Genomic DNA, 57,671 nt, shown 5'->3' on the forward strand with positions numbered 1-57,671 from the left:
TACTTTGTTAGATAGAATCTATTTTACATTAAAATACATATTTATAAGCAAAACTAAATAATTTGGCATTATTATAGACAGCTTCGAACGCTACTTTAACGAAGTTAACGCAAATAATAAACACTATTGTTTAAAATAAAGCCAAAAATATGTGATTAATTGTTACATTACTGTATCTTGTTTACATTAATAATACTTTCTATGCTAGAAAACACCTGCTTAGTAGAAAAAATAATATATATTTATGATGCGTTTTATCTTTTTAAATTTTGTTGTAGGCATACTGATGTGCATGGGTATAAGAAGTATAAAAATCTCGTGTTGTAAACTTTCATAATTTATAAACAATTAGCTAATATGACAGTAATGTTGAAAATAACAGCAATGAAATAACAATTTTGTAGTAGTAGATTGACTATAATACTCTGATATATGGGAGTATGATTAGAATAGGTAGCAATAAGTTAATATATCCATTTTAGTTATCATTGTTCAATGTTCTGTTCTGGTTATTATGGATAGACTATGGATATTATGAATCATCAAAGATTTGAGTATCTGAATGTCTCAAAGCAGACTGTATTGTTATATATTATCTCAAAGTATGTGACAGCATTATTAATCTGCTGACATGATACTGGCTATCTTAGTTAGAATTGATTATAATTTTTTTTATCAAACACAAATGACATTTAAAGAGAGAACTATGAGTAAAAAAATCACCCCAGCTCGACTACTTGTACTAGGTTTGTCTACAGCTGTTTTTGCGACTGCTTGTGCCAATGGTGCAAGTGATAATAGTGCAAAAAACGATACAACGGAAAAAACGACTGTTGCAACAAACAATGCAAATGGTGCAGCCATTACTGAGCAAAGTACGGAGCTACAAAAAGTCGGCTATAGTTTGGGTTATATGATGGCGCAGAGTAATAAAGGTGCTATTGATGACTTAGATTTGGATACATTTGATGCTGGTTTTCGTGATGGTTATACTGATAAAAAGGCTGCATTGACCCAAGAGCAGATGGAAGAGGTATTAACCAGCTATCAAAAGAGAAAAGAAGCAGAGTTTACTAAAGAGCTGCAAGAAAAAGCTGAAAAAAATAAAACAGCAGGTGCTGAATACTTAGCAGCAAATGCCAAAAAAGAAGGGGTTGTTACCACTGACTCAGGCTTACAGTATAAAGTATTAAAGCAAGGCACAGGCCCTTCTCCAACGGCGAATGATTTGGTCCAAGTACAATATGAAGGCAAGTTGATTGATGGTACGGTGTTTGATAGTTCTTATGAACGTGGTGAACCCGCCATTTTTGCGGTGAAAGATATGATTCCAGGCTTTAGTGAAGGCCTTGAGCAGATGAAAGAAGGCGGCAAATATGAGTTGTATATTCCAGCTGATATTGCTTATGGTGAGACAGGCAATCCAGCGATTGAGCCTAATAGCACTTTAATCTTCACGGTTGAGATGCTAAAAGTTAATCCAGAGTTGCCAAAAGCACCTGGTCAGTAAAATTTAAAATTAAGTAAGATATAAGTTAACTGATATTGAGTTGAGTATAGGTTTTTAGTTTTAGTGTTCTTAGTATCAGTTAAGATAACATCTGCCAAATCAAAGCCCTGTTAATATATTAACAGGGCTTTTGTGTGCAAGGCTAATGTAAGTAAAGAGTAGATGCTATTAGTTATAGCAGCTTTTGGAAGATTTTTGAGTTGCGGCCATTATGATAACTGGCACGACGGGCTTCTGGTAGCTGATCATCACTGACTTCGGTAAAGCCTTGCTCAACAAACCAATGTGCGGTGCGGGTGGTGAGCGCAAATAACTGGTGACGTCCATGACTGCGTGCTTGTTGCTCCAAAAATGCGAGTAAGTCAGCACCACGGCTGCCATTGCGATAATCTGGATGTACGGCAACTGAAGCCACTTCTGCACTGTCATCATCAAGGGGATATAGAGCAGCACAGCCTAAAATCATGCCATCCCGCTCAATGACACTATAAAACTCAATTTCTTGTTCTAGTCTCTCTTGTGAGCGTTGTACAAGGATACCTTGTTTTTCTAGTGGGGTTAGTAGTTCAAGCAGTCCGACCACATCGTCAATATTTGCGCGGCGAATTTCTTCATAAGGGTCGTGGCTGATCAGTGTGCCTGAGCCATCACGAGTAAACAGTTCTTCTAGTAGTGCACCATCTTTGGCATAAGAGATGATATGGGTACGGTGAATGCCTTGACGACAGGCTTGGCTAGCACAGTACAAGAAATAGTAAATTTCACGATTGATGTCTCGCCCACGTAAAAATCTATCGACTTCATTGGGTATCATCGCATGCAACAGCCGCCCTTCTTCATTAATACCAACATCACTGCCTAAGAAGATAAGTTTATCTGCCTCCAGCGCAACAGCCGCATTTAATGCCACATCTTCGGCAAGTAAATTAAAGATTTCACCTGTGGCAGAGTAGCCCATTGAACCCAATATTACCATGTGGTTATGTGTCAGATTGTTTTTGATGGCATCGACATCAATAGAGCGTACTTCCCCTGTCATCTGATAGTCGACACCATCTCGCACCCCATAAGGGCGGGCAGTGACAAAGTTACCAGAGACGGCATCAATGCGTGAGCCATACATGGGTGAGTTTGCCAGTCCCATAGAGAGTTGTGCTTCGATTTGTAGACGAATAGCACCAACAGCTTCTAGTATGGCTGGCATGGCAGAGCGGGGGGTGACTCGAATGTCATTATGTAGTGGTGTTTCTATATTAAGTTCGGCTAAGTTTTTTTCGATTTGCGGGCGTGCGCCATGTACTAATACCAGCTTAATTCCTAAGCTATGTAATAGGGCAAAGTCATGAATGAGGTTGCTAAAGTTTGGATGATTCACTGCCTCTCCACCAAACATGATGACAAAGGTCTTGCCTCGATGAGTGTTAATATAGGGGGCAGAGTTGCGAAACCAATGAACATAGTCAGGATTAATTTGGGGCATAGCATTATCAGTCATAGGTGAAATCGTCAATAATCAATAGGTGGATAAGAAAAATAATATTAGAAACAATATTAGAAACAATGCGAGAAACAATGTGCATACGATTATATAAACTTTTACGATAACAAAATTTGCTACATTGGGCTATCTTTTTATGATAATTGATGTTGTTCTTTTTATTGGTATGAGTGTCTTCATCATATACTGGCAATATATAGAAGCAATTTGGCAAAACAAGTCTGTTATAATGCATGGACAAATTATTCCAACCTTTTAAATAATGTATAGACAACTTTAAAGTTTAGATCATAAATTTAGCCAATTTTACTTCTTCTGTTTTTACTTCTTTGTTTGCATCCACCACTGTTGTGGCTGTGAATTGATAGAATCTGGATAATAATCATGACTGATAATATATTTACGAAATCTCAATTTGCTATGATGAGCCGCTTGGCATTAGCCACAGTAAGCGCTACCTTTTTATCGTTGGTAACACTAGGTTCAGCTTCTGCGATGTTACCAACACCAGAGCCAGAGCTTGATGCCCCTACTAATAGCCAAAATGCTGCGGTTGTGCAACAAGCAACGACGATGCAAACAGCAGACCCACAAGCAGTTCAAAGTAATGCGGCAGTGGCTACTAAACTCATGGCGTTTTTGGTGGCGATGGATGATAACGGACAGCAAGCGTTGGTACCAGTCACTGCCAGCACCCAGCTACAAAAAGGTAATGTGATTGAGTATCAAGGACATTTTACCAATACCAGTACTGATCGTCAGCGTAAGATGACAGTGACGATGAGTATACCTAAAGAAGTTTCACTTATAGGGAGTATTTCTCCTGAGTTTCCATTGGCAAGCGTTGATGGTCAAATTTTTGCTCCAGTACCATTACGTGGCAGAATTGGTGGTCAATTACAAGAAGTACCTATGGAGTACTATCGAGCGTTACGTTGGGATATTGAAGGCTTAGGTTTGGGTGAAACTGCTGTGGTGAAATATCAGGCGGTGGTACGATAGTATTTAGTTTGTTGTTTTAATTATACATTTAGGCATGGTTGGTTTTTCATTAAGTGGTCATAAAGTTGCATTATGGTAAGTGACTCCATCAAACTTATTGACTCTAGGAAAGATAACCATGTCTATTTTTTTGCAAAAAAAACCTGTCTCTTATTTTGCATCAACCTTATTATTGACAACATTAGCCCTGTCTACAATGGGTATGACGGGCTGCAAAAATAATAATAACGATAATAGCGGTCTTGGTAATCCTACTAAGACAGCAGAGCCAACATCTACTTATCAAAGTGTTAAATTTACCCCTGCAGGTAGCTATGTGCATGGTGACTTTGATGAATCTGCCGCAGAAATCATTGCTTATCATCCTGCCAGCAAACGTAGTTTTGTGGTCAATGCCCAAAACAAAAAAGTTGATGTCATTAGTTTGGCAGATATTCATGCCCCTATTTTACAGCAGTCTTTAGATGTGTCGGATATTGGCAGTACGGTCAATAGTGTGGCTGTGTTTAATGATATGGTCGCAGTGGCTGTGCAGGCGAATGTAAAGACAGATAATGGATATGTCGTAATCTATGATGCCAATAGCCTGGAGCGATTACAAACAGTCGAGGTGGGTGCATTGCCAGATATGGTGACCTTCACCCCTGATGGTAATTATGTATTGGTTGCCAATGAAGGTGAGCCTGATGATATGTATCAGGTAGATCCTGAAGGTTCAATTAGCATCATCAATATCATGGATATTAAGCGTCCGATTGTCCAGACAGCAACATTTACTGCATTTAATAATCAAAAACAGCAACTACAAGCAGCGGGCGTACGTATTTTTGGCAAACTGGCAGATGGTACGATGAGTAGTGTGGCGCAAGATTTAGAACCTGAGTATATTGCTGTTTCCAAAGATGGAAAAACTGCTTATGTGAGCCTACAAGAAAATAATGCCATTGCTATAGTTGATATTAAGAGTGCGACGGTGACGGATATTAAGGCATTGGGTGCAAAAGACCACTCACTTGCAGGGAATGAGCTTGATGTCAGCAATAAAGATGACAAGATTAACATCACCACTTGGCCAATTATGGGTATGTATATGCCAGATGCCATTGCGACTTATACTGTTAATGGTAAAAACTACTTGGTAACTGCCAATGAAGGTGATTCTCGTGAATGGGGTAAGTTTGACGAAGAAGTGAGATTTGCTGATATCAAGGTAGATAGTAGCCATTTTAATAAGGCGGCGTGTCATAATATGGATTGTGCGGATGCTGCTGCATTGGGTCGGATTAAATTCTCTTCAGTGATGGGTGATAGTAATCACGATGGCGTTTATGAGAATTTGTATAGCTTTGGTGCACGCTCGTTTAGCATTTGGGATATGGATAATATGAGCCAACCTGTCTATGATAGTGGTAGCTTAATGGCAAAATATACTGCTAAAAAATATCCCAATAATTTTAATGCCAGTAATAGTAGTAATAAGTTTGATGGTCGTAGTAATAATAAGGGCATTGAGCCAGAGGGTGTTACTCTAGCACAGGTAGGTAGTCAGACCATTGCTTTTATTGGGCTTGAGCGTATTTCTAGTGTGATGGCATTTGATATTACTGATCCTAAAAAAGTATCCTTATTGGGTGAGATAAATACACGCACCTTTAATGATGACCTGCTCAAAGATGCTAAAAAAGGTAAATTAAAGGCGAATGCTGATGGAGACTTCGGTCCTGAGGGTCTAACCTTCGTTGATGCAAAAGACTCCCCTACAGGTAAGCCATTGCTATTGGTTGGTTTTGAGGTCAGCGGTAGTTCAAAAGTGTTTGAGCTAGAGTTTATGCAATAAATATCGGTCTTTATTTATGTCCTAAATCATTTCCAAAAAGCCCTTTCTTGTTACAAGGAAGGGCTTTTTTTATCTTGTATAGTATAACTTTGATATATTTGAACATTTTGATCTATTTATTGAGGCTGTGCTGCTGCAATCGCTTGTTTAATTTGGGACATTTGCTGCTTGGTAGCTTTCTCACCTGCATCAATCATTTGTTGTCGCTGAATGGTATCAAACACACTAAAGCTACTGACATTAGGTGTGATAATCACATCAGCGCGTTTGATTTCTGCGGCTTTGTAGTTGTTTTTAGCATTATTACTACTAGCATCAGCATTGGTTGTCTGTTGATGATAGTTTTGGTCAATAAGCTTCCATATATTACGCTGTTTGCTATCAATGCGGGTAGATTTACGGGTGGATTGATTAATCGCTGCTGTGTCCAATAAGTCCACCGCAATAATCACATCTGCTCCCAAAGCTTTGGCAGTATCGACAGGTACCAAACTGCTAACTCCCCCATCGATGTATTTTTTGCCCACTTTTTCGGGAATACGAGGGGCGATAAATAACGCAGGTACACTGCTTGATGCCTGCACTATAAGCCCTGTGTTACCTTGGGTAAATACCGTTTTTTTGAGATTGTTTTTTTCCGTTGCGACAGCAGCAAAGCGTATTGGCAGTTGCTCAATGCGGCGTCCACCCACTTGATTGTTAATAAAGTCTTTGAGCTTATTACCTTCAATGATGCCTTGATGAGATAAGGTAAAGTCAGCCAAATCACTGTCTTGTGTGGTTAAGGCAATCTGCTCTAACTGCGCTGCGGTTTTGCCACTGGCATACAAACTACCCACCACACTGCCTGCGCTGCTGCCAACGATTAAATTTGGATGAATACCATTAGCTTCTAGTGATTTTATAACACCCACATGAGCAAACCCTTTTGCACCGCCACCGCCTAATACCAAAGCAACCATTGGTTTGGTAGGTAGGGTAGGGGCTGTGGTAGTTTTTGTGGGTGTGCTACTACAGCCACTGAGCAGTATTAATGGTGCAAATGTAAATGCACTGATAGCAAAAGTGGTGAGGTTCAATGTAGCCAGATTTTTATTATTAGTACTGTATTGAAAAACCGACTGTAGGTTAGTGGCAAGCTGAGTAAGGTGGCTGAGGATAGGGTGCATAATAGTACCTAAGATTTAAGACAAGACAAGAGTAAGTGACTGAGTATGAAAGAATATCAAATAAAAAATCACATACATACCCTAGCATAAGTGTCATCTTGTCATCGTATTTACTGCGTTATTTATTTGCTGCATTTGTCTCTTTTTATGCCCCTATTAAAATCATAGCCAATACACTACACTATAATCTTTGATTCATACACTTTTTTTGATTGACGATTGCTTATGTCTACTACACCCACAAATGCTTCCTCCTCTATGCCATCGGCGCCATCCGTGCCAAGCTCAGTGGTTGATTTACCTGTTAGTGCACTGGCGGGGGTGGGTGTTAAAGTTGAGGGTCAGCTTGAGCAGCTTGGTATTCAGCGAATTTTTGATTTATTGTTGCATCTGCCACGAAGTTATGAAGATCGCAGCCGTTTGGTCGCTATCAATACTTTGCAAGATGGACAGGCAGCGCTTGTCGAAGCTCGTATCGTACATGTGGATAATAAACGCAGCGGTATGACGGTGATTGTCGAAGATGGCAGTGCAAAGTTAACCCTACGCTTTTTTAAGGTTTATCGTAGCCTGCTACAGACCATGAGTGTGGGGACGCAGCTGCGATTATTTGGTGAGGTGAAAATCAATCGTTATGGGGTGCAGATGCACCACCCAGAATATACCGTGGTGACAGGTAATGAGCCATTAGAAAATACTGGATTACAGCCGATTTATCCCACCATTAAAGGCTTACATCAAAACAAACTACGTACGCTTATCAAACTGGCATTGCAAACGGTGCAGCAGCAAGGTATACCGATGACGGTATTTACAGCGACAGATTGGCAATCAGTGGCACATTTAACCGCGGTTAATACTCAAGTAGGCGCATCACAACGTCGCAGTAGTGATATGTTTATTACATTATCACAAGCCATGGCGCAAGCAGTCGCTGAGCCAAATAATCAATCATCTAGCCACAGTCATAGCCATAACCACAGTAGCCATAATAACGTGCAACCGTTTGCTATGAGCTTATTTGAGGCATTGCTACTTATCCATACCCCACCCATGTATGTGCATCTAGGGCAACAAGCTCAGCATTTGCAGCAGTTAATCGAGCGTACTCACCCTGCTTGTCAGCGGCTGATTATCGAAGAACTAACTGCTCATCAACTCAGCATGTTATATCGTCGTCAGCAGTTGCATCAGCACAAAGCCCCCAAATGTGAAGCTCAAAGCCTGCTTGCAAAAAAGTTACTTGCCAACTTACCCTTTGAGTTAACCGCAGCGCAGCAGCGTGTTATTGATGAGATTACCAGTGATATGGTGACCTCCATTCCCATGTTGCGTTTGGTACAAGGAGATGTAGGGGCAGGCAAAACTTTGGTTGCTGCCATTGCCGCTTGTTATGCTCTTGATAGTGGTTGGCAAGTGGCAGTAATGGCACCGACAGAGATACTCGCTGAGCAGCATTTATTGAACTTTCAACAATGGTTTGAGCCACTTGGTATCGGGGTTGGTTGGCTCGCTGGCAAGCAGACTGCCAAACAACGCCGAGAATCACTGAGTGCGGTGGCAGAAAACGAGGTGCAAATTGTCGTCGGTACCCATGCGCTGTTTCAAGACAGTGTGCAGTTTGCCAAACTTGGCTTAGTTATTATTGATGAGCAGCACCGTTTTGGGGTTGAGCAGCGCATGGCATTGACCAATAAAGGTGTGGCAAACAGTACCCCGCATCAGTTGGTGATGACTGCCACCCCCATTCCTCGTACTCTTGCGATGAGTGCCTATGGTGATATGGATACCTCCATTATTGATGCGCTGCCACCCGGGCGTACGCCGATTACGACTGTTACTATTGACCGCAATCGCCGTGATGAAGTCATTGAGCGTATCGCTGCTAACTGCGCCCAAGGTAAACAAGCCTATTGGGTGTGTCCATTGGTAGAAGAGTCGAGTGTCTTAGATGCCCAAGCTGCTGAGGCGACTTATGCAGATTTAGACGACCGTTTAGATATCCGTATTGGTCTGGTACATGGCAAAATGAAAGCGGCTGAGAAGCAAGCGGTGATGCAGGCATTTAAAAATGCTGAGTTAGACTTGCTGGTCGCTACCACTGTTATTGAAGTGGGTGTTGATGTGCCCAATGCGTCGCTCATGGTCATCGAAAATGCCGAACGGCTTGGGTTATCACAGTTACATCAGCTACGAGGTCGGGTTGGACGTGGTTCAACCAAAAGCTACTGCGTGTTGCTGTACCAAACGCCATTATCTGAGACAGGTATTGAGCGATTAAACGTGCTGCGTGATAGCAGTGATGGCTTTGTCATCGCTCAAAAAGACTTGCAACTGCGTGGACCAGGTGAACTGCTTGGTAAACGCCAAACAGGTAATGTCGGTTACTATATCTCTGAGCTGACTCGTGATGAACATCTACTGCTTATTGCCCGTAGCCTTGCTAAACGTCTGATTAACGACCCCAAGCGCAAAGCTGAGGTCAGCCTACTGATCCACCGCTGGATGCCAGAGGCAAGCCGTTATACTAATGTTTAGTGAATTATGATTGGCTAATTGTCTTATTTTTCCTTGGAGGTTATACCTAGCGGTTAGGTTTAATGGAGTGTATACAATGAAAATAAATAGCCTCCCCTTAATAATGGCATTACTACTGACAAGTTGTAGCCAGCCTATTGAAATAAAACCAAATAAACTGCCTGACGCCTATCTGAATGATCCTTATCAAGCTGAAATAGAAATAATAGGGGGATCAGTCGTTGAAATGAGTTTTTCTGCGAAAGTATCTGATACAAACTTTCGCATTTTGCACCATATTGATACCGATGGATATCCAGATTATAATCATTTAACAGTTCAAGGCACACCCATTGTACTAAAGCCTATTTATATTAAGTTGGTAGGAGGGACGTATGGTACAAATTTTCCCGGCAAGGAGTTTGTAAAAGAATACAAAATTATGGTCAAAGAACAATATAATAAATAGATTCAAAATCATTATATATTTTTAATATTTAATCAAATCATCATTAATTAGCGAATACTAAAGTATTAAGAACCTGTATTCACAACCCATAATGGTGGATTTTTGCCTAAAATAGACGTACTACGGCGTTAAATTTTAGGTTAAATAGAGTAACTATTCGCCCCAAAATTTGCCTTGTATTACGCAGTTTTAGTTTAAAACTCCCCTGATTTTGGATTATGAAAACAGGTCCTAAGTTATAAATAAACGTCCTCCTATTAGAAGATAAAGTTAGGTTACATCAAGCCTAAGCACAAGCGATGCAATTCACGTATAATTTTCTATATTCAATTTAATAATAAACATAGCATTTGCAAATATTTTTATTAACATAGTATCAAGTCTAACTGCCGCATCTGTATGCGAGATATACGAGAGCATTATGAGTTCATCATCTAATATCACACCGCCTGACGCTAAGTCGCCACAAACACAACCATCAAAGCAGTCATCACCAGCAGATGAGCGCCAGACTTTATCTGATCAAAACTTGTCCAAAACACCAATAGCAAATGGTGATGCAGGCATCACCCCACCGCCAAGCTATCAGCAAATAGCAACACAACCTCGCTGGATTTGGCTATTACCATTAATGCTAGTGGTGCTTGCCATTGGTGTTTGGGCAGGACGCATGTGGGGTGAGAAAAAAGCACAAGAGCAGTTAGCAGCGCCACCAACGTCTGCTTCATCGTCTTCACTCTCGACCACATCTCCTTCGTCGTCCTCGTCCTCACAAATGACAACTGCCACTGAAGTAACAGAACCCTCTGTACCGCAAAAACCAGTTTTGAGTGTGGATATCATTACTCCTAAACAAAGTGTGTTTGAAGATTCACTGAGTGCTGATGGTACGATTGTGCCAAAAAATGTGGCGACAGTAAGTGGCAAGGTCTCTGGTGTGACCATTGAACAGGTATTGGCTGAAGAGGGCAGTTGGGTCAAAAAAGGTCAAGTCTTGGCAGTATTTGATACTCAAGCGATGCAGCAGCAACAAATACAGGCTCAAGCTGATTTAGCTGAAGCACAAACCAAATTACAACTTGCTGAAAGTGATGCCAACCGTGTACTACCATTGTTAGAGATTAATGCGGTGAGTGAACAAGAGGCGGACCGCTATGTGGCGACTGCTAGACAAGCTGCGGCAGCAGTTGCGGCAGCTGAGGCACGATTAAACAATCAAAATCTTAACTTAAATAATGCCAAGGTGACCGCACCAGTAAGCGGACTTATCAGTGAAAAAACAGCGAACGTGGGTAGTGTGGCAGGGCAAGCACCCTTATTTACCATCATCGAAAACGGTACTTTAGAATGGCAAGCACAAGTTGATCCCAACAAATTAGGTGAGATTAATGTAGGCACACCCGTACAGGTGAGCTTGCCTAATAAACATAGTGTGATGGGTAAAGTAACACGTATTGCACCGACGGCTGAACAAGGTAGCCGACAGGTGAGTATCTTTGCAACCTTAGCCAATAGTAAGTTTGCCAGAGCGGGCATGTATCAGCGAGGGACGTTTATGCTCGGTAAGCAAGATGGTCAAACCCTGCCAGTGAGTGCCATTGTAACTAATGATGGTTATGATTATGTGATGTTTGTTGAGCTTGATAAAGGGGCAGATGGTGAGGATATTTATCGTGTTCGCCGTAAAAAAATACAGATAGCAGAACGCCTTGGTGATCAGGTGGTATTGGCTAAGCCATTACCTGAGTCTGTGGCGATAGTACGTCAAGGAGGTGGTTTCTTAAATGATGGTGATGTGGTTCGCCTTGCCTCTGAGCAAACGGATAGTAGTGCTGCAAAAGATGCAAGCTAAAAATAGCAAAATAGGATAAACGACCATGAGCTTAAATATTTCTGCTTATTCAATAAGAAACCCACTGGTTGCTATTTTGCTATTTGTACTGCTGACTATGGGTGGTATTTATGGCTTTTTGCAAATGAAAGTGCAGCAGTTTCCTGATATTGATTTACCTGCGGTGGTGGTTACGGTCACCCTGCCAGGAGCTGCACCCAATCAGCTTGAAAATGATGTGGCAAAAAAGATTGAAAATCGTATTGCCAGTATCGAGGGTGTGAAGCACATGCACACCACACTGCAAACAGGGGCAGCGACTGTGGTGACTGAGTTTGTGCTAGAAAAGCAGATTCAAGAAGCGGTGGATGATGTGCGCTCTGCAGTGGGGGAGGTGCGAGGAGACTTGCCTGCCGCTGCCAATGATCCTATTATCTCTAAGGTATCAACGGCTGGCTTGCCTGTGGTTACTTATACTGTCGCTGCTGATGGAATGAGTATTGAGGATTTATCATGGTTTGTGGATGATACCATTAATAAACGTTTATCTGACATTCAAGGTGTGAGTCAAGTAAATCGTGTTGGTGGGCTTGATAGAGAAATAACGGTTGCTGTTCAACCAGAAGATCTCAGCGCATTACAGATTCCTATTACTCAGCTATCACAGCAGATTACCAGTATTCAGCAAGATACTTCAGGGGGTGAAGCTAAAGTTGGTGGTAGTACTCAGACGGTACGTGTACTAGGTGCGGTAGAAAACGCACAGCAATTAAATGATATACAAATCACAGTGCCAGCAGGTGGATCACAAAGCTTGGGTAGTATTGCGACCATCACAGATGGTACGGCTGAACCCATGTCACTTGCCAAGCTTGATGGCGAAACGGTGGTGGCATTTACAGTCACTCGTTCACGTGGGGCAAGTGAAGTTGAGGTGGCTGATCGCGTGGCGGAGGCCCTCGCTACCTTGCAACATGAACAGCCAAATTATCGCATCACCAAGGTATATGACCGTGCCACTCCGATTGCAGAGGATTATGCAGCCTCACTGCGTATGCTAATAGAAGGTGCAATATTGGCAGTAGTGGTGGTTTTCATATTTTTACGTAACTTTCGCGCCACTATTGTTTCTGCGGTGGCACTGCCTTTATCGGTGATTCCAACTTTTTTGGGTATGTATCTGTTTGACTTTAGCCTTAACCTAATTAGCTTATTGGCGTTGTCCTTAGTTATTGGGGTGTTGGTTGATGATGCCATCGTTGAAGTGGAAAACATCATGCGCCATCTGCGTATGGGTAAAACCCCTTATCAAGCAGCGATGGAAGCGGCAGATGAGATTGGGTTGGCAGTGATTGCAACTACCTTTACTCTGATTGCAGTATTTTTGCCAACGGCATTTATGAGTGGTGTGGTTGGGCAGTTTTTTAGTCAGTTTGGCTGGACAGCAGCAATGGCAATTCTGGCTTCGTTATTGGTGGCGCGTCTGATTACACCAATGATGGCAGCATATATCATGCGTCCTGAGTCATATCATCAGCCCAAAGATAGCTGGGTGATGCAAAAATATCTTAAAGCGGTTGGCTGGACGTTGCACCATCGTTGGCTCACATTGGGAGCGACATTGTTGATGTTTGTTGCCTCATTAAGCCTAGTTAAGTTATTACCAACGACTTTTATTCCTGATAATGACATTGATCAAACACGGGTCAGTATTGAGCTGACACCAGATGCCAACCTTGAGCAAACCACAGAAGTTACCCAATTGGCACGTGAGCGTATCATGCAGGTAGAAGGGGTTGAGCGGGTATTTAGTGCCATTGGTGATCCACAAGCAGCGAGTTTAGATCCTAATCATGCTGGTAGTGCAGTGAATAGTGCAAGTATGGATATTATTCTCGCACCGCGTGGACAGCGATTGGATAAAAATCAGATTGAACGTAATATCACCGATGCGCTGACTGCTGTACCTGGTGCGAGAATTAGTGTGGGATTGTCAAGTAGTGGTGAGTCGGGCTATAGCTTTTCACTGACCAGCACCAACCCAGAATTGCTAGAGCAAACGGCACAAAAAGTCATGGCAGAGATACGCCAACTGCCAAATGCAGGGGATGTGACCAGTAACCGTAGCTTGCCACAGCAAGAGCTATCAGTGATACCCAATCAACTGGCTATGGCAGATCAGGGTGTGACAACTCAAGGTATTGCAGATACCCTCAGAGTGGCAACAGTGGGTGACTATGAGCAGCGTTTATCTAAGCTGAATCTGAATACACGTCAAATCCCAGTGGTTGTGCGCTTGCCTGAGTCCGCGACAGATAATATCAGTCAACTTGCTGACTTATATGTACCTAGCACACGTGCAGGACAGGGTACTCGTATTACTGAAGTGGCAGATCTAAACTTTGGTACAGGACCTTCTACCATCAGACGCTTTGACCGTGAGCGAGCGATTACCATTACCACACAGGTAGGTACTGGTGAGCTTGGTGGACTGGTAAAAGCTGTCAAAAGTGTGCCCAGTTTACAACAGCTTCCTGATACCATTAGCTTAGTCGATCAAGGACAGGCAGAGGACATGAAAGAGCTATTTAAGGGCTTTGCGATGGCGATGGTAGTCGGTATTTTCTGTATCTATGGTGTATTGGTATTATTGTTTGGTAAAGTGCTGCAACCACTGACCATCTTAATGGCATTACCTTTATCTATTGGTGGTGCATTTGTCGGTTTGGTAGTGACACAAAGTAGCTTATCTATGCCATCAATGATTGGCTTTATTATGTTGATGGGTATTGCCACCAAAAACTCAATTTTACTGGTGGATTATGCCATTTTAGCGCAGCGTGATCATGGACTTAGCCGTTTTGATGCACTGCTTGATGCCTGTTATAAACGTGCCCGTCCCATTATCATGACCACCGTTGCAATGGGTGCAGGTATGTTGCCATTATTGTTGGGTCTTGGTAGTGTGGACGCAACTTTCCGTCGTCCGATGGCAGCAGCCGTATTAGGTGGTTTGGTAACTTCTACCTTTTTATCATTGATTGTCATTCCAATGATTTTTACGTTTATGGATGATTTATCTAATTGGTTTGCTAAGCGTTTGCAGCCACATGGTAAATCTGAAAATGGGGATCAAACGACTATCAGCACATAATTATAATTTAAATGATATTTAAGAATTACCCATAAAAAAGAACAGCTTAAATGGCTGTTCTTTTTTATGGGTAATTTTATGGCTGTATTTATTATGACGCATTACGCCGCCAATATACTTTTAGGACCATATTTTGTCGTGGCAGATTGAGATGAGACTTAAGCGCTTTACGTAATTCTTTGGTATCATTGACCTCCAATGCCCCCCAAACCTTATCAATTTTAACATCAGTCTGCTGCTCATAAGCGGTGAGCTTGGCAATGATACGTTCAGTTAATGATGGCGAAGAAGAGGAGATATCCTGTGTATCATCATTGATGATGGGTATAATCTGTGCTTGCTCACTGATATGTGTTAAACATAAATCGCTATCTAAGCGAATATTATGTAAATAGGTGATATCGTCAGCATGATTGCAAATGGCGATAATAATCGGTGGTGTCGGGTTTTGCCATGTCTCTAGCAAACGTGCCACTGTCGGTAAGGAAGTTTCATCAGCGATAAGTAAGCATTGACCATGACTTAAATGCTCAATCTTTTCGGGATATTCACGCAGACTTTTGATGCTATCACCAACTTGTAGTGAGCGTGCCCAATTACCACCTGGGGTATCACCATGAATATATACATCGACCCATGCCATGATGGTAGCGTCTTCGGTGTTTTGTATCAGCGGGCTGTGCCAAGCTCGGCGTAAAGTATAGTAGCAATGTTGTCGGGTATCATTGTGATCACTGGCATCTGTCTGTGTTTGGTGCGTCACTGCCATTTTAGGTGTGGTTAAATCAAATAAATATGCATAGCCTGCATGGGTAAGCGGTGTGTTACTTGGTGCTATCAATACCAGCCTTAGCATGTGGCGGCTAACGTAATGGCTATCAACTAAGGTAAATGATTGCTCTTCAAGTTTAATCGTTTTTTTGCCTAATTTTGTTGCCGCTTTTTGCATTAAAGCAATGTATTGATCTTTTAGCTCTGTTATCTGCTCGATGGGGTTTATAAAGGCTAAAAAATAAGTTTGTGGCTTAGTTGTAGCCTGTGAGTAAACATTCAAATCCAACCCTTCTTTATAGACTTCCGTTAAGCGCAGTTGCGTCGTTTCATCTGTAACTACATTAGCAAAAGCTTGGATAAACATAGCAAGCTCATCTTGATGTTCTTCATTGATATGTACTAAAAAATCTGCTTTTTTAGTGTCTGTGAGCGGCGTTTTTAATTGTTTAGTGAGTTGTGAAAATTGTGACATGGTTAGCATGATCCAAATAAAAAAAGAAGGTTTGAAATCAATTTCATTTATTTATCTTTATGATGACAAGTTTGTGATGACTGTCTAATCTATTTTATATAAAAATAAAAATTGATAATAGGAATAAGTCGTATTATCATATGTAAAAAATACAATTACAAGAAATGTTATCTATAAAAAGACAATAAATTCAATACTCTATATGCAGATTAAAAAAATCTTGACCAGATTGATAAGATAGTGATGACATTATATGATTTATTTTTGTCTCATTGTATTATCAATTTTAGTTAAGAAAGTATATAATATCGTGCTAAAATTGATAATTGTTATCATTTATCATATTATTGTTTTTTGTATTTTAGCTAGTAAGCGGTCATTAAACTGTTCAAGAAGACATTGATTTTTATATATTTTAAAGTCTTTATTTACCTCATCACCATCGCATACTTTATCTTAATATGGATAAACTATGTCATGGCACATTACTTAACTTTTGGTACTTATGTATACAGATACTTCTAATCGTCCTCTGTTTTCCAAAACTTCACTGGTGGTTGTTGCAGGGGTGTTGGTACTGCATGGTGTGGCTATGTGGTCTTTATCGGATATTAACTTTCCAGAGCGACCAGAGCCACCAATAGAAAAAGTAGAGCCTTTGGAATTCACTCTGGTACAAACACCACCTCCACCTCCTGAAATAGAACAGATAAAAGAACAGCCGCCTGTACCAGCTACACCAAAACCTGAGCCGAAACCAAAGCCTGAGCCAAAACCAAAGCCTGAGCCGAAACCAAAGCCTGAGCCAAAACCGAAGCCTGAGCCAAAATCAAAGCCTGAGCCGAAACCAAAGCCTGAGCCGAAACCAAAGCCTGAGCCAAAACCAAAGCCTGAGCCAAAACCAAAGCCTGAGCCAAAACCAAAGCCTGAGCCAAAACCAAAGCCTGAGCCAAAACCAAAGCCTGAGCCAAAACCAAAGCCTGAGCCAAAACCAAAGCCTGAGCCAAAACCAAAGCCTGAGCCAAAACCAAAGCCTGAGCCAAAACCAAAGCCTGAGCCAAAACCACAAATTGATCCTATTCCGAATATTCCAACAGTGACGGTTAATGAGTCTACTGTTCAGATACAAAAAAATGCTCAAGCAGCAAAAGCTGCTGCCGATGCAAAAGCTGCTGCCGATGCAAAAGCTGCTGCTGATGCAAAAGCTGCTGCCGATGCAAAAGCTGCTGCTGATGCAAAAGCTGCTGCCGATGCAAAAGCTGCTGCCGATGCAAAAGCTGCTGCTGATGTAAAAGCTGCTGCCGATGCAAAAGCCGCTGCCGATGCAAAAGCTGCTGCCGATGCAAAAGCTGCTTCCGATGCAAAAGCTGCTGCTGCCGCTGCTAGTAACACCCCACAAAACTTCTCTTATGGTGATGCGCGTGTTAAAAGCCATCCTGCATATACTTTTCCAAAGTCGGAAGAACGTAGAGCTAGACCAGGAGATACTTTTACAGCCTATGTTAAAGTTACTGTTAATAAACAAGGTAGCGTAACAGCTGCTAAAATCTCTCAATCATCAGGAAACAAAAGAATTGATAAAGTAGCAGAAACAGATGCCAAACAGATTAAATTCCAGCCCTTTATTGACAAACAAACAGGTACGCCCGTCGTTGGCATTGTCACTGTTCCAATTAAATATGTTCGATAATATTTATTTGGGTATATGAACATAGTTTTTGAATAAAACTCAGGTCGAGTTTTAATTTTTTACACATATCACGTATTTATTTTTACGCATGAAGGAGTCTTTATGGACTTTGCACAATATTGGCAATATACCGATATCATTACTAAATCTTTATTTTTTATCTTATTTGCGTTATCTATTGCCTCATGGGTGACGGGTATTGTGCGTATTTATCAAAGTTATCAGTTGTCTAATAATGTGGTAACAGATTTGACAAACACTGTAAACTCACAGATGCAAGCACATTCTGTAACAGATGCCAGTCAACGTAAATTAGTAACCGAGCAAGTGTTAATGCAAAATATTGCGCGTTATCGCTTTAGTAGCGAAAAAGGCTTACCTATTTTGGGTACTACTGCCGCTATTGCTCCATTTATTGGGTTGTTTGGTACAGTATGGGGTATCTTCCATGCGTTACACAGTATTGGCGAATCAGGTCAAGCTGGACTTGGACAAGTTGCAGGCCCCGTTGGTGAAGCGCTTATCATGACGGGTCTAGGGCTGGCAGTTGCGATACCTGCGGTTGTGTTTTATAACATTGCTGTACGCATGAACCGTAAAACCATGCATTTAGCAAATGATACTGCTTATGGATTACTGGCAAAATCAATAGATAGCACACCAACAGCATAGATATATAAGCAACAGAAATAGGACAAAACTCTTTGTAGCAAGTTAATTTCAGTGTAGTGTCACTTGCGTTTTGCAGTATTGACTTACCAATTTAACATCGAGTATTAGATAATAAATCGAGGATATTATGGCATTTCAACTAGGTGACGAAGACGGTCAACAACAAATGAGTGAAATCAATCTGATTCCACTGATTGATATTATGCTGGTTTTGATGATTATCTTTTTAGTCACTGCCACCGTATTAAACCCCAGTGTGCCACTAGATTTGCCTAAAACCAGTGCCACAGTGCAAGAAATGCCACCCAAAACAATTGATATTAGTATTGACCAAGATGCAGGTATCTTTTGGGATGGCCATCCCATTACTATGGAAGTCTTAGAGCAACGATTGGATGAGCAAGGACAAGTAGCATTAGAAAATCAGCCTACCATTCAGCTACGTGCTGATAAAGACAGTAAATATGAGACAGTTGCTCAAGTATTGGCTGCATCATCGGCTGCTAATTTGACTAAGATTGCTTTTGTTTCGGATTAACAAAAATAGCAATAGTGTAGTAAAGCATAATACAGGATTGTAGAGACTTTAAAAAACCACCATAGCTTATTGTCGTTATGGTGGTTTTTTATCTTTATCATTTATATAGGGATCAATAGCCAATACAGTCAGTTTTAAGCCAAATAGACAGCAGAGTCTATGCTGATTGTGCCACTATTTTTGGCAACAAGATGAATACCAAAAACTGTCTCGGTACGAGTACCTTCAATATTAATATTGGCTCGTTCACGGTGTATGCGCTGTAGGGTTTTAAATGGCTGATGGGTGACAGATTTTTCACCTGTTTTTGGGTCAATGTTAATCATCACACAGCGAGTACAACATTTAAGAAATTCAAACTGTACCTCACCAATACGAATATCACGCCATTGATCTTCTATCCAAGGCGTGAAATCACCTTCAATGACAAAATTTGGACGAAAGTGGGTCATGGTGACGGGCTTATCGAGTTGCTGATTGAGCGCAGCAAGTGAGGCTTGTGTTGTCAGCAGGTAAGGTGCACTGTCTGCAAAGGTTAGCTTGCTATTATCGTTATAGCCTGTAAGTGGGCGTTGACTATCATCACCAAGATAGTGCAGCAAGCAGGGTGTCTCTAAATGCTTACTTAACCATTGGTTGATGGTATCAGGTGCAGTATGGGCTATAAACGAATCTTTCCAAACTGTGACTGCTGTTATTTGCTCGCAGTCTTGAGTAGAAACTGTTTTATGCTCACCTTTTGGTGTGGTTAAAGTGAGATGTTGTTGGTCATTGATATGGGCTTGCCATAATAGCATCTGTGGATATTGCCGCGCTGTTATAAAGCGTCCATCTGAGTCAGTGATAAGCCAACGACGGTCATGTCTCATACCTTCTGGATAAATCTTGGCAACTTTAGTACGATTACCACCCAGAGATTTAACAGGGTAGTGAAAAATGCTTTGTAATGTAGTAATCATGGGGCATCTCTAATTGATTACTTAGTATGATACTTTATTACTCGCTGACAATTGTTGTCAGCGAGTTTATAAGCTTATTCCACCGTCACACTTTTTGCTAGGTTTCTTGGCTGATCCACATCGGTACCACGCAATACGGCGACATGATAAGACAATAGCTGTACTGGTACGCTATAAACAATAGGTGCAAGCACTTCACAAACATCAGGCACATAGATAACATGCAAGCGTTCGTCTGCCTTGATTTGGCTGGACTCACTAGCAAAGACGAATAGTTCACCATGACGAGCATGTACCTCTTGCATATTAGCTTTGAGCTTATCGAGCATGCTGTCTTTTGGTGCAAGTACCACAATCGGCATGTCTTTATCAACAAGCGCTAAAGGTCCATGTTTTAGCTCACCTGCGGCGTAACCTTCAGCATGGATATAAGAGATTTCTTTGAGTTTTAATGCCCCTTCTAAAGCGATGGGGAACTGTACACCACGCCCTAAAAATAAGCAGCTTTGCTTGGTTTCAAATAAGTCACTCATCTTCTTAATAGGTGAATCTAACTTTAGGCAAGCATGTAGCTGCCCATTAAGTTGGTGTAAGTCTTTGATTAACTGCGTAAAAGTCATATCATCAATGCGTTGTTGGATACGACCAATTTTGAGTACCAACAGCATTAAGGCAACGAGTTGAGTGGTAAAGGCTTTGGTAGAGGCAACACCGATTTCTACCCCTGCCATTGTTGGTAAGAAAATATCCGTTTCACGTACCAGTGATGAAGTGGGTACATTACACAATGCCAAAGATACCAAGCCGTTAATGTTGCGACGCTGTATATCACGCAGCGCTGATAAGGTATCGGCTGTTTCTCCTGATTGAGAAATACAAATCATCAAGGTATTATCTAATACCACAGGCTCACGATACCGAAATTCACTGGCAATCTCGACTGAGCAAGGTAGATGCGTCAATCCTTCAAACCAATATTTTGCTACTAGACCAGCATGGTAACTTGTGCCACATGCTAGGATTTGAATGTGTTTAATACTGGCAAGTTTATCTTGATAAGGGATTAAAAAGTTGCTTTTTAATGTATTATCTTTCACCGCCATCTCAATGGTACGGGCAACTGCATCAGGTTGCTCATAGATTTCTTTGAGCATATAGTGTTTAAACTCGCCTTTATCGGCGTTGTGCTGTTTGGCATCAAGCTCTTTAATAGCACGTTTAACAATTTCGCCGTTGGCATATACATGAATATCTGTGCGAGTAATCTGTGCAATGTCACCTTCTTCAAGGTACATAAAGCGATTGGTGACTGGCAGCAGTGCCAACTGATCAGAGGCGATAAAGTTTTCACCAATACCCACACCAATAACCAATGGTGAACCTAAACGCACAGCTATCAACTCATTAGGGTTATCAACATGAATGACCCCTAAAGCAAATGCACCTTGCAAGCGAGGACGTACTTGTTCCACCGCTTGTAATAAGTTGTTAGTCGTTTCATATGCATCTGCAATTAAGTGAGCCACCACTTCAGTGTCTGTTTGTGAAGTGAAAGTATAGCCTTTATCCATCATTTCTTGCTTAAGTTCGGCGTAGTTCTCAACAATGCCGTTATGCACTACTGCCACTTTACCTGATACATGGGGATGTGCATTGTGCTCAGCAGGCTCACCATGTGTTGCCCAACGGGTATGGGCAATACCAATATGCCCTTGAAAATACTCAGGATTTTGGTTAACAGCATTGACCAGCTCTTGCACTTTACCAACTTGGCGTTCACGGTGTAGCTCAGCGCCATTTTGACCCTGTTGGATAATGGTTAAGCCAGCTGAGTCATAACCACGATATTCAAGGCGTTTTAGTCCTTCAAGTAAGATATTTGAGATATTACGCTCAGCGATTGCGCCAACGATTCCACACATAGGGATTCCTTAAAATTTATTATTTATTCTAAACTATTAGTTGCAAAATTTATTTTCTTTTTGTTGGACGTTGCCAGCCTTCTTTTTGTACCTGTTTGCCACGAGCCACCGCTAAAGTATCATCGCTCACATCTTTGGTAATCACTGAACCTGCGCCCACCGTTGCAGTTTTGCCTATATGAACAGGAGCAACTAGACTAGAGTTTGAGCCGATAAAGGCATTATCATCAATAATGGTTTGTGATTTATTAACGCCGTCATAGTTACAAGTAATCGTGCCTGCCCCAATATTGACACCTTCACCAACCACAGCATCACCAATATAGCTGAGATGATTGACTTTACTACCTTTGCCAATGCTGGATTTTTTGGTTTCGACAAAGTTACCAATTTTGCTGTTGTCAGCAAGTACTGTTTGTGGACGTAGATGGGCAAAAGGTCCAATATCCACGCCTGCACCAACAGTTGCTTGGTCAATGACACAATATGGCTTTAGATGGCAAGCGTTGCCAATTTGGCTATTTTTAATCACACAACCTGCCTCGATATAGACGTTATCACCAAGTACGCAGTTACCCTCAAACACCACATTGACGTCAATAAATACATCTTGCCCTGCTTGCAATGTACCACGAATATCAACACGATTGGGGTCAGCAAACTGTACCCCTTGCTGTTGTAACTGGCTGACTTGATGGTTTTGGTAGGTACGCTCTAGCTGAGCTAATTGGATGCGGTCATTGACGCCTTCTATTTCAAAGTTAAAAGTCGGCTCAATGGCGATGATATTAATTCCGTCAGCGACTGCCATTTTGACAATATCGGTTAGATAATACTCTTGTTGGGCATTGTCGTTAGACAGCTTGGGCAGATATTTATGCAATAAGGCATTATCAACACAATAGATACCACTGTTGATTTCACGAATTTTTTGTTCTTCTTCATTGGCATCTTTTTGTTCAACAATGGCGGTAATACATCCTTCATTATCACGTTTAATACGACCCAAACCGAAAGGATTATCCACGGTTAAGGTAAGCATAGACATACCTTGAGTATTGGCAGACAATAATTGCTCAAGGGTAGGCTGACTAACGAGTGGTACATCGCCATATAAAATTAGGCTTTTACCCTGCTGTGGCAATTCGTTTAAGGTGACTTTTACTGCATGACCTGTGCCGAGCTGCTCAGTTTGTTCAACCCAAGTCAAGGAATAATCACTCATAGCTGATTGCACTTGCTCACCACCAAAGCCATAGACCACAATGGTTTTATCAGCGTTAAGCTGCACGCAAGTATCTAAAACGTGAGCTAATAATGGCTTATGGGCAAGGGTTTGCAACACTTTGGGCTTGGCGGACTGCATACGAGTGCCTTTGCCCGCCGCTAGAATGATGATAGATAGCGTATCAGATAAGCTATCTTGGTCGTTGGTAGAGGTGTTTGTTGTGGTCATAGTGGAAAGTCTTGGTTGTTAAAAAATTAGAATAAGTAGATTTATTATAGGGCAAATAATGATTTAAGGAAATTTCTGAATAATAGGACTTACGCATTTTTCTAGATTATTAGCATCTGGTAATCATTTACTCGCTGGCTGTACGTAGTTCCAGAGGCTCAATATAATTCCCAGCCGCTTTATAAGACAAATATCGTACTTTTGCGTAAGTCCTAAATAAGTAAAAAAGGGGGTTATTGCATACCTGGAGCAGGCATACCGAAAACATAAAAGGCAATGAACAATAACAAAGTTGGTAGAAGAGATAAAATGACCATTGCCATGATGCCTGCAATAATATCATCTAACATCACACCCAATCCGCCTGATACTTTTTTATCTGCCCAGCTAATAGGAAAAGGTTTTGAAATATCAAAAAAGCGAAATAATACAAATGCTACTAGTAAGATTAACCATGTTTTTATCATATGGTTACCTTGTATTAAGTCTAAAGGTTTAAAGCCCACGTAAACTATTGGCAATAAGGTAATCCACATACCCACCCATTCGTCCCATACGATATGTGGGTCATCATGTACGCCCATCAAGTTCGAGGTGCGTCCACAAATATAAACCCCAACAATCCCTGCAACTATGGTAATAACTAAAAACGGCACAAATCCTAATGCCATTAATGGAATACTGACAATTAATCCGCCCACGGTTCCCCATGTCCCTGCCGCGCGTTTGGGCATACCACTACCTAAGCCAATGCCAAGCCAATAAATAAGTTTATCAAATGCACTGGCGTTAGCAGGCAGTGGTGGGCAGTCGTTGGCTTTGCGAACGTCAGGTTTGTGGTGTTGGGTGTCTGTCATGGGTAGGCTCGTGTTATCTATTTTCTTTATGATAATTAAAGTTTATAACAATTAAAAATGCTGAAAACCATGCAGATTTGGTAACTGGTCAAATGGATAAGGATTATTGGCAGTAATTGGCTGATTATTATAAAACAGGATTGGTTGGTGATAAGAGTCTGTCGTAGCGATTACTTTACCAATGCAGGTAATGAGGGTGTTATTTATCTGTTGTAAATTGGCAATACTAGAGATATCGATATTTGCAGGTAAGGTAAATGCCAACTCATAATCATCACCGCCTGTTAGCTGGCATAATAATCGCTCAGCTAAAGGTGTTTTTTTTACAGACAAGTTTTCTATATTGGCAACTGCTTGGCTACAGGGCAGATTTTCCAAATTCACACGCATACTCACCCCACTTTGCTGGCAAATATGTCCCAAATCCTGCACCAATCCATCAGATATATCAATCATTGCAGTTGCTTTACCTTGCTGTGCTAAAGCCTGACCCAGTGCCACTCTTGGGGTTGGCATATGTAAGCGGTGAGCAAGCTGTTGACCAATAGCGGTATCAGGGTGAGTTAAGGCATAATTGGCATCGCCTAACGTACCTGATACATAGATTTTATCACCAACTTTTGCTCCATCTCGATAAATGGGGGCAGAGGCTTGCGGTAAAAAACCTTGTGCAGTAATGCTAATAACCAATTTGTCATGGCGGGTGGTGTCACCACCGATAAGCTGGACGTTATATTGTTGGCAGGCGTGAAATAAACCTTTGGCAAATTCAGTGAGCCATGCTTTATTTGCCAAGCGTTTGGGCAAAGCTAACGCAAGTAAGATATGGTGTGGGGTTGCTCCCATTGCTGCCAAGTCAGATAAGTTAACCGCCACCGATTTATAACCAATAGCAAAGGCAAGCTCTTCTACCGTTTGCCAGTCATCACTAAAATGCCGACCTTGCACCATGGTGTCAACACAACTGACCAGTTTACTATTTTGAGATATTGATATGACGGCAGCATCATCACCAATGCCTTTATCAATATGTACGGCTTGTGCCAATGAGCCATCAGTAGATGCCTGCTGCTCGGCAAAAATCTGATAAATTAGCTCAAATTCAGTCATTATTGCTAGCGGTATCTGTTGAGATATTTTCTGCTGTGGTGTTTACTGGTTCTTTATTTTCTTTATCAGTTGTATCTTGAGCAGTGACAGCACGTTTACGGTTAGGTTGACCTGCTTTTAGCCCGATACGTGGTTTTGGCTCAGCTTTGGGTAAAACTTCTGCTTCATTGTCAATATTATCAGTCACTGTGGTTTCAGTCGCTATAATCTCTTGGGTATCGAAACTGTTTGTGTTCTCTTCAGTTTGTTGTATTTGCTCTGCTTGTATTGGTTCGACTTTGGCTTTTGTAGCAGTTTTGGGTTGTTCTGCTGCGGCTGCCACTTCTACTTCGCGTAATTGTGGGGCAAGTTTGTCTAGTACCGCATTGATAAGCTTGTGAGCATCAGTTGCGCCAAAATGGGTATTGAGTTTCATTGCTTCATCAAGCACCACTTTATAAGGCACTTCTAAATGGTCTTTGAGCTCATAAGTACCAATCAATAAAATGGCATGCTCGATGGGGTCAAGTAGGTTAATATCTCGGTCAAGATGCTGGGAAATTAACGTATCTAATTCATCTATTTGCTCAGGAATATCACGCATCATTTGATGATAATAGCCCAAATGCACGGTGTGCATGGCGTTATTAGCACGGGTACGAGCGGCGATATCATGGGGTGGATTGGCTTTCCACTCTCGCTGACCTTCTTGCTCAAAGCGGCGGTCCGTCATCAGCCATTCATACAGACCTTGCATGGCAAAGCGGCGTGCTTTACGTACCGCTGCATGTCCAGTTTTATAAGATGATTCACTGATATCAAACTGATTGTCAGCTTCAGTAGAAGATGATGGCTGATTTGTCGATTGAGCCGTCGCAGGCTTTTGGGTATTACTCATGGTGGTGTAGACCTAAATTTTTGGTAAAAATAAATTTTCAGACGCAAGGCAAAATAACGATATGACAGATAAAAAATATAGTCAGTTCAAGATAATACTGTTACAAGGAAAACGAGCGAAGGTGTAACTGTTTTTATAAAAGCAGGTACTGCGAGCGAGTTTGACTTTGTGCCAGTTTTGTATTGAGCCGACTATATCTAGATTTCGTCTATGTCTAAATCAGCGTCTAAGTCATCATCAAGCTGGGTTAATACCGCAATCATTTCAAGCGCAACCATGGCAGCTTCAGCTCCTTTATTGCCTGCTTTGGTGCCTGAGCGTTCGATGGCTTGCTCGATGCTGTCAGTGGTTAACACTCCATTAATCACAGGAATGTTATAGTCAATAGCAACTCGACCTAAGCCTTTAGCAGATTCAGCAGCCACAAAGTCAAAATGTGGTGTGCTACCACGAATCACCGCCCCCAAAGCAATGATGGCATCAAAGCGGTCAGATTCAGCGGCTCTTTGAGCGACCAATGGTAGCTCAAACGCACCTGGTACACGAATGATGCTGATATTGCTACCTGCCACACCATGACGTAATAGTGCATCACACGCACCATCAACTAGCGATTCGACCACAAAGCCATTAAAACGAGCAACGACAATACCAATACGTGCATCGGTATTTTCAAATAAGTTGCCATCGATATGGGTGATATCATTGCGTTGTTGTTGTAAGTTTTTCATAAGATTGTCTCAGCTTAAAAGTTAAAATAGGGTTTAAAAATAGAAATATGATTTGGTTAGTAAAATAGGTTCAATGAAGTGTGGCTATAATAACATTTTTTAGGCTTAGTTTTAGCATGAAAAATAAGAACTGAGATACAATAGCTCACTGTCATATTATTAATTAATCTTACTCAACCCATCACTACAGACGCATCTCTATCCCTTGCAGTGCCATAAAGCGTTTTGCCTCGCCAACCGTATGGTCACCAAAGTGGAAAATACTGGCAGCCAGCACCGCATCTGCCCCACCTTGTAATACACCATCGGCTAAATGTTGCAGCGTGCCTACTCCACCTGAAGCAATCACAGGTACAGAAACACTGTCAGTAATGGCACGCATCAATGCCAAATCATAGCCCTTGCGGGTGCCATCACCGTCCATAGAAGTCACCAATAACTCACCTGCACCAAACTGTGCCATTTTACCTGCCCATTCAACGGCATCAATGCCAGTGGGTTTGCGTCCACCATGAGTAAAAATTTCCCAACGTGGCTGAGTATTACCCTGACTATCGACCACATCTGCTACTCGTTTGGCATCAATCGCTACCACAATACATTGATTACCAAAGCGACTTGCCGCTTCACCGACAAATTCTGGATTAAACACTGCTGCTGAATTAATGGCAACTTTATCTGCTCCAGCATTAAGCAAATTACGAATATCAGCCACTTGACGCACCCCACCACCCACAGTTAATGGTACAAATACCGTTTCTGCCATACGCTCAACGGTATGATAAGTGGTTTCACGTCCATGATGGGTTGCGGTAATGTCCAAAAAGGTGATTTCATCTGCCCCTTGCTCGTTGTAGCGTTTTGCCACTTCTACAGGGTCGCCAGCGTCTTTGATATCGACAAACTGTACCCCTTTGACCACACGACCATTATCGACATCAAGGCAGGGAATAATACGTTTTGCTAGCATAGAAAATCGCCTTAGGTTTTATAAGAATAAATAAAATAAACAAAAATAATGGTGCCATTTTAACATTTAGCAAATACTATTTAACTTATTTTCTCATGCAAATTTTATCTTATATATGGAGTAAGTAGATTTCTGCGTATATTTATCCATTAGTTTATATACATCGAAACTCTAAATAATAAGCCCTAAATAATAAATTGTTTTTTATCGATAATCGATAAATCTTAGAGAGTTTGATAGTAGAGGTATACGTGATCATCAGTTTTAAATGTGAGGACACACAAACGCTATTTTGTACTGGTAAAACAAAGCGATGGTCTGCTATCAAAAATGTGGCTGAACGGAAGTTATTACAATTAGATAATGCGGTTGATTTAGATGACTTAAAATCCCCACATGAGAATCGCTTAGAAGCCTTACAGGGTAATAGATCTGGTCAGTATAGTATTCGTATCAATGCTCAATGGCGACTGTGTTTTGAATGGACAGAACAAGGTGCAACAAATGTTGAAATTGTTGATTATCATTAGTCTTAGAGGTGTTTGTTATGAGTAAAAATGTGATTAAAAATGGTATGTGCCCCATTCATGCAGGCGAAGTATTACGAGAAGATTTTCTTAAGCCATTGGATATGAGTGCCAATGCTTTGGCATTGGCAATTGGTGTTACTCCTGCTCGTATTAATGACATTGTTCGTGAAAAAAGAGGCATTACTGCTGATACAGCTTTACGATTAGCTAAGTATTTTGGTGGTAGTGCTACCTTTTGGCTAAACTTACAGTCTACTTATGAATTACGGCTGGCACAAACGGGTGATACACATTTTTTAGATAACATAGTACCAATTGATGCCACTCAATTTGACGGTGCATAAGATATTAGAGTCTCAATCTTATGGCAAAAATCTTATTAGACTTTGATGGGGTGATGGTCACTACTCCCTCTTGGCGAGTCGCCCACCAAGCAGATGATGGGTTTATGGCATTTGACCCTAAATGTGTGCAGAATTTGGCACACATCTTAGCCAAAACTCAAGCCGATATCGTGCTTACCACCACTCACCGTATTCATTATGATGAGGTACAGTGGCTGAAACTGTTTAATAATCGGGGTATTGTCACCAACAAAGTCACTAAGGTAAATCAAGCGCAAAGTTTTGCAGAATTAGCAAATCGTTGTGATGAAGTATTGCAATGGGTCGCCAACAATCCTGATGAAAACTTTGTGATTATTGACGATGATGCCTCTTTATATAATTTGCCTGATAGCCCTGAATATGACCTTAAAAAAAGATGGGTGAAGACGCAATTTCATCAAGGGTTGACAGTTGTAGAACGAGATAAAGCGTTAGAGATTTTGTTAAACTCTTACTTTTAAACAGTTTTTCTACGTTGTTTAGGTTGTCTATTCTTTTGCAAATATTTGCCAACAGTGAGATGGGCGTCTCTGACTTGGTAAGAATTGCCAGACTTTGCTCATTCCAGCAACATGTCTTTTACGGTTTTGCCACAATCAGTATCGTGTACCAAGATGCCAGAGCCACCAATGCAATAGGTGTGGTAGTCCTCCACCTCGATATTATAGACAGTGGTGGTGTAGGGGGCGTACTGTGTGCCATGCACCCTATTGCCCGTGTAGCCATCTAAGTGGTATTTGGGGTATGGTGGCACTGTATCATCTACAATGATGTTAGCATCGTTTTCATCCATGTCATCGCCAAGCTGTAAGATGTTTGCCCCTAATATTCCCTTTTCCTCACTCAGTAAGTCCCAATCAGTCCCAACCTCCTCAAACTGCCAGTCATACATGGACTCGCCACCTTGTAGCCACGCATACTTTGGCAAGAATGATTTGGCAAAGGGTTTGACGCTGTTGACTAGGTAGTATCTGTCTTTCGCACCGCTATACAGCACATCGCCCTGTAGCAACTCGTCCACCCGCTTCCATTGCGGAGTGTCATAGAACTCTATTGGGTTATGCTTGCCTACTTCAGTGACTTTTGGGGCATAGCCATAGACACAAAATGGGTGTTCTGCAGTGACTGCAAAGCCCTCTGCGGTATAGCCCATGCCTTTGTCATGCCGAGCAACACCAATATACCAAACGGCTTTGTCTTCAAACTTAAAGGTCTTGGTAACTCGTTTTGGCACGGCTTCACCAATACCATCCTCTGGCATGGCAAGCACCATATCGCCCACTTCCATATCATCAATACGCTTCCATAGTGTGCCATCTGCCATACGCACCAGCGTACAACCGACAAAACACGCTGTTTGACTGATGTCTAAGCGCTTTTGAGCACGCAGTTTCATGTAGTCATACATGGCAGTTTGTTGTTTTATGTTTGGTGGCATAATCGTTCCAAATTTAAGTGAATATTAAAGTAAGTTTAATTTAAATAGTAGAAAAATAGTAGGGATAATCAAAGCATAAATAGTTATTGCAGTAATTTTTGGCAGGTTTAAGGCAGTTTGACAGATTAATAGCGAGGCTAATTGATAAGTAAACTTCAATAATATGAATGAAATCAGTTTAAGAAGTCACACAACAGGTGTCAAAGTCTCACTTTTCGGTATAATGTAAGCATAACTTTTGCAAATAAACTCAAGAGAATCCCATGTCCGTCTATACCCAACTAACCACCGAACAATTCAGCAATTTTTGTCAACAATTTGGTGTAGCGTTTGCCAAAGCCATTCCCATCACCCAAGGTATTAAAAATTCTAACTGGTTTATCCAAACCACTGAGGATAAAGAGGGTGACTATTCTTACGTTTTTACCTTATTTGAAGAGCGTAAACCGCACGAAATCGAAAAAATGGCGGTAATTTTAAACCAATTAAAAGGACAACTACCTGTTGCCTCACCACTTGCTAAAGTCAATAATCCCAAAGAGTTTGTCGCTTATTTTGATAACAAAGCCATCACCCTTGTACCAAAACTATCAGGCACACACCCAAAAGTTGCTACCATTGATATGTGTGAGCAGATGGGCGAGGCATTGGCGGTGTTACACCAGACGCTCAGCACGCTAACCCCTGCCGAAAATTATGGCGTAGAGCTGTATCCGTGGCATTTGGTGCGTGACCGCGAAACCCAATATATGCCTGCTGATGAGGCAAGGCTTATGCACGATATTTGGTCGGCTTATGAGGCGTTGCCGTTGGCGAGTTTGCCCAAAGGTTTGTGCCATTTGGATATGTTTGCCGATAATACTTTATGGGATTTTCATAGTACACCAGACACACCAAAACTGACGGGATTGCTTGATTTTACTGAGGTTAGCGTTGAGCATTATGTGATGGATATTGCCATTACCATCAATGATTTTTGTACCACATGGGGCAATGCTGAGCATGGTGAAAAGGTTGAATTTGATGAGGCAAAAAAACACGCCTTTTTGCGGGGTTATCAACGCCAACGCCCACTGACCCCCGCAGAGAGCAAAGCCTTGCCAATTATGCTGGCTCAAGCGTCAGTGATTTTTTGGTTATTACGCCTAAACGTGATTTATTACAATCGTCAACAAGGTCGCACTGGCGATAATATCATGGTCAAAAATCCTGATTTGATGAAGCGTCTAGCGTCTTATCATTGGGAACAAGTGGAAAAGTCGCAGGCAAAAATTCAATATGTTTATTTATTAGAGCATCTGCCTGATAGAGATACTGATAAAGAAAATATGCAAAGATTAAAAACAATTGGTATTTTTGATAGTGAACAGCAAGCAAAAATGGCAATAGAGCAATTAAAAACTCAAACAGGATTTAAAGATTATCCTAATGATTTTATTATTGTTAAATATGCGATGAATGAGCTAGATTGGTCAGAAGGATTTGGCGGTAATTAAATTTATTTTTTAAGGAAAAAATATGAGCGATAAAGTAGATAACTGGCAAAAACTGGCACAATATGACACCAATATTCAAGGTGAATTACATGCCAATTTATTAAAAAATAATGGCATTCATGTGTCTATGCAGGCATTAAGTGCTATCCCTGGTATGAACTCTGGAGCAGTGCTTTGGGTACAGCAAGAGGAATTTGCCCAAGCTAAGCGTATTTTGGATAGCATTGCTGATGGGGTTGATGATGATTTTGAAAGTGACTTTGGAAATAATAGTAATAATGGTGATGAATAAATGTGCCAGCTTTTAGGAATGAACGCCAATACCCCAACCGATATTGGCTTTAGTTTTGCAGGATTTCGCAAGCGTGGTGGACTAACAGACCATCATGAGGATGGCTTTGGCATTGCTTTTTTTGAGCCTGCCGACTGTAGCAGTATGCAAACCAAAACAGGGTTGCGACTGTTTCATGATAATCAGCCCAGCAGTCAGTCGCCTGTTGCTGATTTGATTAACAATTATCCCATCAAAGCTACCAATGTCATCGCTCATATTCGTAAAGCCACCCAAGGCAAAAACTGTCTGGCAAATACCCACCCTTTTGTGCGTGAAGTCTGGGGTGAGGAATGGGTATTTGCCCATAATGGTCAGATGAATAGCAACTTTGTGCGTCGTTGTGAGCGTTTGCAAAACAATGGCAATGCTGAATATTGCCAACCTGTCGGCAATACCGATTCGGAAATGGCGTTTTGTTATTTGATTAATCGGCTTAAATCCACCTTTAAAAAACGCCCTGATGAGGCAACTTTATTTGCTTTTTTGACTGCTCAATGTCGTTATTTGTCTGCTAATGGTTTGTTTAATTGTTTGCTATCCAATGGCGATTGGCAATTGGCTTATGCAGGCAGTTTGCTGTTTTATCTGACCCGCCAAGCTCCCTTTGGTGAGGCACGTTTGGCTGATGAGGACATGGCAATTAATTTTAAAGACATTACGGGTGATAATGATAAAACCACTATTTTAGTCACTATTCCACTGACAGAAAATGAGGATTGGCAACAGCTTGCGGTTAATGAATGTGTGATTTTTCGAGATGGGCAAGTATTGCATCGAGATACGCCAAGTTTGCGTAAATATCTAACCGTTGAGGAAGGTATTGCTATTGCCAGAGAAGTTGGGGCGAGTGTGTGATTGATTATGACTGATGATAAATTTTCACATTTATTCAATGAACTAAAAAAAATTGATGAGCAGGCTAAAAGAAAAGAGATAGATAATAAATATAATTTTAATATTTTTACTATTCTTAGAAAAATTGATGATGAGGTGGGCTTACACTCTTGTTTTTTGGCTGAGTTACTAAATCCAAAAAATAGCCAAATGCCTATATTTCAGCAGATGTTTATTGATAAAATTTTAAATCCTACTATTAAAGCACAGGAATGGGACAGGAAAATATTAGACTCTGGTGTTCTTTATAAGTGTCAGACAGAGCGATATATTAAAGGCTTTGGTAGGATAGATATTGTTTTAGAAACACCTGTCGGGGTGAACCCTAAAAAAATTATTGTAATAGAAAATAAAATCCATGCAAGTGACCAAAAAAAGCAATTACAAAGATATTTTGAAGCTTGTCGTTATCTTGGATATTCTGATGAAAATATTTATATCATATATCTAAACAAAAATGGTGAAAAAGTTTCTAATTATGGTCAAGGGAATTTAAAGCACAATCAGTTTGGACACATTACTTATCATCAGGACATTATTCATTGGTTAGACCTCTGTATTCAAGAAGGTAATAAATATCCTCATATTGAACAGATATTAATACAATATAAAAGGTTGGTTCAAGAGTTAACTGGTGATACAAGGAGTGCCAAAATGAAAAAAGAGCATGTTAAATTATTGTACCAAGATGATAATTTTAGATTGGCTCATCAGTTAAGCCAGTCATTGGAAGAGTTTCAAATAGATTTACAAAAACATATTTGGTCAGAGATGATAAATGTATTTAAGGAAAAAGGTTATGATTTTATATTTTGTGATAAAAATTTAAAAGAATGTTGTAAAAATAATAAAGTAGATAAATATTATAAAAAAGGTGATGAGAATAGATTTTATGGTATAAGATATTTTATTGGAGAATATAAAGGGTACAATATATATTGTTTTATACAAATTAATCATAATATATATTATGGAATAACAGTGCCAAAGAACAACAATCGTATCCCATATACAAATGAGTTACAGCACTTAGCTAATAAGATTAAAGAACTAAATTTTGCATTTCGTTTTATGGATTCTGGAAACTACTTAGGAGGCAATATCTTACCAAGTGAACCTGTAAATTTTAGGAGGTCTGCTATTGTTTATAAAGTAGTTAATGAAACTGCTAGAATAGCATGGGTACAACAAACAACTGATGAAATTATAAATTTTATTGAGCAAGTAAAATCCTTAATTTTAATTGATGAAGCTATGTAGCTTACAAAAACCGCCCACAACATCTTTTAAACTTCTCCCCTGAGCCACAAATACAAGGTTGTTTTTGGCTGATTGCTTTTCCACTAATTACCATATCTACAGTTGGGTCAATAAAAAACCATTTTTCTAGGGTTTTTTCTTTAGCATTCTTAGCAGACTCATCACTACTTTTTACCTTTATTTTTACAAAGGCAGATAGCTCATGATGACATTGTAATCCTTCAGCCGTTGTAAAATACGCCTTAAACTCAACCTGTGCATGGCGTTTGCCAATTTGGGGATTATGACTAATGATTTCTAACCCTGACCAATTTGTTTCTTGTGCCCAAGTTTTGATTGCCAATATATCCAATAATGGCTGTTGGCTTGGTAATGTGGTCGCTACGATATAATCAATATTTTGCAAGACAAAGGCACTATAACGAGAACGCATTAACTGTTCAGCAGTTTGGGCAAACTGTTGTCCCGTTTGTAATGATTGGTGTAAAGGCTGGCAACAATTTGCATAGCTTGGCTGACTATTATTTTGAGTGAGTGGGACTGTGTTTGTTAAGATTTGACAGGGGCAAGAATGATTTAAAGTTACCATGATATGAATGTTAAAACAGTCCTATTTATCTAAAATAGATGCTGATGAATTTAACATATCAGCGGTGAATTTACTTGGGAATACGCCACCTTTTAATAACTCCCACGTAGCGGGATCTGTTAATTTTTCCCAAAAAGGGATAAATGGTGGTGCAATAAATATAGCAGCAGCAATAATCATATATAGTGCTATATAATAAAAACGCTGCTTGTGTTGATAAAGCTTCATTGCTGTGCCTGAGGAGCGTTTTAAACGCCGATTTAATAAATCCACACTATAAGCTTCATCTAAACCTAAATGTACCATTGCGCCAATAAATAAAAATAATCCATAAAGCCAACTGAGCATCACTGGTGTGTCAAATAGATAAGCATTAACACAAACTAAGCCCAGTGCTAAGGCTGCCATATAGGGAATGGAGTGAATAATCCCACGATGAACTGTCATCTTGGTAAATAGGGTAAACATTCCATAGCGCATCACGCCATAGGCTGCTAACCATAGGACAAGCAGTGATAGTAAGGATAGATGAGTACGCCAGTGAATGACAAGTGCAAACGCGACAATAAGGGAGGCGGCATCAAAGCCAAGCCTAATGGGAGTGGAGTGGTCTGAGTCGATATCTGGCAATAGTCCACCTATGGTGCCGATAGCAACACAAACTAAAAATTGGTGCCCATTGATCAATCCTGCTTTATAGCTGACCAACCCCAAAATACCGCTGACAGCAAAAGCACCATTGAGATGTGTTTTAAAATTTGCCATAGTACTTATGTGTATGTCTGCGAGTATTTGGAAGTTGGAATATTAGGCGATAATCACATAATAAATAATTATAAAGTAGTCTAGAAACGTTTAGGGGCAATGACTTGCTCCATGTATTTGGCAAGACGAATATCATGGCTGGTAATGCCATTAACATCAAGCGTACTTAGGCGCACATGTACTTTGTTATACAAGTTGCTCCATTCAGGATGATGCTCTAATTTTTCGGCATGAAATGCCACCTCAGTCATAAAGCTGATGGCTTCAATAAAGTCATGAAAGACAAAGGTTTTGACTATACTATTGCCTTCTTGCTCCCAACCGTTAAGCTCTTGTAGTTGCAAAGCAACTTGATCATCTGTTAAATGACTCATATTCTTATCCTGTTTATTGATTAAAGTAGGTTAATTGGAATTAAAATCGTAGCACAGTGTTTAGTAAATATTGCTACCATAACCAAAGCGAGCTCTATATATAATTATAGTCAAACCTTGTTAAGTTAACTATGATATTTACTGCTGTTTGCTATATTTTTACCATTTAGTTGGCTATTGTCCAAACCACTTTTTTTCAATGGCTTGATAAGTACCATCCGCTTTAATATGTTCTAATCCTAGATTCACTTTTTGGACTAAGTCATCATCACGATTTGGTGCAAATATAATGCCATAGTTTTCAGGAGTAGAGTTTGTATCAGTGTAGACCTTGAGATTCTGATCATTTAGCTCTTTAGCATAGTAAGCAAGTACAGGAGAGTCGCCTAGTGCATAAGTTGACTCACCTAGGATAACTTGTTGAATGGATGAAAAAGGGGTTTCTACATACTCAATATTTGAGTTGTCGGTCATGATGCCTTCTAGGATTTTGGCAGAAGTACCATTGGCAATAACCGAGACATGATAAGGTATTAATTCGCTAAGACTCGTGATGACTGGTGCATCTGCTTTGGCAATGACTGCTTTGTGAGACACAAAATAAGGATCACTAAATTGTAGTTTTTCTTGTCGTTCTGGGGTGACAGAGATACCTGCAATTGCCATGTCATATTTATTATTTTCAATATCATATAACAGCTCTTCTCTGGGAACAACGGCAAAGGTGATATTAAAATTTTGGTCTTTGGCAATCGCATTAATCATATCTATATCAAACCCTGTTAGCTGTAACTGATCGTCACGCATAATAAAGGGTTTGAATGTCTTGACTGTACCTACCACATAACTGGGTTTGTTATCATCAGTCGTTTCTAGCGTTTCATTACTGGTAGTTTGCTCTGAATTTTTGGTCGCTGATTGATTGCCATCGCCTGATTTGGAACAAGCAGTGAGCATCATGAGTGAGGATATAAACGCTGTTAATAGAAATCGCGGATGGGGTATAGATAGCATAGAATAATCCTTACTGTAGAATGATAGATATCAAAGATAACAGACGTATGCAATCCTTAGAGTTAGTAAGGTATTATAAGGGAATCAATGAATAAACCACAATGTTAATATATTGATAATAAAAATTTGTTGAGTAGCAAAAATTATTAAAGATTGATACTCATCAATATGATAGAAAGAAAAAATAAATACTATATTAAGTAGGGTCTGTTAAACATTCATCTTCATAGGAAAAATTGAGATACCTATTTTAATAAACAGTGTCTTTTAATAAACAGTATCTTAATCAAGGCAATGAACGCAGGAAGATTTTGTTAATAACAGCAGGATATTAACGCTTCATCATGCAAATTTAGCCAATTTTTACATGCAAGTAAAAAATAGCTGTATCCCTTGTAAGTATTAACCTGACGGGGTGAAAGTTCAACAGAGCCTAATATAATTGGTCATTAAACCAAATGTATTGTGTCAAAAAGCAAACAGTAAGTAACGTAACAATTAAACTAATACAATTAAACTAATAAATCTTGATACTTAGGATGTCTTTTAATATAAGCTGCTACAAAGGAACATTGAGGTATGACCGATTTATGCGTGGCATGCGCATAGTCCAACGCATTTTTAACCAATGCTGAGCCTATACCACGACCCTCAAGTTCTTTTGGAACAATGGTATGGTCATAAATTAAGGTATCATCACCTTGTTCTTGATAGCTGATATAGGCTGTTAGCCCATCAATTGTGGCCTCAAAGCGGCTGGCTGCATCGTTATGAGTAATTTTCAGTGATTTTTGCATTGGTCATACCTTTGTATATGGGTTAGTTTGACAAGTGAATATGACTGATATACGAGATACTCGGTGAGTATATTGCATACTAAAAAACACTATATTGTCATTATAGACGTGTGTTCACTTGTAAACTGGTTTGTATTTTAACTTTTATTATTGTTTAACAACTAACCTACTGTGGACTATATGTATATTAAAATAATGAGCTAAAATACAAAGTAATAAGTTTAACTTTCATTTTTGCTTACTTTAACTGATAGTGGCAGGCAAATAAAGTAAATTTTATAGGGTGATGGCAGCAAATATGCGATAATAGCCACACAAATCTAAGTAGTTGTGTCTTAACAAGCAGTTAAGTGTGCGGCAAATAAGTTAGAATTAACCAGTAAAAGATAACAGGCAACAATTAAACTTGTCATTTAAATTTGCAATTTGATTTATAACACGGAGTGCCAATGGCTCAGTATATTTATACCATGAACAATGTGTCAAAACTTGTTCCCCCCAAGCGTGAAATCCTCAAAAATATCAATCTCTCCTTTTTTCCTGGTGCCAAAATTGGCGTATTGGGGATTAATGGTGCAGGTAAATCGACTTTACTACGTATTATGGCAGGTGTAGATACTGATTATAGCGGTGAAGCTCGGGCACAGCCTGGTACCAAAGTGGGTTATCTGCCACAAGAGCCACAGCTTGATGATAACAAAGATGTGCGTGGTAATGTCGAAGATGGTATGCGTGAAGCGTTAGATGCCTTAGCTCGTCTTGACCAAATTTATGCTGAATATGCTGAGCCTGATGCTGATTTTGATAAATTGGCAGAAGAACAAGGCAAGATGGAAAATATCATTCAAGCATGGGATGCACATAATCTTAATACGCAGCTAGAAAAAGCGGCTGATGCCCTGCGTCTGCCACCTTGGGATGCTGATGTCAGTAAATTATCAGGGGGTGAAAAGCGTCGTGTCGCCTTATGTCGTCTGCTTTTATCTCGTCCTGATATGTTATTACTCGATGAGCCAACCAACCATTTGGACGCAGAGTCAGTGGCTTGGCTAGAGCAATTCTTAAAAAATTACAGTGGCACTATTGTGGCGATTACCCATGACCGCTACTTCTTAGATAATGTTGCTGAATGGATTTTGGAGCTTGACCGTGGTCATGGCTATCCTTATGAAGGAAACTATACCGAATGGCTTGAGCAGAAAAACAAACGTCTAGAGCAAGAGCAAAAGCAAGAAGAATCGTTTGCTAAAGCCCTAAAACAAGAGCTTGAGTGGATTCGCAAAAACCAAAAAGGTCAGCAAGCCAAGTCAAAATCTCGGGTACAACGTTTTGAAGAGCTTAACTCCAAAGAGTTCCAACAGCGTAATGAAACGGCGGAAATTTATATTCCACCTGGTCCTCGTTTGGGTAACAAAGTTATCGAAGTCAATAATATATCTAAATCATTCGATGACCGTCTGCTTTATGAAAACCTATCATTTACTGTACCACCTGCCGCCATTGTCGGTATTATCGGTCCTAATGGGGCGGGTAAAACGACCTTATTTAACATGATTACCGGCAAAGATACGCCTGATACGGGTAGTGTGGAAGTGGGTGAGAGCGTGAAGGTCGCTTATGTTGGGCAGGTGCGTGATAACTTGGACGATAACAAAACCGTTTGGGAAGAAGTGTCAGACGGTTTGGATATGATTAAAGTGGGCGACTATGAAACGCCAAGCCGAGCGTATATCGGACGTTTTAACTTTAAGGGTCAAGACCAACAAAAACGAGTTGGTAGTCTCTCTGGTGGTGAGCGTAACCGTCTACAACTGGCAAAAACGCTGAAACAAGGCGCAAACGTATTACTACTCGATGAGCCATCAAACGACCTTGATGTTGAGACCTTGCGTGCCCTAGAGGATGCTGTCGAAGTGTTCCCTGGTACGGTAATGGTGGTGTCGCATGACCGTTGGTTCTTAGACCGTATTGCCACTCATATCTTGGCGTTTGAGGAAGAAGGTCCTGTCTGGTTTGATGGTAACTATTCTGAGTTTGAAGCTTACCGTAAAAAGCAGTTGGGTGCGGATGCAGGCCCTAAACGTATGAAATATAAAAAGATTAGTAAGTAGTTCATATATCTGATATATAAGTAGTAACTTAAGCTGATTTTTATATTGTTTGATAGAAAATAAAAAGCAAGTCACTTAGATGAGTGGCTTGCTTTTTTATGGGTGAGTTTTAAGTGAATACATTTTAACGTTATCTAATCATCTTGACCCAACACACTTGAATTTAATACTTCCTCTAAATTGCCCATCTTTAATAAATCTATCATAGTATTTTCAATACATTCTCTGGTCAAAGTTTGCACAAATAAATCAGGTGGAATGATATATTCTGCGTTTTCATATTGCTGTACGCTTTGCAAAAACTGGAATGTCCAAATATTGAGTACATAGCGACGACCATCAAGCATATTGACCTCAATATTAGCAAAGGTATTATCAATATTATCCCACGGCTCACTATGTTCAAACTCTAGCCAAAGCGTAAAAGACTTATCACTATTTTCAATGACTTTATTTGTTAAAGGGTGCTCTGATAAGTTTAATTGCTTTACGTCCATTGACGGATTATCACACATAAAAAGTCCTAAGTTTCATTATTCGCCAACAATCTCACAATAAACTGCCCATAATCCTCACCCAATAATAACTGCTCATCAGCAACAATTTCTCGGCGAGTGGTGGTGGTAGATTGCTCAGTCATTGGATTAAAACCCTGTTTTTCTACTTCTGCCCAATACAATCCTGTACCTCGTTTTTGCCAATTAGGCAAATCATTAAAATTTATCTGATTGGCAAATAACAACTCGTGTTTATCGGCTAAAGGTTTGCCTGCCATCTGCTTGGTTGCCTCAGTTGCATTGACACCTTGATGACGTAATATCCAATAGCAATGGGCGTTTAAACTATTGCGATGAGCGTCCTCTTGTCGCCAACAAAAATAATCTTTTACCAGCTCTTTATTGGGTAGTTGGCATATTCGGGCGTCAAAACATGCCAAATCGCCTAAGGTCAAACTAAAAAAGCCACTGGCTTCCCCTGCCAATACCGAATTGATTTTACGTTGTTTGCGTTTAAAGGTATCCTCATCAGGGTGAAATAGCAACGAAATTTCATCACTTTGAGTATAAGCATAAATGACATTAAAGCCACAATTCATCAAATGACAGCAAGTTTTTACCATCACCTCATGAAAGCGAATATCAAATGGGGCTTGCAGTTGCCAAGTCTCTTTGGTTTTTTTGGTAAAACCACGCCCATCAAGGCGAACCACCAAATACACCTCTGGTGGAATACACAAATCATAAGCGGTTTCGTAAACTCGTAATTTTTTATCCAATTCTTCAAAGCGCATGGTTATTTCTCATTGTTGTTTTGCATCATTGTTTTGCGTTGTTTTACATTGTTATTTATTTTGTTGCTTGTTTTAAGGCAGTTTTTTTAAATTTATTCATTATCAGCAGAATCTTTAGCCGATTGCGGATTAACGGCATTAATAATAAACTCATTATCAATCAATTGTACCTGATAAATTTTATCAAAGCCTTCTTCAAAACTGGGTGGGGTTAGTTTTTTAAATGTGGCTTTTACTCCAATTTCAGGGATTTTTGCTTTGCCTGTGCGGGCATTATTGCGAGACAATGCTTCATCAAAAGGGCAATCAAAATAATAAGCAATGATTTCAAAGTGGTGGGCAATCGCTTGGCTAATATAAGGTTGGCGATGCTGTGGGGTGGCATTGGTTTTATCAATGACGGTTTTGGTTTTACTCATCAAACAAGCATGAAATAAAATCTGCTCACGACGACGAGTTTTTAGCATATCGCCATTAATACGCATGTGTGTATCGCTAAACTGCTGTTTAAAAAAGGTCGATTTACCCGCCCCTTGAATACCAATAAAAATAATTAGTTGCATGGTTTAATATCTCTTGAATAAAAAAGAGTAAAAGTGATACCCCTCTCTATCCTTCCGCCAAAAGTGGAGGGAATTGTTCCCCCTCCTTCTGGGAGGGGGCTAGGGGGAGGGTAAAATTTTACACTACTTCCACCACCTCACACGCCATTTTCTCGATTTTTGTCAGTTTATGACGCAGGTTCTCTTGTAGTAATTCGACTATATCCTCTGCTAGTTTTCCCTCTATCACCACTTGGATATTATCGTACTCACACTGATAACGGATACGGACACCATCAATTTCTATCACCGCATCGGCATTTAAATCCTCATAATCATGGCTGATGATGTCATGGTGAATTGGTGGAATACATAAATTGTGATAGCTATGCAAATCAGGCTTTCCGCCCAATTCTTCAGTGAGCTTTTGGGTCAGCTGTTGCTGTTTAGCTTTTATTTGTTGATATTCATTTGTGGTGGCATTATTTGCTTTGGCTAATTTATCTTCTAGATACAGCAAAGTTTTTATCTCATCAATATGCAAATCTTGCTGGTCTTTTCGTATCACATAAAACTGTTGCCACTGTCTATTGACTGGTGTTTGAGAAGCACGTTGTGGCTGGCGTTGGCTTAGGTTTTTCCATTTTAAGGTGGATAAATTCAATGCCCATGTATCAATATTTTCTAATAATGGCGTATCCTCGCCAAGTCGCCGTCCACAGCTAATAATGATTTGTTTGTCTTTTAAGGTAGCGGTGTGTTTATTTATCCATGCTATGGGGTGGATATTGTTATGCGTTTCAACCACTCTGATGGCGTAGCTATGGATATTTAACGCATAAACAGGTGTCGTTTGAAAACGTCTGTCTTCAGGGTAACCGAGCGAACCGATAATAATAATCTCATCACCAACCAGTGTGGCACTGTGAAAGTCAGTGGGTGGAAATACGGATTTTGGATAGCCATAAATTTCGATATTACCATCAGGATATTTGACCACCACATCATTATAAATACAAAAATCAGGGTCATAGCTGTCATCAAACTCGCCACCAATAAAGATAATTCGCCCATCTGGCAATGTGGTACGAGTTTGCCCCATACGCTCAAAGCACCACAATGGCACTCTATCATCAAATGGCGTTTCTCGGTCATTTAAGGTGTCATCATGGATTAAATGACGGATTTCCCATGCTGGTAATTCATGTCGAACGACCCATTGCCAATAAGGGTTGGTGAGATTGGTGGGGTTTTGTTGTACTCGTTTATGACGCTCAGGGTACTGCTTAGCGAGTCGATAATCGGCAATAAAAGGGTATTTAAAATCTTGATAGGCTTGCTGAAAGGTGAGTTTTTCACTATCAGATAAGGATTGATATTCGTTAATTGCAGGCTCTAGCCAGTGGCTGTGTTGAGAGTCAGTTTGGTTATTGTTCTGGCTATTGTTTTGGTTGCTATTTTGACAGGAGGTTTGACTGTCAAAGTCAAAAATTGGCGTTTTAGAAGGTTGTAGGGAAGGTGTGATTTTGGAGGTTAAAGAATTTGAGTCGCCAGTAAATTGGTTATCATCAAAATTTTTCTCATTCATAGTTGGCTGTCGTAAACATGACGACAGGGAGGGGTCAGGTTAAAAATAATGCCTTAAAAAATAGCATAAAGTCTATTTAGCAAGGTCTAATTTATAAAGTTAAGATTAAGAACCTGTATTCACAACCCACAATGGTCGCTTTTTGCCTAATATAGACGTACTACTACGTTAAATTTTGGATTAAATAGAATAACTATTCGCCCCAAAATTTGCCTTGTATTACGCCATTTTAGTCTAAAAATCCCCTGATTTTTGATTATGAATACAGGTTCTAACTTTATGCGCTAAATATTAGCAGGTTTTGGGGGTAGGGTGCAATTAGCGTTTGCAGTTTTGTGGTATAACAGTCAGAGGATATGAGTTTCTCAGTTAATGTTAGGATTATTTATGCAACGCTTATTAGACGTTCAGCAAGATTTTTTATCGCAACTAGACATGCTTAATCCAGCCATACACTATAGTGAGCATAGTCAAAGATTTACCATTAAAAAATCAGTCGGAGAAGGTTTTTTTGAGGGACATTCGTTTAATGATATTCATCTGTCTCGGCTAAATTGTCGCTTTGATAAGCCCGTACAGCTAAGTAATCCAGAGTCCTATTTTGTCTATGGCATGAACATAATATTGCAAGGGCATTATCAGTTGAGCTCTAGTGTATTTACTGACAGTCTAAGTCTGACTGCACCGCTGGTATTATTACGTAAAGGCAATATGGGTAGTATACAAGCCAGCATGCCCAAAGGCGTTAGCATAGCAACTTTTGCTATAGATTTTGATGAGACATTGTTACAGCGTTTATTACCACAGCATCTGCAAGCTTACTTGCTACAAGAGCCACAACAGACACCTGTATCTCAAACAGATTTAATCAAAATCAAACCCAAAACCAATGTCAGCAAACAAGACATTGAGCAGTTTTTTAGTCAGCCATCACCGCAAGTGTTGTCTTTTCCATTGCTAGATAAGTTGGATAAGTCCATACTGGCGTTAGCATGGCAAGTATTGGATACCCCTTTCCCACAGCAACCGCTTGATTGGCTAGGGCTACAAGGTCAGGTATTATCTTTTGTCAACCAGTTGTTTACTTGGTTATCTCAATTGACGACATCAAAACAGCCGTCTTTATATCTGCTTAACCAAACGGCATCTGAGCGTGCAGCGATGCAAGCACAGCAGTTTATCAATCGTTGTTATTATCGTAATTTGACTATTAGAGAGCTAGCTTGGCAGGTAGCAAGCAATGAGTGTGACTTAAAACGCTCATTTAAGGCATTAACAGGGCAAACTATTGGGGAATATCGTACTCAAATTCGTATGCAACACGCTTTAACATGGCTGACAGATGCTCCGTTAAAACAAGACAAAGCCAATTTAGCCGAAATTGCTCATCGACTAGGCTATAACAGCACCTCATATTTTGTACGAGTATTTCAAAAATACTATGGTTATCACCCCAAAGAGCATGCTTTTAAAATGAATAGTAATAAAAAACAATAAAATCAAATACTTTCCTTATTTTATGCAATCATTCCTGATAGTCGCAAGCAGGCTATTTAGTCTATAAAAATTAATGATTATCATTACCTAAATTTATTTATCATAATTTAGGATAGTTTGTTATGTCTGCTCATACCTCGCACCCTGTCATCTTTAACTTAGCTCATTTTCGTTACTTTCGTTATTTTCGTTTAAATACATTGTCTATGTCATTATTAACAGTTATGTCGCTTGCCATTTCTACTCAAGCATTGGCACAGGAAAAATCTCTAATTAATCCTGCAACTGACCGTGATTTAAACAATCTTAGTTTAACCGATGAGCTACCCAGCGTGACTTTAGAGACGATTGTGGTCACGGCTCGGGGTATTAATGAGAATATTTTAGATACGCCCTTTGCGGTGACAACTATCAATAATAGCGACATTGAGCAAAAGCAGATGACCCACGTAGAAAATGCCCTGCATAGCTTGCCCAGTGTGGGAATAAATAGCGGTGGTGACCCTGATACGACATTTTTATGGTTGCGTGGCACAGGCTCACTAAGCCGTACCAGTTTGGACGATACTTCTGTTGATGTACGCATTGATGGGGTCAGTAATGGCTTGTTGGGGCTAAGTCGCAATCTGATTGATGTAGAGCGGGTAGAAGTAGCAAAAGGTCCTCAAGGCACGCTGTATGGGCAAAGTGCTGAGGCAGGCGTGGTGACGGTCAAAACTCATGACCCTGAATATTATTTTGAGGCAAATGCAGGGGTTGCCATTGGCTCGCACAATCTTAAAAACGTAGAAGGTGTGGTTAATATACCCATTAGTGACACGGTGGCGGTGCGAGTGGCGGGCATGAGCGAGACGGTTGATGATGAGGTAATTAAGCGAGGTAATAACGAGCCATTAAACAGCAAAAAACGTCAAGGGCTACAGGCAAAAGTACGCTGGCAACAAGACAATACAGATGCAGTGTTTGAGTTGTATCAAGACAAACGAGAAAACTATTTACCCACACTGGTATTTTTAGAAAATAATCAGCCACCCAAACTGACCGCAGGTGATTTGCTATATCAAGGAGAGCGTAAAAATAAAGGAGCAATACTGACGCTAAACCATGATTTTGATAAAGCAAGACTCACCTCTACCACCGCTTATCATCAGCATCAAGGGGATTTAGATAGACCGTCACGCCCCTTAGATTTTGTGCCTGTATTTGCAGGGTTACTGGGGTTACCTGATACATTTGTACCCGTGTTAATGAAGTATTATTCACAAAATCAAAATAATCAAGTTCACCGTCATGATGATGTCAGGCAAGTATCGCAAGAGCTGCGATTATCCTCACCAGAGGATAGCCGCATACAGTGGCTGGCAGGGATTTATTATGCAGATAAACAGCGAGAGTTTATCAATGATGCACGCAACGAAGGATTGACACTACCAACAGGACAGACTTATTTTACCAATCACCCATTTAATGCCTTGCTAACCCATCAATATCATGCTCAAAGTAAGGCGGTGTTTGGTGAGGTTACTTACCCCGTAACTCAAGCTCTCTCTACCATTGCAGGGTTACGTATCAGTAATGAGAAGTTGGATTATGAGGCTCATTGGCAACCCAACCATAACCACCCACAAGCAAGCCAAACTGCAACAAATAACGGCACAGTAGATGACCAACAAAGTTTGAACGAAACCTTTGCCACTGGGCGTTTGGGCGTACGTTATGCCATTAATCCACAATGGCGGGTATATGCGTTGCAATCTCGAGGGCATAAGGCAGGCGGATTTGCTGATTATAGTACCAATATTGCACTCGGGGCAAAGGACGTCCCCTTTAAACCTGCGACCATCAATGCCACTGAAATTGGTAGTAAATATGCCAGTGAAAATGGACGCTTACAACTGGGCGTGGCAGTGTTTAACAACTCTATCAAAGATGACCACATTGCCGTTCCCAAAAATGAAGGCACATTTATTTATGATGCCTTTAATGTCGATAGCCAATCTCGTGGGGTAGAGCTAACAGGGCGTTGGCAAGCCAATAAAAACTGGCAATTAAACAGTGATTTGAGCTATACCGATGCTAAGGTGACTTATGTAGAAGATGGGGTGAGTGCCGATAAAGTCAGTGAGGGCAATCGTATGCCACAAGTACCTTATTTTAGTGGGCGTGTGGGGGTACGTTATCAAAATCATTTGGATAACTTAACTGGTTTGGGTGGTTTTGGCGGCTTAAGTAATGTTAATTGGTATATTGATGGTAGTCTACGCCATGTCGGTGAACGCTATGCTCAAGCTGATAATAAGCTGTTGTTAGACGCTCATAACTTGCTGGATATGGCAGTGGGGGTGCAAGGTAAATTTGGGGATATTCGTATTTGGGGCAGTAACTTAACCGATGTGTCGTATGCTGATGCAGGTGTGTTATCCAATCCAAAAATTGGTGTGATGGGATTATCTCGGCAATATGGTTTGGCATATCGTTATGACTTTTAGTTTTGGTTTAGCGTTGATTTAGCTGTGGTTTGGCATGGTTTTAGTGCGGATAAGTGAAGTTTAATGATGCGTAATACCAATAGCAATACCAATACCAATGAAAATTCTAACGATAGCCCGATACCATGGCGGTTATTTATTAGTATTTATACTACGCAATATATCGGTGTGGCATTTATTTTTGCCTCAGCAGTAGCAATTTTACGTCAGCAAGGCATGGCATTGGATAAATTGGCATGGATAAATATCATTGCTTTACCACTGGCGTGCAAAATTTTTTATGCCCCATTTATTGACCGTTATCGACTAGCTATCATTCAAGGTCAGTATCGCAGTTGGTTACTGGTCGCTCAAGCAGTGATGACAGGGTTGCTAGTTATTATTGGCAAATTGGATATGGTTGGGCAGTTTCATTTAGCACTGGGATTATTATTGTTGTATGCCTTTGCCACCAGTGTACAAGATGTGGCGATTGATGGGCTGGCATGCAAACTGGTTAGCCCAAAAAAACGGCAGTTTGCCAACAGTATTCAGTATGCCAGTAATTTACTGGGGAATGTCATCGGTGGCGGGGTGATATTAATGCTTTATCATTGGTTGCAATGGCAAGGGTCATTCACCTTATTGGCAATAGCGACCAGTATTTCATGGATACAGTTATACTTTTTTAAAGAGCCTACCCTAACGCCCACAGCCAAACTAATCCAACCTATTAAATCAGCCAGCAAATCAAGCAATTTTAGCACTTTATTTAGCCAAATCCGCTTATTTATCCGTCAATGGCGAGGCTGGTTTGGGCTTTTATTGGTGTATCCAATTGGCTTTTCTACCGCTTTTGCCCTATTAAATCCGCTACTGGTAGATGCAGGCTGGGCATTAGCAGATATTGGCTTTGTGACCAAAGTGGTTGGCTCATTGGTAGGCATAATCTCAGCTATATCGGCAAGCATGATTATCAGTCGTTATGGTCGTCAAACAGCATTAATCGCTTTAACTGGAGCTCAAGCAGTTGCCTTAATCATGCTATTACCATTGGCGTTAGGTGATACTCGTATGGTATTTGTTTATGGAGCAGTGATAGCGTATTTTGCCATTAATCCTGCGTTATTGGCTACCTTATCTACCTTGATGATGGACAAAGCCAGCCAAACCGATGCTAAAGCGACCTTTTTTACCTTACAAATAAGCTGTATCAGTGTGATGGGCTTTATTTATGCTGGGCTAGGGTTGGTATTAGCAAAGAATATAGGCTATCTCGGCGTATTAATGATGAGTATTGTATTAACATTGGCTTTGGCGGTTAGCCTAAAGTTTTACTGTAAAACAATGGTAAAAACAAAACACTATAGCTAAATTTTATTTGCTATTTTTGTTAGTCAGTTGGTTTTTAGTTGCTTATCAGTTGTGTAAGGCTGTCCTATAGTTTGCTTGTTTAAAGGCATTGCGATAAGCAAATAAAATACGTTATGATTGATAATGATTCTCATTTTATTGCTTGTATTTTCTATATTAAATAGCCTTTATATTAAAGAGGATTTTTTATGAACTCTCAAAACTCCACTTATCAAAATAGGCAAAATAGCAAACGCACCCCCATCGCTAATCAAGATGAAAAGCTTGATATTATCGAACACATTCACCAAGACCACCCCAAAGAGCTATTGGTCATTGCCAAAAACTATTACCCAGACTATTTTTCTAGTGGGCAATTTAAACATGCTCAAATTGTGGATATTTACCAAGAGGGCATATTATTAAAATTATCAAAGCAAGTACAGACAGATAATGCAGACGATAACCAAGTGAACCAAGCAGAACAAACAGAAAATGAACAGGACGTATTTATTGAGTTTGAATTAGAAGGAGATTTGGAAGAGCAGATTTTATATCTAGCCTATGTGTCAATGATAAAGCAAGGTGAAGAATTTGGTGAAGGCAATAAAAAGCAGTTTTTCACCGTTATTGGTAAACAGCAATTAAGCAAAAATATGATACGCCTAACCATCAAAAGTGACACACCATTACCAATCAATTATGCAGGTTATGCTTATGGTTTTGTACTCAAAACATTGGGTAGAAAAAATAATAATTTGCACCAAAATTCACAAAGTTCAGATAATAAATTATTAGCATTGGCAAAATTAAAGGGACTGTCAAAGCTTAAAGATAACTTGCCTAATTTATCTAATCTACCTACGCCTCCAGATTGGCTAACACAAAAGTTTAATATGGGGCTGTTACAGCTGATGAAACGGCTATCGAGTGAAAATCGGCAACGGCTATTTGCCACATTAAATAAAGACACCCGAGTTTATACCCTGCGTTCGGCATTTAAAAGTAGTGCTGACAGTCAGTTTTTGGATATGGGTTATGTTGATGTGTTTGTACATGGGGGTAGTGCAGGCAGTCGCTGGATTGATGGCTTACAGTTGGGTGATATCATCAGCAGTCGTAACCAAACGTCTGATAGGCATGAGCATTTAGCCAAAGGGCAAGCGGTATTAATCGCCGATGAAACCGCTTATCCTGCGGTCGCTGGGATTTTGGAGACATGGCAAAACCCAATACCACCACATTTGATTGTGATTAGCAGTGATAAAGAGGAACAAAGCTATTTTGTAGAGAATCACTTTGCAGAAAATAGTTCTGTAAACGGTATTGGACAAAATCTGCCAGAAAATTTAAAAAGTATAAGTATTCATCGCATTATCTGTCCTAACACTGAGCAAGGCAAACAAGTGATAGAGGTACTAAAAACTCTTGATAATATTGAGGTTAGCTGGGGAGCGTTAGAAAATAATGGCGCAAAACAGGTGCGTCATTATCTACGTAATGAGCGCAAGCTGACTGGCAAAAATAATCGAATTAAGGGCTATTGGCGCTTGGATAAGTAAGCTTGGATAAGTAAAAGGGTAATTTACAATAGCACACCTTTAGCCTGATTTTGTTTTTTATTGACGGCAACAAAAGTAGAGGCAGAAGTTTGTTGATTGGACACAGATAAAGATAGATTAGATGAGCCATTTGAGTCATCTATACCCAAACTTGCTAGCAACTCTTCGTCATCATAATCAATGTCATCATCGTCAAAGTGGTTCATGCCACAAGCATTGCACATAGTCATTCCTTACTTTCTTTTAATCTAAAACTTTTATCTGGTCAAATTAAGATAGTGTGGTTACTTCATCTCTGCCACTATCTTAAATCGACCATATACCAACGTAAATTTAGCTTAGCGTTTTAAGCCAAATTTACGTTGTTTTTTGTTGTTAATCTCAGTGAGGGCATGTTCAATTTCATCATCTGTTAAACTTGCGACCTGTTCCAAGATTTGCATCATACTAGGGCTAAGTACATAGCGAGCATGACGGGCAATGTCTTGAATACGATGATCAAATCTTAGTAGAGCAGTCTCTTCTTCTTTTTGTAGATAATCCAGACGGATTAGTGCATTAACAAAGCTAGTAAATAGGGCGGGATCAAAAAAGTCTGGAATACCATCAGCATAGAGTACAGACAGACGTTGCCCTAATAGATGTCCTAAATCAACCACTTGTTGTGCAGTTAGGTTACCTGAGCCTTGTTGTGCTAATAGTGCAAGGGTCATAAAGTAACGTTCAAGGCTTTGCTCAATTGGTGCAGCTAATACAGCAAGTTGTTGATAAGATTTACTATTAATTTCAGGAACACCAAGCATGTCATTCCCAAGATCAATAATTAGTCCATGCTCAATTAGATTATCAATTTTTTGATGAACAATTTCTGTTAGGTTACGGGCAGGATAGTATAAAAATAACTCACTTTGTAAAAATGGATACAACTGTATAACAATGGTATCTAGGCGTTTGCGCTCAATGCGATTATTGCGAGCGACCAATGCCGCTAAGAAAGATAGTAGGATAAATACATGTAGAATATTATTGCGGAAATAGCTGAGTAGTGGTGCTTGTTTATCCGTAATTTGAATGATATCACCGAGGATATGCGGTGTACGCTCGATCAGTTTTAGCTTGATGCCATAATTAATGATCGCTTGTGGTGACATATCTGTCACAGTGGTATCGCTATCATAGGGTAATTCTTTGGCAAGCCGTTGATAGAGAGCGATTTGCTCACGGCAGATGTCTTCATCTAAAGCTGCTTTAGGGGCAGATAGTAGCACTAAGGATAATAAAGAAACAGGATTGACCACAGCGGCTTTGTTAATATGCTGCATGACTTTGATACCGATATTGTCAATCATTGCTGTCGCATTATTGTCCAGTGGGGTATCCGTTCGATCGCTGGGTAGGCTTTCTGGTTCAACATCAAACTTTTTCATAAAGTCACTCAGATGCAGTGGCGCACCAAAACTTAAATGCACATGCCCAAAGATGCGTTCAATTTTACGGCTGACTTTAAGTAGACCTAGTATTGATTCGGATTCTTTTGGCTTACCTTTTAGCTCACCAATATAAGTACCGCCTTCCATGATACGCTCATAGCCAATATAGGTGGGAATAAAGACCACAGGTTTGGTGCTATGGCGTAGTTGACTGTGTACTGTCATTGCCAGCATACCCATTTTGGGAGGTAGAAGACGACCTGAGCGAGAACGACCACCTTCGATAAAGTATTCTAATGGTGTATTTCGAGTAATAAGCGTATGCAGATACTCTCGCAATACTGCTGTATATAGAGCATTACCTTTAAAGCTACGGCGGATATAAAATGCCACCGCACCACGCAGTATGGGGCCAAGAACAGGCACATCAAGGTTATTGCCTGCTGCCACATAAGGTATGCTTAATCCTCGTTTATAAATTACATAAGACAGCAGTAGATAATCAACATGGCTACGATGACAGGGAACATAAACTAATTCATAATCAGTTGCCAGCTCACGTACTCGATCAAAGTGATGCACTTCAACCCCATCATAAAGCTGTGTCCATAGCCAGGTTAAAAAGCGATCAAAAAAACGTATGATGGGGTAGGAGTAATCGTTGACAATTTCATTGGCATAACCACGTGCGATACGACGTGCGTCTCGTAGAGGGATATTTTCACGCTCAGCTTCTTGCTCACACGCATGTTTAATGGCAGGTGAATAAATCAGCTTATCGACCAGATTACGTCGATCTGATTGATCTGGACCTAGCATGGTTGCCCGCTGTTTATCGAGATAGTGTTTGAGACTTTGTTGTACTAAGCGGGTTGTCTCAAGGTTGGCATCGTGCTCATTAATCAATGCGGTTGAGGCAGATTCTTTTGAGCTAAAACTGTGCTTACTATTTAGATCAGACGTGGGTATTTGACAGTCTTTGATTAACTGTTGCAATGGCTGCGCTGTGTGAAATTGTACAAAAGTATCTCGTCCCATCACACCGATATTAAATAGCTGTTTGGTGATGCTAGGGTCTTCCCAGTTATCTGCCATTAACAGTTTGAATAAAGAGTCTTCTTTTTCGGGTGCACGTCCCCATAGTATGGTGACAGGAATTAGATCAATTTTCAGCTCAGGATACTGACGGCAGGCGTGGATCAGTCGAATGAGCCTTGGTGAGATCTGTGAGTCTTTTGCATTGGGGTGGTGCAAAAATATGATGGCGGCATTTTCATCAATGTGATGCACACTATCTTTTACACCAACCAAAGCAGGTGGCAGATTGTATTCATGAGTTTGTAAATCGATCAATATACTATTGGAGCGTGAATACTCTTGTAATACATAAAAAGTCAGTGTCTGCTCATTTTCGTTTGCTTCTGGTAGATCACCAAATACTTTGGGTTTTACTGCCACACTCAATACCTGACCAGATAGCTTACGATACATCTGATGCACAGGGTTACCTCCCATTGTTACTGGCGCAGGTGGTTTTTGTGTTGTTTTTGGTGTCGCTGCTTGAGGGTGTGTTTGCTTGGGTAGCGACTGTTTTTTTAATGTGTTTTTTAACTTAGTTTTTAAAAAGTTGGTCAGCATGAGTCGATATCAAACTTCGTTGCAAAAGATGTGCTTATGATGCCATAATTTTGCTTAAAGTGATACGCTTGTGGTTTTAGTTTCATAGCCAAATATGTGATAAAAAGAGTGTGAATTATTTATAATAGGACTTACGTAAAAATACAATATTAGCCTTATAAAGTGACTGGGAATTATATTGAGCCTTTGGAACTATGTACAGCTAACCCACCTTATAAATAAAAAGCAACGATTATCAGTCACCGACAATCTATAAAATTGTGTAACTGCTATCTAATCATCGTTTGTTTATAAGTTTGAGTATCAATATGATAATGTCTAAACAGTTAGATGTACTGTAATAAGTATCATTATTAACTACATATTAGTAATAGGAATATTAGTAATTAAAAAAAGTTAAACAAAATTAAAAAAAGTGTAAAATAGGGTGTAGGCTTCATTATAGTGAACTTTTAAGGACATAAATTTTTAAGTTTTTTATGCGCTAGATGTTTATTATTGCTATGTTATATCGTTATATATAAGACATCACACCCTAATAATTATTACTGATGGTTCTGAAGATACTTATTTATATTACAGTTGCATTTTTATTCAGTGTTAGCTATTTTGATTATAGTTAAAGCGTCTGTTGTCCTATTCATATTGAGTACCAGTGAGTGGTTTTAGTCAGCAGTCCGATTCTTGCCTATTGTTACAGTCTGCTGTTGTGGGCTGATATTTATTTAAAAACAAGAGAGTGATGTTTTATGTCAGATAAGTCTTTTGCTAATCCTATGCCAGTCGATTACCAATTATTGGTCAAACAGTTGTTAGAAACATTGCAACTCAAGCAAATAGCAGCAGATGTCTTTGAGGGACAAAGTTATGACTACGTTGGTAAACGCATTTTTGGTGGACAGGTATTGGCACAAGCATTGATGGCAGCATCACACACATTGGATACTCCAAAGCCTTGTCACTCTTTTCATAGTTATTTTTTACGTGGCGGTAATATCAATCAACCAGTGATTTATCGAGTACGTAGATTGCGAGATGGTCGTAGTTTATCTGCACGTGAAATCACAGCGGTACAATATAAAGAGGGGCTTGAGGGTGAGCGCATCGAGCAGCGTATATTTTGTATGATGGCATCTTTTTCACCGATGGAAGGCGGTCTTGATTATCAAGAAGACATGCCTGCTTATCCACCACCAGAAGATCTATTAGCAGAGCAACAGCTTAAAGAGCAGTTTGTTGGTAATGTGCCTGATGCGCTAAAGGCTCGCTTTATGCGGCAGCGGCATATTGAGATTAAGCCAGTTAAGCCTCGTGATCCAATCAATCCTAAACAAATACCACCAAAACAAGCCAACTGGCTGTGTATTAAAGCGTTGGGTACACAGTCGGTCGCTGTACAGCAAGCTTTATTGGCTTTTTCATCGGACTTTTATTTGATTGGTACGGGTTTGATGCCACATGGGATTAGCTTTATGACCAAAGGTTTGCAAGCTGCTAGTATCGACCACTCGATGCATTTTCATCGTGCTTTTGATCTCAATCATTGGCTGCTTTATGATATGTGGAGTGATACCTCTGCTAACTCCAAAGGTCTAAATCATGGACAATTTTGGCAAGATGGTAAGCTGGTTGCAACTGTACAGCAAGAAGGATTGATGCGTTTGCGCTGATATGCGGAGAGATGACCATAACTGATAATATAGACGGCGTTATTCGCGATAAATTCATATTTTATCTTCTTACTTTGCTACTGCTGTCTTTTAATATCTGTCTCCACGCATATGTTTTGAATTTTTGGCTTAATATTAAGTAAAATCGTTTATTATTCACTTAACTTAAAATTAATTAGTTAAATAAATTAATATATGACTTTTTTCAAACTGTAGTTGGCTCAATACAAAACTGGCACAAAGTCAAATTTGCTCGCAGTACTACTTGTACACCTTCGCTCGTTTTCCTTGTAACAATATTATTTTGAATTGACTATATACCTGTGAAGTCAGGAAACGAATTAAAATCAGTTCCTCCTTCTTTTTTAAGAAGGAGATTAGGACGACGGGTTGTAGTTGAGAGCGAGGTATCAGTAATATGGTGATATTATGTAGAAGTATATTATTAAGAATGTAGCAGTCAAAGCTTGTTTTGATGAGCATTTGGTAAAGACAGTGATTAAAAACTGTGTAACTGGATATTAAGCCGGCAAACCTTGATTAATCAGATATATATTTATTATATGATTTTACCACTTGATGTAAATCAGTATCATGAAATATATTTTCATAACGTACTTTTGCACCTCTCCAACGATGATTAAACCATTCATCTACTTCTTCTATTCTATCTTTTGAATGATTTACTGCTTTATAGTTTTCGGTAGAGCCAAATCTATCAAATATTAATTTTTTAGGGTTTGCAGGGTGAATACCAAACTCATCTAAACATAAAGCTGCATCACTTGCCCATAGATTTGCATGGTCATGAATTAAGCAAGGAATTATTTTATATAAATCTATCCAATTAATATAACCCGTTATTTTAGAGTATTGGATAAGCTCATCAAGATATTTAACATTATCAGTTAAAATAAAATCTGCTTCAAATTTACTTGCAATAAAATTTTCAATAACATAGTAGCCATCAAACTTTAATAAAGCTATAGGAAACTTACCTCCACTCAACTTCCTCACATTAGTTAAATTATTAATATCAGAAACTTCTGACCAATGTTCCTCTGTTAGTAACAACCAGTTATCAATAAATTGATTTTGATAATTTTGCCAAAAATAAAATCTATTTAAAGTACGATTATATAATCTAGATTTTCGTTTTTCTGCTTTATTAAAATCTAACTCTTTATCTAAAATCTCATGATACTTTTTATCAGCTTCATAATCAGCAAGCAATTCTATCACATTTTTTAGTTGATAGTAATTTCCAGAACCTAACCAGCAACGTAATACTATTCGATATTCATCACCTAATAACTCAAGAAACCTTGGTTCTAAGTTTTTTTTCTTTAGCCATTCAAATATGGTGTCAAAAGGTTCAATTTTCTTTTCAAGTTTTGATAAGTTTGAGTTGGACTTACCCCCAAAAAAAGGATGGTCAAAAATCATTTTTGCTTGCTCAACAGCAAAGTTTAAGTCTTTCTTACGACTTAAAAAATTTAATATAGGTTGTCGATAATCTTTGAGCGAGGTCTTGGAGTTAGTAGATAACTTAAAATATTTACCAATCCATATCTCACGGCTATTTTCTCGTAATGGCTTAGTGCTTGGTAGATTATAACGAGATAATAATTTATCTACTGTTATTTTATACTCAAAAGCTAAGTTAGCTAACTTGTTGGCATTTTTTTCTAACAAAGCAATGACTAACTTTTGATGTATTTCGTCATGCCAAATTTGTTGTAGAGCATATTTTTTAAGTTCATTTTGTAAGTTACTAAACATGCTTTGACTATTAGCTGACTGCTGGTTTTTTAGGCTATCTTGCATAACGTCATGTAAAACAAAGAGCAGGCTCATATTCAATACTCCTGTATCTCCTTGTGTTTTGCTATAAAATGCAGATACCCACCAATTTTCAGCCACTTTTTTGGCAATATTATTATCTAACCATTGTATATCTGGAAAAATGATTAATGATATTACATCAAGAATATTAAAGTCCTCAATATAACCCTTAGTTAATTTATTAAAGCTATTATTTGCTTGTTTTTTTAAATCAATATCATCAATATTAAATCCTAACTTACTTAAATCCATATGTTTCCATGGTGTAACTTCAAATAAAGAAGGCAGCGGTTTTACTTCTTTTAAATTACTAGTTGTAATATGGTCAAAATTTATTTTAAATATAGACATTATTTATTCCTTACGGTGTATCTAGACCATTCGCTTCATTTTGAGCTTGTTTTGCTCTTTTATCAATTATTCTTGCTGACTTGTCAATATCATCATTTCCTGTATTAGCATTTTCTGCTAAAAAGTTGGTTTGTCTAAAGTTAAACTTAAAAACAATCTTTCTATCTTTAGGATTTTCCACTTCATCTTGTCCTACAGTATCATTTTCACCTCGTCCAACCGCAGTGAGTTTTTGTAAAAATTTTTCTTTATTATCAAACTGCATATTATCAATATAAATTAATACTGCATTAGCACGACGTGTACTTAAATCCATATTATAAGCATAACTACCTACTCTATCTGTATGTCCTTCTACAATTAAACGAGTAATTAAGTCTTGTTGGTTAGGATCTAACTCTTTAAAAATAGCATCAGCATAGATAGGAATAAA

At 39.7% G+C, this 57,671-nt stretch carries 48 protein-coding genes (1 of these 48 cut by a window edge); 23 read left to right on the forward strand and 25 right to left on the reverse strand.

Features of this window, described 5'->3' with window-relative positions; genetic code table 11:
• Nucleotides 1–706 precede the first annotated feature (706 nt).
• On the forward strand, nt 707–1,510 hold the full coding sequence (locus FHK89_RS00755; protein ID WP_230655751.1) for an FKBP-type peptidyl-prolyl cis-trans isomerase: 804 nt from the start codon (nt 707–709) through the stop codon (nt 1,508–1,510).
• A gap of 172 nt (nt 1,511–1,682) precedes the next feature.
• Here the strand turns inward: FHK89_RS00755 and argA are convergent, their stop codons facing one another.
• The gene (argA, locus tag FHK89_RS00760) at nt 1,683–3,005 is read right to left on the reverse strand and encodes an amino-acid N-acetyltransferase (RefSeq protein ID WP_230655752.1); all 1,323 of its coding nucleotides are present in this window, start codon (nt 3,003–3,005) and stop codon (nt 1,683–1,685) included.
• Nucleotides 3,006–3,392: 387 nt separating this feature from the next.
• On the opposite strand from argA, the gene FHK89_RS00765 reads away from it, so the two are divergent.
• A complete protein-coding gene (locus FHK89_RS00765) occupies nt 3,393–4,010 on the forward strand; it encodes a hypothetical protein (RefSeq protein WP_230655753.1) in 618 nt (205 codons plus the stop codon).
• 118 nt (nt 4,011–4,128) lie between these two features.
• Nucleotides 4,129–5,847 (forward strand): choice-of-anchor I family protein, encoded by a 1,719-nt coding sequence (locus FHK89_RS00770; protein ID WP_230655754.1) that lies wholly within the window; start codon nt 4,129–4,131, stop codon nt 5,845–5,847.
• Nucleotides 5,848–5,963: 116 nt separating this feature from the next.
• Here FHK89_RS00770 and FHK89_RS00775 read toward each other — a convergent pair whose 3' ends face one another.
• Nucleotides 5,964–7,016: a patatin-like phospholipase family protein gene (locus FHK89_RS00775; protein ID WP_230655755.1), complete on the reverse strand. Its 1,053-nt coding sequence runs from the start codon at nt 7,014–7,016 to the stop codon at nt 5,964–5,966.
• Between the two features lie 258 nt (nt 7,017–7,274).
• On the opposite strand from FHK89_RS00775, the gene recG reads away from it, so the two are divergent.
• The 4 genes from recG to FHK89_RS00795 all read left to right on the forward strand — a co-directional run bounded on the left by recG (nt 7,275) and on the right by FHK89_RS00795 (nt 14,987).
• Complete coding sequence (recG, locus tag FHK89_RS00780; RefSeq protein WP_442966541.1) at nt 7,275–9,554, forward strand: ATP-dependent DNA helicase RecG; 2,280 nt, start codon at nt 7,275–7,277, stop codon at nt 9,552–9,554.
• Between the two features lie 76 nt (nt 9,555–9,630).
• Nucleotides 9,631–10,002, forward strand: a complete 372-nt coding sequence (locus tag FHK89_RS00785; RefSeq protein ID WP_230655757.1) for a hypothetical protein — start codon at nt 9,631–9,633, stop codon at nt 10,000–10,002.
• 421 nt (nt 10,003–10,423) lie between these two features.
• The gene (locus FHK89_RS00790; RefSeq protein WP_230655758.1) at nt 10,424–11,854 is read left to right on the forward strand and encodes an efflux RND transporter periplasmic adaptor subunit; all 1,431 of its coding nucleotides are present in this window, start codon (nt 10,424–10,426) and stop codon (nt 11,852–11,854) included.
• A gap of 25 nt (nt 11,855–11,879) precedes the next feature.
• Nucleotides 11,880–14,987, forward strand: a complete 3,108-nt coding sequence (locus tag FHK89_RS00795; RefSeq protein WP_230655759.1) for an efflux RND transporter permease subunit — start codon at nt 11,880–11,882, stop codon at nt 14,985–14,987.
• Nucleotides 14,988–15,078: 91 nt separating this feature from the next.
• Here FHK89_RS00795 and FHK89_RS00800 read toward each other — a convergent pair whose 3' ends face one another.
• A complete protein-coding gene (locus FHK89_RS00800) occupies nt 15,079–16,233 on the reverse strand; it encodes a siderophore-interacting protein (protein WP_230655760.1) in 1,155 nt (384 codons plus the stop codon).
• A 505-nt stretch (nt 16,234–16,738) separates the two neighbouring features.
• Here FHK89_RS00800 and FHK89_RS00805 point away from each other — a divergent pair.
• From FHK89_RS00805 to FHK89_RS00815, 3 genes are all read left to right on the forward strand, one after another.
• Nucleotides 16,739–17,923 (forward strand): TonB family protein, encoded by a 1,185-nt coding sequence (locus FHK89_RS00805; RefSeq protein WP_230655761.1) that lies wholly within the window; start codon nt 16,739–16,741, stop codon nt 17,921–17,923.
• Between the two features lie 102 nt (nt 17,924–18,025).
• Nucleotides 18,026–18,595: a MotA/TolQ/ExbB proton channel family protein gene (locus tag FHK89_RS00810; RefSeq protein WP_230655762.1), complete on the forward strand. Its 570-nt coding sequence runs from the start codon at nt 18,026–18,028 to the stop codon at nt 18,593–18,595.
• 127 nt (nt 18,596–18,722) lie between these two features.
• Nucleotides 18,723–19,133, forward strand: coding sequence for an ExbD/TolR family protein (locus FHK89_RS00815; protein ID WP_230655763.1), 411 nt, complete (start codon nt 18,723–18,725; stop codon nt 19,131–19,133).
• A gap of 134 nt (nt 19,134–19,267) precedes the next feature.
• Here the strand turns inward: FHK89_RS00815 and FHK89_RS00820 are convergent, their stop codons facing one another.
• From FHK89_RS00820 to hisF, 8 genes are all read right to left on the reverse strand, one after another.
• Complete coding sequence (locus FHK89_RS00820) at nt 19,268–20,092, reverse strand: MOSC domain-containing protein (protein ID WP_230655764.1); 825 nt, start codon at nt 20,090–20,092, stop codon at nt 19,268–19,270.
• Nucleotides 20,093–20,166: 74 nt separating this feature from the next.
• The gene (gene glmS, locus FHK89_RS00825; protein WP_230655765.1) at nt 20,167–22,014 is read right to left on the reverse strand and encodes a glutamine--fructose-6-phosphate transaminase (isomerizing); all 1,848 of its coding nucleotides are present in this window, start codon (nt 22,012–22,014) and stop codon (nt 20,167–20,169) included.
• 49 nt (nt 22,015–22,063) lie between these two features.
• Nucleotides 22,064–23,470 carry a bifunctional UDP-N-acetylglucosamine diphosphorylase/glucosamine-1-phosphate N-acetyltransferase GlmU gene (glmU, locus tag FHK89_RS00830; RefSeq protein ID WP_230655766.1) on the reverse strand — a complete coding sequence of 469 codons (1,407 nt, stop codon included), beginning with the start codon at nt 23,468–23,470 and terminating at the stop codon, nt 22,064–22,066.
• 233 nt (nt 23,471–23,703) lie between these two features.
• Entirely contained in the window at nt 23,704–24,327 is a 624-nt protein-coding gene (locus FHK89_RS00835) for a phosphatidylglycerophosphatase A family protein (protein WP_230655768.1), read from the reverse strand.
• Between the two features lie 51 nt (nt 24,328–24,378).
• Nucleotides 24,379–25,437 carry a thiamine-phosphate kinase gene (gene thiL, locus FHK89_RS00840; RefSeq protein WP_230655770.1) on the reverse strand — a complete coding sequence of 353 codons (1,059 nt, stop codon included), beginning with the start codon at nt 25,435–25,437 and terminating at the stop codon, nt 24,379–24,381.
• Nucleotides 25,430–26,314: a transcription antitermination factor NusB gene (gene nusB / locus FHK89_RS00845; RefSeq protein ID WP_230655772.1), complete on the reverse strand. Its 885-nt coding sequence runs from the start codon at nt 26,312–26,314 to the stop codon at nt 25,430–25,432. Before nusB ends, thiL begins: the two co-directional genes overlap by 8 nt.
• A gap of 197 nt (nt 26,315–26,511) precedes the next feature.
• Entirely contained in the window at nt 26,512–27,045 is a 534-nt protein-coding gene (ribH, locus tag FHK89_RS00850; protein ID WP_230655774.1) for a 6,7-dimethyl-8-ribityllumazine synthase, read from the reverse strand.
• Nucleotides 27,046–27,229: 184 nt separating this feature from the next.
• Nucleotides 27,230–28,015, reverse strand: coding sequence for an imidazole glycerol phosphate synthase subunit HisF (hisF, locus tag FHK89_RS00855; RefSeq protein ID WP_230655776.1), 786 nt, complete (start codon nt 28,013–28,015; stop codon nt 27,230–27,232).
• 251 nt (nt 28,016–28,266) lie between these two features.
• Here hisF and FHK89_RS00860 point away from each other — a divergent pair, with 251 nt between their 5' ends.
• Genes FHK89_RS00860 through FHK89_RS00870 form a run of 3 tightly spaced genes read left to right on the forward strand, consistent with a single transcriptional unit; the run spans nt 28,267 to nt 29,392 of the window.
• Nucleotides 28,267–28,545, forward strand: coding sequence for a type II toxin-antitoxin system RelE/ParE family toxin (locus FHK89_RS00860; protein WP_230655778.1), 279 nt, complete (start codon nt 28,267–28,269; stop codon nt 28,543–28,545).
• A 17-nt stretch (nt 28,546–28,562) separates the two neighbouring features.
• Nucleotides 28,563–28,889: a HigA family addiction module antitoxin gene (locus FHK89_RS00865; protein ID WP_230655781.1), complete on the forward strand. Its 327-nt coding sequence runs from the start codon at nt 28,563–28,565 to the stop codon at nt 28,887–28,889.
• A gap of 20 nt (nt 28,890–28,909) precedes the next feature.
• A complete protein-coding gene (locus FHK89_RS00870; RefSeq protein ID WP_230655782.1) occupies nt 28,910–29,392 on the forward strand; it encodes an HAD domain-containing protein in 483 nt (160 codons plus the stop codon).
• A gap of 98 nt (nt 29,393–29,490) precedes the next feature.
• Here the strand turns inward: FHK89_RS00870 and FHK89_RS00875 are convergent, their stop codons facing one another.
• On the reverse strand, nt 29,491–30,369 hold the full coding sequence (locus tag FHK89_RS00875; protein ID WP_230655783.1) for a hypothetical protein: 879 nt from the start codon (nt 30,367–30,369) through the stop codon (nt 29,491–29,493).
• 263 nt (nt 30,370–30,632) lie between these two features.
• Between FHK89_RS00875 and FHK89_RS00880 the strand changes: the two genes are divergently transcribed.
• From FHK89_RS00880 to FHK89_RS00895, 4 genes are read left to right on the forward strand one after another with little or no spacing between them, the layout of a single operon-like run.
• Nucleotides 30,633–31,865 carry a homoserine kinase gene (locus FHK89_RS00880; protein ID WP_230655785.1) on the forward strand — a complete coding sequence of 411 codons (1,233 nt, stop codon included), beginning with the start codon at nt 30,633–30,635 and terminating at the stop codon, nt 31,863–31,865.
• Between the two features lie 22 nt (nt 31,866–31,887).
• On the forward strand, nt 31,888–32,157 hold the full coding sequence (locus tag FHK89_RS00885) for a hypothetical protein (RefSeq protein WP_227430287.1): 270 nt from the start codon (nt 31,888–31,890) through the stop codon (nt 32,155–32,157).
• A complete protein-coding gene (locus FHK89_RS00890; RefSeq protein ID WP_230655787.1) occupies nt 32,158–33,054 on the forward strand; it encodes a class II glutamine amidotransferase in 897 nt (298 codons plus the stop codon).
• 6 nt (nt 33,055–33,060) lie between these two features.
• Entirely contained in the window at nt 33,061–34,353 is a 1,293-nt protein-coding gene (locus tag FHK89_RS00895; protein WP_230655788.1) for a PDDEXK-like family protein, read from the forward strand.
• A 1-nt stretch (nt 34,354) separates the two neighbouring features.
• On the opposite strand, the gene FHK89_RS00900 is transcribed toward FHK89_RS00895, so the two are convergent.
• The 5 genes from FHK89_RS00900 to FHK89_RS00920 all read right to left on the reverse strand — a co-directional run bounded on the left by FHK89_RS00900 (nt 34,355) and on the right by FHK89_RS00920 (nt 37,892).
• Nucleotides 34,355–34,942, reverse strand: a complete 588-nt coding sequence (locus tag FHK89_RS00900; RefSeq protein WP_230655790.1) for a YchJ family protein — start codon at nt 34,940–34,942, stop codon at nt 34,355–34,357.
• A gap of 21 nt (nt 34,943–34,963) precedes the next feature.
• Nucleotides 34,964–35,707 (reverse strand): metal-dependent hydrolase, encoded by a 744-nt coding sequence (locus tag FHK89_RS00905; protein WP_230655792.1) that lies wholly within the window; start codon nt 35,705–35,707, stop codon nt 34,964–34,966.
• Between the two features lie 80 nt (nt 35,708–35,787).
• Nucleotides 35,788–36,081 carry a 4a-hydroxytetrahydrobiopterin dehydratase gene (locus FHK89_RS00910; RefSeq protein ID WP_230655793.1) on the reverse strand — a complete coding sequence of 98 codons (294 nt, stop codon included), beginning with the start codon at nt 36,079–36,081 and terminating at the stop codon, nt 35,788–35,790.
• Between the two features lie 174 nt (nt 36,082–36,255).
• On the reverse strand, nt 36,256–37,095 hold the full coding sequence (locus FHK89_RS00915; protein WP_230655795.1) for a substrate-binding periplasmic protein: 840 nt from the start codon (nt 37,093–37,095) through the stop codon (nt 36,256–36,258).
• 512 nt (nt 37,096–37,607) lie between these two features.
• Complete coding sequence (locus FHK89_RS00920; protein WP_230655797.1) at nt 37,608–37,892, reverse strand: GNAT family N-acetyltransferase; 285 nt, start codon at nt 37,890–37,892, stop codon at nt 37,608–37,610.
• Nucleotides 37,893–38,341: 449 nt separating this feature from the next.
• On the opposite strand from FHK89_RS00920, the gene ettA reads away from it, so the two are divergent.
• Nucleotides 38,342–40,003, forward strand: coding sequence for an energy-dependent translational throttle protein EttA (gene ettA, locus FHK89_RS00925; RefSeq protein ID WP_230655798.1), 1,662 nt, complete (start codon nt 38,342–38,344; stop codon nt 40,001–40,003).
• A 134-nt stretch (nt 40,004–40,137) separates the two neighbouring features.
• Here the strand turns inward: ettA and FHK89_RS00930 are convergent, their stop codons facing one another.
• The 4 genes from FHK89_RS00930 to FHK89_RS00945 form a co-directional block, all read right to left on the reverse strand.
• On the reverse strand, nt 40,138–40,518 hold the full coding sequence (locus FHK89_RS00930) for a hypothetical protein (RefSeq protein ID WP_230655800.1): 381 nt from the start codon (nt 40,516–40,518) through the stop codon (nt 40,138–40,140).
• 8 nt (nt 40,519–40,526) lie between these two features.
• On the reverse strand, nt 40,527–41,294 hold the full coding sequence (locus tag FHK89_RS00935; RefSeq protein WP_230655802.1) for a tRNA(His) guanylyltransferase Thg1 family protein: 768 nt from the start codon (nt 41,292–41,294) through the stop codon (nt 40,527–40,529).
• A gap of 92 nt (nt 41,295–41,386) precedes the next feature.
• Entirely contained in the window at nt 41,387–41,857 is a 471-nt protein-coding gene (locus FHK89_RS00940) for an ATP-binding protein (RefSeq protein WP_230655804.1), read from the reverse strand.
• Between the two features lie 118 nt (nt 41,858–41,975).
• Entirely contained in the window at nt 41,976–43,424 is a 1,449-nt protein-coding gene (locus FHK89_RS00945; RefSeq protein WP_230655806.1) for a hypothetical protein, read from the reverse strand.
• A gap of 387 nt (nt 43,425–43,811) precedes the next feature.
• On the opposite strand from FHK89_RS00945, the gene FHK89_RS00950 reads away from it, so the two are divergent.
• From FHK89_RS00950 to FHK89_RS00965, 4 genes are all read left to right on the forward strand, one after another.
• Nucleotides 43,812–44,921, forward strand: a complete 1,110-nt coding sequence (locus FHK89_RS00950; RefSeq protein WP_230655807.1) for a helix-turn-helix transcriptional regulator — start codon at nt 43,812–43,814, stop codon at nt 44,919–44,921.
• Between the two features lie 122 nt (nt 44,922–45,043).
• Nucleotides 45,044–47,410 (forward strand): TonB-dependent receptor, encoded by a 2,367-nt coding sequence (locus FHK89_RS00955; protein WP_230655808.1) that lies wholly within the window; start codon nt 45,044–45,046, stop codon nt 47,408–47,410.
• Nucleotides 47,411–47,473: 63 nt separating this feature from the next.
• A complete protein-coding gene (locus FHK89_RS00960; RefSeq protein WP_230655809.1) occupies nt 47,474–48,763 on the forward strand; it encodes an MFS transporter in 1,290 nt (429 codons plus the stop codon).
• A gap of 188 nt (nt 48,764–48,951) precedes the next feature.
• Nucleotides 48,952–50,304, forward strand: coding sequence for a siderophore-interacting protein (locus FHK89_RS00965; RefSeq protein WP_230655811.1), 1,353 nt, complete (start codon nt 48,952–48,954; stop codon nt 50,302–50,304).
• Nucleotides 50,305–50,327: 23 nt separating this feature from the next.
• On the opposite strand, the gene FHK89_RS00970 is transcribed toward FHK89_RS00965, so the two are convergent.
• Both FHK89_RS00970 and plsB read right to left on the reverse strand, forming a co-directional pair.
• Nucleotides 50,328–50,528, reverse strand: a complete 201-nt coding sequence (locus tag FHK89_RS00970) for a hypothetical protein (RefSeq protein ID WP_230655813.1) — start codon at nt 50,526–50,528, stop codon at nt 50,328–50,330.
• A gap of 114 nt (nt 50,529–50,642) precedes the next feature.
• The gene (gene plsB, locus FHK89_RS00975) at nt 50,643–53,372 is read right to left on the reverse strand and encodes a glycerol-3-phosphate 1-O-acyltransferase PlsB (protein ID WP_442966537.1); all 2,730 of its coding nucleotides are present in this window, start codon (nt 53,370–53,372) and stop codon (nt 50,643–50,645) included.
• 749 nt (nt 53,373–54,121) lie between these two features.
• Here plsB and FHK89_RS00980 point away from each other — a divergent pair.
• Nucleotides 54,122–55,042: an acyl-CoA thioesterase gene (locus tag FHK89_RS00980; protein ID WP_442966538.1), complete on the forward strand. Its 921-nt coding sequence runs from the start codon at nt 54,122–54,124 to the stop codon at nt 55,040–55,042.
• A 540-nt stretch (nt 55,043–55,582) separates the two neighbouring features.
• On the opposite strand, the gene FHK89_RS00985 is transcribed toward FHK89_RS00980, so the two are convergent.
• Both FHK89_RS00985 and FHK89_RS00990 read right to left on the reverse strand, forming a co-directional pair.
• Entirely contained in the window at nt 55,583–57,238 is a 1,656-nt protein-coding gene (locus tag FHK89_RS00985; protein WP_230655815.1) for a hypothetical protein, read from the reverse strand.
• Between the two features lie 10 nt (nt 57,239–57,248).
• A protein-coding gene (locus FHK89_RS00990) for an OmpA/MotB family protein (protein ID WP_230655817.1) crosses the window boundary here: on the reverse strand, nt 57,249–57,671 show its 3' portion. Its footprint extends 300 nt past the window's final position; the window shows 423 of its 723 coding nt (coding positions 301–723); the start codon falls outside the window, past its right edge; its stop codon occupies nt 57,249–57,251.

Source organism: Psychrobacter sp. I-STPA10, from assembly GCF_021012795.1.
Taxonomy (GTDB): domain Bacteria; phylum Pseudomonadota; class Gammaproteobacteria; order Pseudomonadales; family Moraxellaceae; genus Psychrobacter.

Bases quoted from the DNA above. Each gene is read 5' to 3' on its own strand.
- FHK89_RS00755 (WP_230655751.1), top strand. From the start codon at position 707: ATGAGTAAAAAAATCACCCCAGCTCGACTACTTGTACTAGGTTTGTCT.
- argA (WP_230655752.1), bottom strand. From the start codon at position 3,005: ATGACTGATAATGCTATGCCCCAAATTAATCCTGACTATGTTCATTGG.
- FHK89_RS00765 (WP_230655753.1), top strand. From the start codon at position 3,393: ATGACTGATAATATATTTACGAAATCTCAATTTGCTATGATGAGCCGC.
- FHK89_RS00770 (WP_230655754.1), top strand. From the start codon at position 4,129: ATGTCTATTTTTTTGCAAAAAAAACCTGTCTCTTATTTTGCATCAACC.
- FHK89_RS00775 (WP_230655755.1), bottom strand. From the start codon at position 7,016: ATGCACCCTATCCTCAGCCACCTTACTCAGCTTGCCACTAACCTACAG.
- recG (WP_442966541.1), top strand. From the start codon at position 7,275: ATGCCATCGGCGCCATCCGTGCCAAGCTCAGTGGTTGATTTACCTGTT.
- FHK89_RS00785 (WP_230655757.1), top strand. From the start codon at position 9,631: ATGAAAATAAATAGCCTCCCCTTAATAATGGCATTACTACTGACAAGT.
- FHK89_RS00790 (WP_230655758.1), top strand. From the start codon at position 10,424: ATGAGTTCATCATCTAATATCACACCGCCTGACGCTAAGTCGCCACAA.
- FHK89_RS00795 (WP_230655759.1), top strand. From the start codon at position 11,880: ATGAGCTTAAATATTTCTGCTTATTCAATAAGAAACCCACTGGTTGCT.
- FHK89_RS00800 (WP_230655760.1), bottom strand. From the start codon at position 16,233: ATGTCACAATTTTCACAACTCACTAAACAATTAAAAACGCCGCTCACA.
- FHK89_RS00805 (WP_230655761.1), top strand. From the start codon at position 16,739: ATGTATACAGATACTTCTAATCGTCCTCTGTTTTCCAAAACTTCACTG.
- FHK89_RS00810 (WP_230655762.1), top strand. From the start codon at position 18,026: ATGGACTTTGCACAATATTGGCAATATACCGATATCATTACTAAATCT.
- FHK89_RS00815 (WP_230655763.1), top strand. From the start codon at position 18,723: ATGGCATTTCAACTAGGTGACGAAGACGGTCAACAACAAATGAGTGAA.
- FHK89_RS00820 (WP_230655764.1), bottom strand. From the start codon at position 20,092: ATGATTACTACATTACAAAGCATTTTTCACTACCCTGTTAAATCTCTG.
- glmS (WP_230655765.1), bottom strand. From the start codon at position 22,014: ATGTGTGGAATCGTTGGCGCAATCGCTGAGCGTAATATCTCAAATATC.
- glmU (WP_230655766.1), bottom strand. From the start codon at position 23,470: ATGACCACAACAAACACCTCTACCAACGACCAAGATAGCTTATCTGAT.
- FHK89_RS00835 (WP_230655768.1), bottom strand. From the start codon at position 24,327: ATGACAGACACCCAACACCACAAACCTGACGTTCGCAAAGCCAACGAC.
- thiL (WP_230655770.1), bottom strand. From the start codon at position 25,437: ATGACTGAATTTGAGCTAATTTATCAGATTTTTGCCGAGCAGCAGGCA.
- nusB (WP_230655772.1), bottom strand. From the start codon at position 26,314: ATGAGTAATACCCAAAAGCCTGCGACGGCTCAATCGACAAATCAGCCA.
- ribH (WP_230655774.1), bottom strand. From the start codon at position 27,045: ATGAAAAACTTACAACAACAACGCAATGATATCACCCATATCGATGGC.
- hisF (WP_230655776.1), bottom strand. From the start codon at position 28,015: ATGCTAGCAAAACGTATTATTCCCTGCCTTGATGTCGATAATGGTCGT.
- FHK89_RS00865 (WP_230655781.1), top strand. From the start codon at position 28,563: ATGAGTAAAAATGTGATTAAAAATGGTATGTGCCCCATTCATGCAGGC.
- FHK89_RS00870 (WP_230655782.1), top strand. From the start codon at position 28,910: ATGGCAAAAATCTTATTAGACTTTGATGGGGTGATGGTCACTACTCCC.
- FHK89_RS00875 (WP_230655783.1), bottom strand. From the start codon at position 30,369: ATGCCACCAAACATAAAACAACAAACTGCCATGTATGACTACATGAAA.
- FHK89_RS00880 (WP_230655785.1), top strand. From the start codon at position 30,633: ATGTCCGTCTATACCCAACTAACCACCGAACAATTCAGCAATTTTTGT.
- FHK89_RS00885 (WP_227430287.1), top strand. From the start codon at position 31,888: ATGAGCGATAAAGTAGATAACTGGCAAAAACTGGCACAATATGACACC.
- FHK89_RS00890 (WP_230655787.1), top strand. From the start codon at position 32,158: ATGTGCCAGCTTTTAGGAATGAACGCCAATACCCCAACCGATATTGGC.
- FHK89_RS00895 (WP_230655788.1), top strand. From the start codon at position 33,061: ATGACTGATGATAAATTTTCACATTTATTCAATGAACTAAAAAAAATT.
- FHK89_RS00900 (WP_230655790.1), bottom strand. From the start codon at position 34,942: ATGGTAACTTTAAATCATTCTTGCCCCTGTCAAATCTTAACAAACACA.
- FHK89_RS00905 (WP_230655792.1), bottom strand. From the start codon at position 35,707: ATGGCAAATTTTAAAACACATCTCAATGGTGCTTTTGCTGTCAGCGGT.
- FHK89_RS00910 (WP_230655793.1), bottom strand. From the start codon at position 36,081: ATGAGTCATTTAACAGATGATCAAGTTGCTTTGCAACTACAAGAGCTT.
- FHK89_RS00915 (WP_230655795.1), bottom strand. From the start codon at position 37,095: ATGCTATCTATACCCCATCCGCGATTTCTATTAACAGCGTTTATATCC.
- FHK89_RS00920 (WP_230655797.1), bottom strand. From the start codon at position 37,892: ATGCAAAAATCACTGAAAATTACTCATAACGATGCAGCCAGCCGCTTT.
- ettA (WP_230655798.1), top strand. From the start codon at position 38,342: ATGGCTCAGTATATTTATACCATGAACAATGTGTCAAAACTTGTTCCC.
- FHK89_RS00930 (WP_230655800.1), bottom strand. From the start codon at position 40,518: ATGTGTGATAATCCGTCAATGGACGTAAAGCAATTAAACTTATCAGAG.
- FHK89_RS00935 (WP_230655802.1), bottom strand. From the start codon at position 41,294: ATGCGCTTTGAAGAATTGGATAAAAAATTACGAGTTTACGAAACCGCT.
- FHK89_RS00940 (WP_230655804.1), bottom strand. From the start codon at position 41,857: ATGCAACTAATTATTTTTATTGGTATTCAAGGGGCGGGTAAATCGACC.
- FHK89_RS00945 (WP_230655806.1), bottom strand. From the start codon at position 43,424: ATGAATGAGAAAAATTTTGATGATAACCAATTTACTGGCGACTCAAAT.
- FHK89_RS00950 (WP_230655807.1), top strand. From the start codon at position 43,812: ATGCAACGCTTATTAGACGTTCAGCAAGATTTTTTATCGCAACTAGAC.
- FHK89_RS00955 (WP_230655808.1), top strand. From the start codon at position 45,044: ATGTCTGCTCATACCTCGCACCCTGTCATCTTTAACTTAGCTCATTTT.
- FHK89_RS00960 (WP_230655809.1), top strand. From the start codon at position 47,474: ATGATGCGTAATACCAATAGCAATACCAATACCAATGAAAATTCTAAC.
- FHK89_RS00965 (WP_230655811.1), top strand. From the start codon at position 48,952: ATGAACTCTCAAAACTCCACTTATCAAAATAGGCAAAATAGCAAACGC.
- FHK89_RS00970 (WP_230655813.1), bottom strand. From the start codon at position 50,528: ATGTGCAATGCTTGTGGCATGAACCACTTTGACGATGATGACATTGAT.
- plsB (WP_442966537.1), bottom strand. From the start codon at position 53,372: ATGCTGACCAACTTTTTAAAAACTAAGTTAAAAAACACATTAAAAAAA.
- FHK89_RS00980 (WP_442966538.1), top strand. From the start codon at position 54,122: ATGTCAGATAAGTCTTTTGCTAATCCTATGCCAGTCGATTACCAATTA.
- FHK89_RS00985 (WP_230655815.1), bottom strand. From the start codon at position 57,238: ATGTCTATATTTAAAATAAATTTTGACCATATTACAACTAGTAATTTA.